This is a genomic window from Flavobacterium sp. CFS9 (assembly GCF_041154745.1).
Classification (GTDB): Bacteria; Bacteroidota; Bacteroidia; order Flavobacteriales; family Flavobacteriaceae; genus Flavobacterium.
In genome coordinates this window covers 3,573,634-3,631,304 of record NZ_AP031573.1, presented here as the reverse complement: position 1 = coordinate 3,631,304, position 57,671 = coordinate 3,573,634, and the positions used below count along the sequence as shown (strand labels likewise).

The window sequence follows — 57,671 nt, the reverse complement described above, 5'->3', positions numbered from 1 at the left end:
TGCGTTTGGCAACCGCACCAATACCTACCGTTCGTGTTGCCTTTATAGGTCTTGGAATGCGTGGTCCGGGAGCAGTTGAGCGCATGACGCATATTCCGGGTGTCGAAATTGTTGCATTATGTGATATGACACAGGAAAACACTTCTAAAGCAAACGAAACCTTAACCAAAGCAGGATTTCCTAAAGCTCAGGAATTTTACGGTGACGAAAATGCCTGGAGAAAAGTAACGGCTTTACCAAATGTTGATTTAGTATACATCGCTACCGACTGGAAACATCATGCTATCATTGGTGTTCAGGCCATGAAAGATGGTAAACATGTAGCCATAGAAGTTCCGGGTGCAATGACCATGGAAGAAATCTGGCAGCTTATTGATACTTCTGAAAAAACCCGTAAACACTGTATGCAGCTTGAAAACTGTGTCTACGACTTCTTCGAACTTACGACATTAAACATGGCGCAGCAAGGTGTGTTTGGAGAAATTCTTCATGCCGAAGGATCTTACATCCACGGACTTCAGCCTTTCTGGGGAGAATACTGGAACAACTGGAGAATGGATTACAACATCAAACACCGTGGCGACATTTATGCTACTCATGGTATGGGACCCGCTTGTCAGGCTTTGAACATTCACCGTGGTGACAAAATGAACTTTTTAGTTTCTATGGATACGAAAGCAGTTGGAAATCCGGCATACATTAAAGAAAAATCAGGAAAAGAAATTAAAGATTTCAGAAATGGCGATCACACCATGACCATGATTCGTACCGAAAACGGAAAAACAATTCACATCCAGCATGATGTTACCTCTCCTCGTCCGTACAGCAGAATGTACCAATTGAGTGGTACGAAAGGTTTTGCTAATAAATACCCATTAGAAGGATATGCATTAGACGGCAAAGAACTAGGTGACGACGTAAAACCAAATCACGAAAAATTAAGCGCACACTCTTTTGTTCCGGCAGACGTAAAAAAAGCGTTAATGGAAAAATACAAACACCCGATTGTAAAAAATATCGAAGAGCAGGCTAAAAAAGTGGGCGGTCACGGCGGAATGGATTTCGTAATGGATTACCGTTTGATTTACTGTCTGCAAAAAGGACTTCCGTTAGATATGGACGTTTACGACTTAGCCGAATGGTCTTGTTTAGGTCCTTTAACAGAGATTTCGCTTGACAACGGTTCAGCTCCTGTAGAAATTCCTGATTTTACACGTGGCGGATGGAACAAGTTGAAAAAATTAGAATTTTCAGAATAATATTTATTGGTTAGTTAGTAGAAACAAGAGGGCGCGATTTATAGTGCTCTCTTGTTCATTATAGTCAACACTAATTTAAATTAAAGATGAAAAAAATATATCTTACCTTTCTGTTTCTTTCTCTTACCCTTTGCGCAACAGCCCAAGAGAAACAAAGTTTTGCTATTGCCAATGGAAATTTCCTGTTGAACGGAAAACCCATACAAATTCACTCCGGTGAAATGCACTACTCCCGTATTCCACAACCCTATTGGCGTCATCGTTTAAAGATGATGAAAGCTATGGGTTTAAATGCTGTTGCCACTTATGTTTTTTGGAATTATCACGAAACAGCTCCCGGAATCTGGGACTTTAAAACCGGAAATAAAAATCTGGCCGAGTACATTAAAACGGCTCAGGAAGAAGGTTTGTTCGTGATCTTACGTCCAGGCCCTTATGTTTGTGCCGAATGGGAATTTGGAGGTTATCCATGGTTTTTACAAAATGTTCCTAATATGGTTATTCGTGGAAATAATGCGGCCTATCTGGGAGCAACAAAAGCCTATTTTACGGAACTATACCATCAGGTTAAGAATTTACAAATCACCAAAGGAGGCCCGATTATTATGGTTCAGGGCGAAAATGAATTTGGTTCGTATGTAGCGCAGCGCAAAGACATTCCGCTTGAAGAACATAAAAAATACAGTGCAGCCGTTTTTCAACAATTGAAAGACATTGGTTTCGAAGTTCCATTCTTTACTTCAGACGGAAGCTGGTTATTTGAAGGCGGAGCTTTACCCGGTGCTCTCCCAACAGCAAATGGTGAAAGTGATGTTGCAAAACTAAAAAATGTGGTCAATCAATTCAATAATGGACAAGGTCCGTATATGGTGGCTGAATTCTACCCGGGCTGGCTGGATCACTGGGCTGAGCCCTTCCCTACACAAACTCCGGAGGAAACCGTTGCCCAAACACAAAAATATCTGGACAATCAGGTTTCTTTCAACTATTATATGGTGCATGGCGGAACTAACTTTGGCTTTACTTCCGGAGCAAATTACGACAAAGAACATGACATTCAACCCGACATGACCTCTTACGATTACGATGCACCTATTAGCGAAGCAGGCTGGGCAACTCCCAAATACAATGCGTTAAGAGCCATCCTCAAAACCAATGAAACTCCTCCTGTTCCTGCAAAAATGCCTGTTATTACCATTCCAAATATTGCACTAACCAAAACCGTAGATCTGGACGATGTAAAATCTAAAATTACACCAGTTATTGCAGACAATCCTTTAACCTTCGAGCAGCTCAATCAGGGAGACGGTTATGTCTGGTACAGCAAACGATTTACACAGCCTATTAGCGGAAAGCTGGAATTAAAAGGTTTACGCGATTATGCTATAGTGTATGTCAACGGGAAAAAAGTAGCCGAATTAAACCGCTATTACAAAAAATACGATTGTGAAATTGAAGTTCCGTTTAATGCAACATTAGACATTTTGGTAGAGAATATGGGACGTATCAATTACGGTTCTCAAATTAATGCCAATAACAAAGGAATCATTAGTCCGGTCATGATCAATGGCGAAACCATTACAGGAAATTGGAAAATATATCAATTGCCAATGGCTCAGGAACCTGATGTAACAGCTTACAAGAATACCGGAAAAACAGACCGTCCCACTTTATATCAGGGAACCTTTAATCTAAGCAAAACAGGCGATACCTTTCTGGATATGCGCGATTGGGGCAAAGGAATTGTTTTTGTAAACGGAATCAATATAGGCCGTTACTGGAGCATTGGCCCACAACAGACATTATATGTTCCGGGTTGCTGGCTTAAAAAAGGCAAAAACACCATTATGATCTTTGAACAGAAAAACGGAAAAACCCAAAAGGAAATAAAAACAATACTTACTCCAATTTTAGAGGATTTAAAACCTGAAAACGGTCAATAATACCGATTGTATATTCAATATAGTCCAATTTACATTGTACAATTTTCATATTACACCGGCATTATACCGGAAAACATTAGAGTAAAATAGAACTAAAATTAGTATAAAATTTTCTGCTTTTCAAAAAAAATCCCAAACTCCAACAAAAATTGGAATTTGGGATTTTAAATTACTTCCAGTTAAAAGTAATTTTCTTTTGGATTTTAGTATTCTAACTTAAAAATTGCTTTGAGATTTATAATAAATAGAAATTCCATAAAACCTAATACATATCATTTATTGTTTGCCAATTCACACCATCACTTTGAAAAGTATAGACTCTGCCACCATTCAATACAGTAGAAGTACCTCCGCCATAGGCTATAAAAGTTGATATGTTTCTAACAGAATTGCTAATATTCTTAACAATATAAACCCTTCCCTTACAAGTACTTGCCGCAGGTAATGTGATCTCTGTACCCGAATAATAACTTCCGGGGTTTAAAATAACAGTGTAATCACCGTCATTTAAAGTCGTATTGCCTGTTATCACTCTTATGGGTAAAGAAACTGACCCGCCAACCTGCAAAACAGAATTGGCAACTGCCCCACCTGTGGATATCCCTATCCTAACGTCACTCGAATTGCCGGTCCCCTGCATACGCATCAACTCAATTGTACTCCCGCTAGAATGGTTCTTTTTAAATATAATAGGCTCGTCTCCATCGTCTCCAACAGTAAACTCTAAAGAACCATTAATACCAGTACCTGTAGATCCTATTTCAAAAAAATCACTAATGCCAGAAGTCCCTTTTAACCTCAAATTTCCATCTGTGGTCGTAAAAATCATAGGTTTGTAATATAGATTTCCAGAAGCTTCAAATTGCAACGCTGAAGTTCCGCCCCCTCTAAGGTAAGCCATGTATTGATTGGCATCGGTAAAATCTGCAGCTGTTGTCACCAGCCCTAATGTACCGCGTTTTCCTGCTTCAAGAATAGACGTATTATTAGAGGTCAGGGCTACTTTTGTATCAGTGGTCGTTCCTAATACACTGGTTGCTGTTGCATTCGAATTACCGTTTAACCCCCAGTTATTTGCACTTCCTCCTATTAAAGAGAGAGTCCCATTGCTTAAACCAATATACAATTGATTCGTATCGGAGGTTTTGTATAAATCACCTAGTCCGGCATTGGTAATCGTTGGCACTAATGCCGAAGTGGTACTAATTTGAGAACGGCCAATGTTACTGAGGAGCAGTACTAAAAATATAAATTTAAACTTCATTTTTTCCTAATCTATTTAATTCTTTTTATAAGTAAGGAAGACCCATTATTGGTCATTGTTAGTGACGGAACAGCTGCTGTAGAAGCATAGGTACGCCCTTTTAACTTAACCGTCACATTTGCTGTTGTTGTTTCTATAGTTTTAGTCACTGCAACTGTATTTTTATCTACAAGACTATTTCTGGCACAGGTATAAGCCCTTGTGCCCGGTGCTTCTGTGCCTCCAACTTCCAGATAGAATTCTCCGCCGGATCTTTCATTATTATTAATCGTTGTACTTACTCTGTAGGTTATTTCATAACGACCAGGTTTGTTAATCATAATCAGGACACCTGATCTGGTAAAATCTGAGATATCAACAATTCCAAAATTACTAAACGCAATGTCTGCAAAGGTACTCGTCAGCGTTTGAGAAACAGTCGGAGTACCCACATATGCTTCTAAAACATTTCCTACTCCCTGTTCTATATCTATCAAAGTTCCTTTTTTACTCACCACTTTGACCGTTTGTGTATACCCCAAATTACAAAATGCCAGAAAAAGCACCAAAACATTGATTTTAAGAAACATATAAATTTATTTACAAAGATTATTTAACATACTGAACTTCAATAACATCACCAGCATACATGGGCAGGTCGGTTGCACTATATGTAATGGTAACTTTATCTGCTGCTGCCACAAAATCGGTACCTGATCTTAATTTAATACCGTTTCTAAAAACAAATAATTTAGCATCTGTAGTTCCGGCAGTCAGAACCGGTAAACCCACTACGGCAACATCTACATTCGCAGCCGCATTGGCTACTTGTGTATACTCGACTCTGATTCCGCTCACTAAACTTTCGGCTTTCATTTTTTTGGTAGCACCTGTAGCTTCGTCTCTTACTAATAAAGTCCAGCCTGTACCTGTTCCGCCATGGATTGATGCTGTTGTTGCATTGGTAGATGGAGCGCCTGTTTCTAAAACAAGACCATCAAGACCAAATACTTTTCCGGTTGCATCGATATAAGTATCATTGGTCAGTTGGCCTCCCAATTGCCAGGTGGTGGTGGTGACATCAGCAGTTGTATTTACAATCTGTGTAATACCGTTATTGGATTGAAAATACTTTATCGTACCCTTATTATCAACCACTTTTACTGCTTTCACCCCTTTTGTAACATCTGCCGTCGATTGGGCATTTGCTGCGGTAACTCCAAGAAGCACTGTTGCACAAAGTGCAAATTTTAAGAATTTTGTTTTCATCATTTTTCTGTTTTAATTATTAATATTAATTTATGGTTTATGTTTTTGTATTAATAAATGAGTACAATCCGTACTTCGTCGTTTTGGTAGCATATTGCACTGGGCTCTAATTTTATAGTACCCGGTTTCACTATGGAGAAATCTACTCTGATACCATTTCGGTATACATTTACTTTTTGCGGATCATTAATGGGAGATACCGTTGTGAATTCTGCCTGACCTTCTTTGGCGATATACAGCTCCTGTTTTTCCTGTACGAACGAATTTGCCGCAGCTTTTTTCAGGGTTCCGTTCGTTTTATCAGCCACTATAATTTCATCGGTTGTGAAATCTCCCGCTTCCAACCCCTGCAGAGCAAGTGTATTTGTGGCTGTTGTGGTTAGCGTTGTGGGGGTTTCTAATGCACCTCCCAATTGCAGCTTGCCGTTAGAAAATGTCAGACCGTTACCGGCTGTTACCGATAGACTGTCATCCGTGGTCGCTATTCTGTTCCATTTACTTTTTGACCAGTAATAATACCCAGGAGTAATATCTGAAACGGTGGCGGTGTTGTAAACCAATAAACTCTCGACATTACCATTGGCGATAGTGGTTAAGTCTTTACTTCCCGTTAATGCGATTCTGGGAATAATAACTCCTTTATTAGTTGAAACGATATCAAGCATCGCAGAATTATCCGGTTTAGAACTCCCTATCCCTACCTGGCTATACGAGACACCATATAATAGTAGTAAAATCGAAATAAATAGTAATCTGTAACTCATCCTAATTTTTTGTATTTCAGTTCCACAAAAATTGCTTATTTTACTTTGCAAGATTAATCCTAAAAAAAGTAATGATTTAATCAAAAACAATAAATGGTATATCTGAAGTTATATGTGGAATATTAAGTTAAAAAATGGTTTAATATTCTTCATCGGACCTTATGAAGCGTTGTCAGTGACCGTCATCAGATAAAAAAGTTGAGACGGATTGTGTCAGAGATGTACCCGGACAGGAAGGACAGATACAACCGTTTTGGTTAGAATGTTACCGAAAAGAGGAAGGCAAAATGTTGGGAACAAAAAGATCGATTTAAACAGCTCTTCAATAAGGCGTTTCACTTATTTAAAACAAACAGAGCCAGCTCTATAGGCAAGAAACAGGCTTCCTTTTATATTCTTTTATAAACATATCCCAATGCGTCGGGACTAGGTGTTAAATTTTTTTTTTGAATTACACCCAACGGGTTATAAGGTAATACAAAAATGGGCGAAATGTCTTTTTAGGAATACAAAGCCTAAACCTACCTATTAAATGTGCAAATAAATTGCACCGGCGGAAATCTTACGAGTTTTTTCACTTATTACTTTTAACTTTCAAAAATGTCAATATATAGACCAGTTGTTACTTATCGTTTATATAAACTAAAAATATGAAGTAACATTGTCTGTCATTTTGCCCTAGAATTGGTACTGAGAGAAAATCTATTTCACAGTACTGTTTTTATTCGATTTTCAATTTATGCACCGGTTACGAACGACATCTCTTTCTCAAAAATTGCACTAAATTGGGAACACCTGGCATCGGGTAGTATTACCTTATCACAGATCAGGATTAGGAAAGACAGATAAGTGAATAAGCTTTGAAATTTATTCAAAAAGAAGAAATAGAGCAACAGTAAAATAAAATAGCAATTTTTAAGATGAGAATACTAAATTTAAAAAGCAGTCTGGTACTTTTATTGATTCCGTATTGTGCCACTTCGCAAATAATCAATACAGGAGAGCTTTTTGTGGCATCCAATACTCCCGTAAGTTTTGTAAACGCTTTCGATAATAAATCTAAAGCTGTTTTAATTAATGATGGTGAATTATTTTTATACAGTCATATAAACAATGACGGCTTGATCAGTTTTAGTCCTGGTAATTCCAGAGGCATAACACGATTGAGAGGAGTCTCAGGGTATCAGAATATATCCGGAAATATCCCTATCGAACTCTATAATCTCGAATTTAACAACAGTAGTAATGCTAATGATGCAGCTTTTCATGTTTCTAACTATTTAAGCATTTCGGGAATGGCCGACTTCAAAGAAGGAATTATTGACGATGATTCTTTTGGAGGTCTGGTTATTTTTGAAAATGGCTCAGGCTGCGTAAATGTTAGTGACAAAAGTTTTGTAGATGGTGAAGTAATGAAAAATGGAAATAATGACTTCACCTTTCCGGTTGGAGATCAATTAAAATACCGTTCTGCTGGCATTTCTGCTCTTAAAATGGATACTGATGCTTTCAGTGGAAAATACTTTCTGAAAGATGCAGGTATTTTGTATCCTTTTAAGAATAAAACAAGCAATATTCTGGTTGTAAATGATAAAGAATACTGGGCCGTTAAAAAATTAGGAAGCACTTCAGATCTTATCCTCACTTTAAGCTGGGATGAATCGGTAACTCCGGCAAGTATTACTGAATCGCCTTCAGAGATCCATATTGTGCGTTGGGATAGTGCTAAAAACAGCTGGATTGACGAAGGCGGAGTAGTGAACAAAGGGGATCGAACGGTCTCTTCTCCTGTTAATCTATCCGGTAATGAAATATTTACTACCGCTAAAGTTAAAAAAACAGATTCTTTTGTAGTGTATAATGCCGTTTCTCCCAATAAAGACGGACTGAATGATTATCTAAGAATTGAGGGGTTAGACGGCACTCAAAATGAAGTCGAAATATACGATAGCAGAGGAATTAAAGTATTTCGAACAACAGCATATGGCACCAATGAAAACGTTTTTAATGGATTTGCTAATGTCAAAAATGTTTTTCTTAAAAACGAAGGGTTGCCTGACGGAACTTATTTTTATATTCTCTCCGTTACTAAAGATAATGTTACAACGAAACAGGTCGGGTATTTATATTTAAGCCAATAAAGAAGTCATTATTTAACTTTTCTTTCCATAAAAATGCCCCCAAATAGTGTTTGACTTTTTTGGGGGCAATGTAAATATTCTTTACTTTTTATACTTCAGATTACTTCCAGTTAAAAGTAATTTTCTTTTCAATTTCAGGATTCAGGCTTAAAAAAACCGGACAGGTCATTGCCGCACGTTCCAAAATGGTTTTGCTTTTCTCATCGGCATCCCCTTTCATTTCAAAAGCAATTTCGATGGCTCCAATACGTCTCGGTTCTGCATTCATTATTTTCGTTACTTCAGCAGTTGAATCGATTAAATTTACATTCAGATCACGGGCTTTAATTCCCATAATCGTCATCATACAGCTCGCTAAAGCATTGGCAACAGTATCTGTGGGAGAAAAAGCTTCTCCTTTTCCGTTATTGTCTACAGGCGCATCCGAAATGATTTCACTTCCGGATTGCACATGGATTGATTTTGTTCTTAAATCGCCTAAATAGGTTACTTTTGATGTCATTAATTTGCTACTTTTAAAGTTAAATCATTATCGTAATATAAGATGTAAACACCTTTGTTTGCGTGTCCTCCATCCTCTTTTTTATAAAATTGAAATTTATTGTCAACCTGTTCTGTTGTCATTAAATCGGCTGTTTCCTGATAGGTTTTTCCCTGAACCAAACGCATCATGGTATCAAAAGTAACATCAAATCCTCTTGTAGCATAGGTATTTGGATTTACTTTATTTTTCAATCGGTACTCTTTTTCAAAAATCAAAACAGACTGTTCATCACTATCACGGGTAACGGACGGATACATCAATTTCAACTTAATTAAACTGTCAAAACTAATCTCGTCCGAATCCAGTGTACTGTTTGGCTCTAAAACTACCAACTGTATCTGACAGGTTTTTTGAGCATCTGTCAAAGCTTTTATAGTCGTTCTAACCATTGCTGTATTAGCCGATTCCATAACGACATAGTTCATTCTGTTAGGCAATAACAGACTTTTTAAATTGGCCACGTCCAGAGCTCCGGTTTCAGTCAGATTAGCAAACACAACTCCTTTTTGATTTTGTTTGATATAACTGATCACTGATTCTTTCTTTTTGTCTACAACCGCAACGATATTTCCATTTTTCCCTCTCATATAATCAAAAACGGCATTTCGCACCACATCGTTTGATGGAATCGTTTGATACAAATTATCAATTGGGTTGGCTTTGTCTTTTGATAATGGAGAAATCACAGGAATATTATACAAGCGCAATGTATTGGCAGTAGATTCTGCATTACTTTGATAAAAAGGCCCAATTACAGCATTGGCATCCTGCAATTTATTCTGATTCATTAAACCTGAAACATTAGAACTGTTTTTCGTTTCCTGTGAATCATAAATTGCAACATCAATTGGCAGCTTTAAAGTTCTTGCTGAATCGATTGCCATTAAAGCTCCCGAATAAAAATCAAGCGTCATGTTCAAAAATTTATCACTCTTAATTCTACTGGCTGCACTGATAGTATCTCCCTGCATTTTCGCTAAATTGAACGGCAATAATAAAACTAATTTTTTACGTTCGTTCTCCCCTCTTTTTTTAGTCAGTTCCACCACTTCCGGATTTGCGGAAACCGTTTCAGATTTCACTTTATCTACCACTTTAATGCCTCCCGTATTTTCAACTGGCTTTTCAATGGTCTTTTCAATACTTTTTTCAACTTCTTTTTCAGCAGGCTGTTGGTGTACCATAATTGGTGTTGGCGCCACGTATCCTGCCGGAACTTTTAAAACCATTCCCTCTTTTACACCTTCGGAAAGTGCCGGATTTAAGGCCGTTAATTCTTCCTGAGTGATATGAAAAGTATGCGTTAAACTATAAAAAGTTTCCTTTGGTTTTACCTGATACTCCATATAAGAAACCGCTTTTTTCGGGGTTTCCGCTGCTTTTTTAATTTCAGCCGGTTTTACAACAGCCGTCGCAGACGGAGCAGAAGCTTGCGTTTTAGGGGCAGTTCCTTTGATCGTCAGACGATAACCAACTGGCAGGTTTGAAACAATTTCAGGGTTACGTTTTTCTAATTCTTCAATGGTCATTCCGTACTGTTTTGCAATCGAAAATTTCGTTTCTTTCGCCACTACATCATGGTAAACATACTTTTCCGGTGTTGCCGATTTAGGTTTTGCCGGAGCTGAAACAGCTGTTTTCACCACACTTCCTTTTGACGGAATTTCAAGAGTTTGTCCAATCTGCAAACCATCTTTCACCAAAAAAGGATTAGCTGCTTTTAAAGCTTCATCCGTAACATTATATTTTTTCTCAATGCCAAACAAAGTTTCTTTTGGCTGTACTTCGTGCGTAATTGTTTTTCCTGAATTTGAACTTTTCACCGGAGCAACATCATTTTTAACTGCTGTTTTAGCACCGCTTGTCGGAATTAATAAAACGGTATTGGGTTTTACTCCATTTCTGGCATCCGGATTTAGCGAGTAAATATCGTAAGGCGTAACCTTAAATTTAACAGCAATCTGGTTAATAGTTTCTCCGCTTGAAACCGTATACTTCACCACCTTTTCTTGTGAAAATGCGGAACTGGTTGCAAAAAAAATCAGAGACAATAATGTTGAATAATATTTCATAATAAAGCTTAAAACAATTTAATTCCTAATTCAAAAACAAGTTACAAAATTCTCTGTAAAACAAAATCCCTGCCACTTGTTTTTTCTGCATTGCTTATTCTCTAAGATCAATCTCGACCTTAGCAATACTCACCTCTTTATATAACTCATCTTCCTCTTTTTTCTTGCATTGATATAGTACTTCTTCCATATTTTGGTACTTGTCGGAGTATACATAGTACGAAAGACTGTTAATATTAAAAAAGAAACTGGCGTTAAAATCGCCGGAATCAATGAGTTTCATAATGAGCTTATCCCTTAGCGTTGCGTCTGTAAATATACCTAAAACTAAGTAATAGCCGTTTGAAACTCCGTGAAGATTATCAAAAACTTCCACCTTTATCGTTTTGTCCCTTTTAAGCGGATTTTCCTTTAACTCCTGTTTCATTTCTTCTGATGAAAGGTTTTTTGAATCATCAGTCACTCCATTTTTCTTCTGATTTTTAATCGCCTGATCCTGATACTTTTTCAACTTCAGCAAAGCCACTTTATCGTCAAAATTTCGGGCTTCCATGCTGTAGTAAGATGCTTTACTAATGTGTCTCTTCACTTCGATCTTCTTCTGATTATCCAGCGAATCAATTTTAGCAATCAAGAGCTGGTTCTTCGCATCACCTTGCTCCTGTTCTGTTTGGTACTGCTTTATTTCTTCCAGTGAAAGACGTTGTTGCAATGAAGCAGGATTGTTATTTTTTTCGCTTTCGCGGATTTTTTTCTTGTATTCCTGATTTTCGGCTACAGCAATTTTTTCGACTTTATGCATTAAACCGGCATACGCTTTTCGGTTTTCAGCTAACTCTTTTTTTAACTGAGACGATAATTCATTGGTTTTCCCAATACTTTCATACGACTGTTTTTCCAATCTTTTTGATTCGTCAACATTTAAAACGTCCAGTCTTTTCAAATCAACAAGATCCTCATTCATCGTACGAACCAGCGAATCCAGTTTGGCCATTAAAACATCCTGCACATTTTTATTAGCCTCCAGCACCAATCGCAATTTTTCAACAGAATTTTCTTTAGAGCCGTTCATATCATTTAGATTGACTTTCAAATCATTAATTTTTATAATCTTCTGATTCATTTCTTTCTGAACAACCAAACGGTCTTTCAAATCTTCCAATTCGACTGTTTTGGCTTTTGTTTTTTCCACTACTACCTGCTTTTCGGCCAGCGCAATCATAAGCTCTTCGCTTTCATTTGTCGGTTTTATACCTTTTGTATTAATTGCCAGTTTATTTCCCACAATCAGTCCGTTGACGATTTCAGGATTCTGAGATTCCAATTGATCAATCGAAATTCCATACTTTTTAGCTATAGAAAACTTCGTTTCCTTAGGCTCGACCATATGAAAAACAGTTTCCTGATTAATCACGCGAACTCTTCCGTCTAAAGTTTTTCGTTTATTCGGAATCGCAATAGTCTGTCCGACTTGCAATCCGTTTTGAAGAAGATTTTTATTCAGATTTTCCAAATCCAAAACCGAAACATTATACTGTCTCGCAATACTAAATAAAGATTCTTTTGCCACAACCTGATGGCTGACTTTTGAAGAAATTGTACTTTCAGTTTGAGAAAGATCTCCGGAACCTTGCGGAATCATTAATTCCTGACCAATCTGAAGTCCGTTGGTAAGAATCGCCTGATTAGCATTCTGAAGAATTTCCACCGAAATGTTATACTGTTTTGCTAAACCAAAAAGGGTTTCCTTTGCGCCAACAACGTGAGCAATGTGCTGGCCGGAATTTGGTTTTTCAGAGGAATGGACTGGAATCTTAATCAGTTGATCGTCCTTGATTCCGTTTTGCGATTCGGGGTTGAGTCTGTAAATTTCTTCTACTGAAACCTTGTACTTTTGGGCAATAAAGTAAGCAGTTTCCCCCTTTTGAATCCGATGCTCAATAATTGAATCTTGCGCAGTTATTTTGTTAAAAGACAAAACAAACACAAGAGAAATCGTTAAAAATTCTCTCATAAATAGTAGGTTTAAAAAAATTAAGGCGTTACAAATGTAACGCCTTAATTTTAAAAAATAGTACTATTCCCACTCAATTGTTGCTGGTGGTTTTGAGCTGATATCGTAAACCACACGATTCACGCCTTTTACTTTATTGATAATATCGTTAGACACTTTCATTAAGAAATCATACGGTAAATGAACCCAGTCGGCCGTCATACCATCTGTTGATTCTACAGCTCTAAGCGCTACTACTTTTTCGTAAGTACGCTCATCGCCCATTACACCAACACTGTTTACCGGAAGCAAAATTGCTCCTGCCTGCCAAACTTTGTCATACAATCCCCAAGATTTTAATCCGTCGATAAAAACTGCATCTACGTCTTGTAAAATCTGAACTTTCTCCGGAGTAATATCTCCTAAAATTCTGATGGATAATCCTGGTCCAGGGAAAGGGTGTCTTCCTAATAACTCAGGATCTATTCCTAAAGTAGCTCCTACTCTTCGAACTTCGTCTTTGAACAGCATTCGAAGCGGCTCTACGATCTGTAGTTTCATATAATCCGGCAATCCACCCACATTATGGTGCGATTTAATGGTTGCCGATGGTCCTTTTACCGAAACTGACTCAATTACATCAGGATAAATAGTTCCCTGTGCCAGCCATTTTACGTCTTCGATTAAGTGTGACTCATCATCAAAAACTTCGATAAATACACGACCAATTGTTTTACGTTTAGTTTCAGGATCACTGATTCCTGCTAATTCAGACAGAAAACGATCGCCTGCATCTACTCCTTTTACGTTTAATCCCATTCCTTTGTATTGATCTAATACCTTCTGGAATTCGTTTTTACGAAGTAAACCGTTATTTACAAAAATACAGTATAAGTTTTTTCCAATTGCCTGATTCAGTAAAACAGCCGCTACGGTTGAATCTACTCCTCCTGACAATCCTAAAACTACTTTATCATTCCCTAACTTCTCTTTTAATTCTCCCACCATTTCTTCTACGAAAGCATTTGGCGTAAAATTCTGAGGAACGTCAGCGATATCCACTAAAAAGTTTTTCAGCATTTTTGACCCGTCAGTAGAGTGAAAAACTTCAGGGTGGTACTGAATAGCATAAGTAGTTTCGCCTTCAATTTTATAAGCGGCAAATTCCACATCATGTGTACTGGCTAATTTTACAGCATTGGTTGGTAAAGCTTTGATACTATCACTATGGCTCATCCAAACCTGGCTGTTTTCAGAAACTCCGTTGAAGAAAACTTCATTCTCTTTAATATAAGACAAATTAGCTCTTCCATATTCTCTGGTGTTCGAAGCAGCTACTTCACCTCCACTAAAATGAGCTAAGTATTGTGCTCCGTAACAAACTGCTAACATAGGGAGCTTGCCTCGAATTTGAGATAAATCAGGATGTGGAGCATCTTCTGCACGAACAGAAAAAGGGCTTCCTCCTAAAATTACGGCTTTATAAGGTGATAAATCACTAGGAAAGTGATTGTAAGGAAAAATTTCGCAGAATATATTTAATTCGCGAACTCTACGCGCAATAAGCTGAGTATATTGCGATCCGAAATCTAAAATAAGTACGTTGTGTTGCATGCGCAAAAGTACTTTTTATATTCGAATTTGAAAAATGGAATTTTATTTTTTTTCTCGAAAGTTTCTAAGGGGCTGAGTTACTAAGATTCTGAGGTTCTTTTTTACTATAAAAATAAAAACTTAGCCTCTCAGAATCTTGACAACTTAGTATCTTCGCAAAAAATCCAAAAAACAATTTATTTCGTACGTAACGAAAAACCCAATTAAAATTTAACTATGAAATCAAAATTAATTGCCCTTTCTCTGTTTTTATCTTTGTTTTTAAGCTCGTGTGATGCTGTAGATGACTTACTGACTTTTACTATTTCAAATGAAACTTCGATTCAGATTAAGAGCACTTCCCCTATCAATTTGCCTTCGGAAATTATCACTCCGGATGTCACTACAAATTCTTCTGCCGAGTTTGAGAACAATAAAACCAAAGCCAGTTTAGTAAAAGATGTTAAACTGAAATCGCTGAAACTGATGATCACAAATCCAACCGACAAAACATTCACGTTTTTAAAATCGGTTCATTTGTATATCTCTACCACAGATTCTGATGAAATCGAATTGGCTTATCAGGATAATATCAATGCCTCCACTAATAGTATTGATTTAATTTGTACCGATGCAAGACTGGACCAGTACATTAAAGCAGATAAATACAAGATCAGAACAAAAGTTACTCTGAAAGAAACGCTTACCAAAGATGTAACCGTAAAAGCAGAAATGAAATTTAGAGTGACAGCGGATCCGTTCTAGGAAAGGTTCTGAGGTACTGAGGTACTGAGATACTAAGGTTCTAAGTTTTTTTTATCAAGACTTAGAACTTTAACTACTTAGCCTCTTAGCACCTTAAAAAAACAATTGCATGGTTACCTCGATAATCAAGTAGTTATCACTATTTAGAAAGCTCAGAGCCTTAGCATCTCAGCCCCTTAAAAAACTATTACATGGTTACCCAATAATCAAGTAGTCATCACTTTTTAGGAAGCTTAGGACCTTAGCATCTCAGTACCTTAGCACCTTAAAAAAACTACTCTTTCGTCACAACAATCGAAGCCTTAAATCCTGCGGCAAGGTTATCCCAGTAATCATTGGTTACCAATTGTCCTTTATCGTCGTAGACTTGAATTTCTGCAGTGTTTCCGCCTAATGTTCCAATATTTAGAGCTTCAAAATCTAATTTATTAAACCCTGCTGCGAGGTTTATTTTTACTTCTTTAAAGTTGGAACCCAATAATATCTGGCTGGCAATTACGGCATCATTGGATGAAACTTTTACCAAATCGCCGTCAATAGCTCCAAAGTCTCTTAATTTTACAATGAAATATTGTGATTTTGTTCTAAAATCTCCCAGAGAGATATTTCTTTTTATTAATGTTCCGCGTCCTTCTTTCAAACCGGCATCTCTTAACGCTTTGTCTAAATCTTTCTCCATTTTGGGTACGTAACGATCTCCCGGATTGGCAAAATCAGTTTCGGTAGACATGGTAAATTTGCTTTTTTCTGCTCCGATCTGAAACTGAGATTTTGTAGTAATACTGGTATTATCAAAAACATTAGGAGTCTTAATCCCCGGCATGTCCAGATTCTCACTCTGAGGATCTTTTATTTCCGGAATTGGAGTCTTTTTGGGTTTTGCTCCGAATTTAGGTGCCGCAATAGGTTTGAATTTCGTTCCAAATTCCTTTTGTGCCGATACGGTTACAGCAGTAAAAAATAATATGAAGAATAAAATGTGTTTCATTGAAAAAGTATTATCGAATCGGCTTTTATATTTATTTTAAAATCGGGATCTGGAATCACAAAAATAACATAATATAGTTAAGCACTACAACTTTAAGACTTTTATAACACTATATTATGCCTTTTTTTGGAATCAAAAAACCTGCCAAAAACTGCAAATTCTAAATCCCAAACTCAAAATTCCAAATTCTATTATTGCAAATCAATCGGGGACTTCTGAAACTTTGTAAATGTTATTTTTTTAATATTCGAAAAACATCGTTTTGATAATTAGCAACTTATTCCTAACTTCAATCTTTCAAAGAGAGATACTAAAAATTAAACTCATATCGTAAATCGAACACCTCGGAACTTCGATTATTTTTCAATTTAGAATAATAAATCAAAAAACACACCTCTGTTCCGGCTGTTTAAAACACCAGTCGAAATAGCTAATTTATTAAATTTTCAATCCATGGATTATATTGATTATTACAAAGTATTAGAAATCACAAAATCTGCGACCGAAGCTGAAATCAAAAAGGCATATCGAAAACTGGCACGAAAATACCATCCTGATTTAAACCCCAATGACAAGGAAGCGGAGAAGAAATTCAAAGAAATAAATGAGGCTAACGAAGTTTTAAGTAATCCGGAAAATCGTAAAAAATACGACAAGTACGGAAAAGACTGGAAACATGCCGACGAGTTTGAAAAAGCAGGTTACGATCCTAACCAACAGCAATATTCCAGACAACAGCAAGGCAATCAAAGCTACACTGATTTTGGCGGCGGAAACTTTTCCGAAAGTGATTTCTCTGATTTCTTCAATTCTATGTACGGTTCTTCAGGAAGAAGCTCCAGAGGTCAGGCAAAATACAGAGGTCAGGATTTTAATGCCGAATTACAACTAGATTTAGCCTCCGCTTACACAACTCATAAACAGAATCTAACTGTGAATGGAAAAAATATCCGAATCACGATTCCGGCCGGAGTCGAAAACGGGCAGATTATCAAAATTCCAAATCATGGCGCACCCGGCGCAAATGGTGGTCCGAATGGCGATTTATACATCACTTTTTTAATTGATAATGATTCCGACTTTAAGCGGGAAGGCAATAATTTATATGCTGATGTTGAACTGGATTTATACACCGCCATTTTAGGTGGAGAAATTTTTGTAAAGACTTTTGACGGAAAAGTAAAAATAAAAGTCCCTGCCGAAACTCAGCCCGGAACCAAAGTGAAATTAAAAGGTAAAGGCTTTCCGGTGTACAAAAAAGAGAATCAGTTTGGTGATTTATACATTACTTACACTATAAAAATTCCAACCCGACTGTCTGCACAAGAAAAAGAATTATTCGAAGAACTAGCTAAACTAAGAAATCATGAGCAGTAAAAACTTAATCCAAATCAAACAATTTTGCTTGTATCACGAAATTGAAAATACCTTCATAACAGAGTTGCACAATTATGGTTTGGTAGAAATTATTATACTTGAAGAAGACGAATATTTCCAACCCGAACAATTGCCAACGGTTGAGAAAATGATACGCCTTCATTATGATCTGAAAATTAATCTTGAAGGCCTGGATGTCATTGCAAATCTATTGAACAAAATAGAAGGGCTGCAACAAAATCTTACTGCTACCCAAAACAAACTTCGTCTTTACGAACAGCATCAAATCGATTAAAGAATAATTTGACACTTTAAAATATCACAAAAAAGAAGGAATTCCGAAATGATTTCAATTCATTCGTACTCTTTTTCATTGGCATATTTTATAAATTGCAACTCTATTAACAAACCCGAATTTGCCTTAAAAACAAAAAGGTAAATTCAATAAAACAAAAGAAATGAAAAGAGAAAATATCTTAACAGGATCACCTTGGGAAGACAAAATGGGATATTGCCGTGCTGTAAGAATTGGCAACATCATCGAAGTTTCAGGAACTGTCGCTATTGTTGATGGTGAAAAAGTAAAAGCTAATGATGCCTATGCTCAAACCTACAACATCCTGGACCGTGTTGAAAAAGTTTTAGAAGATTTAAATGTTGGCATGAGAGATGTGATCAGAACGCGAATTTTCACTACTGATATTTCGACTTTCGAAGAGGTAGCAAGAGCGCATTCCTCCTTTTTTAAAGATGTAAAACCTACAACCGGATTCTATGAAATCAGTAAACTGGTTGCTCCCGAATATTTAGTTGAAATTGAATTTACAGCTGTTGTACAATAATTTTTAAGCTGTAAATTCATGATTTTTATTTAGCCGCAGATTAAGGGATTAAAAAGATTATTTTTGTCTCCATAAAAATTCATTTTAGTTGTATTTTTTGTAGCTAAAAACTTAAATTTATTAATGACTTTTCAAAACCTAAAAAAAACACTGCTTACTATTTTCAAATGGATTCTCATTTGTGTTCTAATAGGTATTTTGTCCGGATCTGCTTCTGCATTTTTCTTACTTTCACTTGAATGGGTTACACAATTTAGAATCCACCATAGCTGGATTATCTGGCTTTTGCCTTTTGGCGGCCTGCTTGTTGGATTTAGTTATCACTATTGGGGAGAATCCGTTGTAAAAGGCAATAATTTACTGCTGGAAGAATACGAAAGTCCTCAAAAAATCATTCCGTTTAAAATGGCTCCCCTGGTACTTTTAGGAACCTTACTTACCCATTTATTTGGGGGTTCGGCAGGACGTGAAGGTACAGCAGTACAAATGGGTGGCGCGATTGCCGATCAATTTACAAAGCTTTTCAATTTGGATAATAGCGAACGCAGGATTTTGATTATCCTCGGAATCAGTGCCGGTTTTGCTTCTGTTTTCGGGACTCCACTTGCAGGGGCAATTTTTGCCTTAGAAGTTTTGTATTTCAGTAAAATTAATCTCAAAAGCACCCTTCTCTCTTTTTTAGTTGCCTATGCTGCTTATTTCACTGTCGAATTCTGGCCGGTTAAACATACTCATTACAGCATTCCGGTTGTTCCTGAAATTAGTCTGACAACTTTGTTTTATGTCATTTTAATAGGTCTCTTATCCGGTTTTGCTGCTTTGCTTTTCTCGAGAAGTACCCATTTCTGGGGTTCACTTTTCTCCAAAAACATCAAATATCCGCCCTTACGTCCTTTTATTGGCGGAATTGTTCTGGCCATCGCCATTGCAGGTTTCGGATTCACAAAATTCTCCGGTCTTGGAGTTCCGGTAATTGTGGATTCCTTTACAAATGCTAATCCGTGGTACGATTTCCTGCTTAAAATTCTTTTCACCGGATTTACTCTTGGTGCAGGATTCAAAGGTGGTGAAGTAACCCCATTATTCTTTGTGGGGGCTACTTTAGGAAGTACTTTGTCTTTAGTCATTCCATTACCCATTGCTTTTTTAGCAGGTTTGGGATTTGTTGCCGTATTTTCGGGAGCCACGCACACTCCTATCGCCTGCACTATCATGGGAATGGAACTTTTTGGAATTCAACCCGGATTGTCTATCGCCATTGCATGTATTATAGCATATTTCTCTTCCGGTTCTGTTGGAATTTACAAATCTCAAATTGTAAAAGGAGCGAAGTATAAGTTGTATCAAAGATTGTGAAATGTAAAATGTGAAATGTGAACCATAAAATGTGAGATACAAGCTTTAACCTTAAAACTTATCACTTAATCACTTTAAACATATAACATTTAACATCTCACATTTCACCTCTTACAATTAACTTGCAAAAAATGATTTCAGCATTACATTAAAAAAATGTAAATTCGCACACTATGAAAATACAAGACATTCAAGCGATACAATTATTACTCGCAACCCCTAAGAAAATTGCTATCATTCCGCACAGAGGACCTGACGGCGATGCTATGGGTTCAACCTTAGGATTATACCATTTTTTACTAAAAAACAATCATCAGCCAACGGTTATTGCTCCTAATGATTTCCCTGATTTTCTAGCCTGGCTTCCAGGTTCTGAAACTGTAAAAATATTTGAAAAAGATACTGAAAACTGTACCCGAATATTAGAAGAAGCCGAGCTTATTTTTACACTGGATTTTAATGCTTTTCATCGTACCGGTGAAATGGAGCATACTCTTGCTAAGCTAACCGCTCCGTTTATCATGATCGACCATCATCAGAAACCGGATGATTATGCACTTTATACTTACTCTGATACCTCGTTTGGATCAACTTGTGAAATGGTCTATAATTTCATTTCTTTCTTAGGCAAAAAAGAAGATATAGACAAAACCATTGCCACTTGTATCTACACCGGAATATTAACGGATTCAGGGTCGTTCCGTTTTCCGGGAACAACAGGAAATACACACCGTATCATTGCAGAATTAATTGATCTAGGTGTCGAAAATACCCAGATACCTGTTTTGTTATTTGACAACAGCTCTTACAGCCGTTTGCAATTATTAGGACGTGCGTTACAAAACATGAAAGTGCTGGAAGAACACAAAACCTCTTATACTTCGCTTACTCAGGACGAACTGGACGCATTTAATTATGTAAAAGGTGACACCGAAGGCGTTGTTAATTACGGATTAAGTATAAAAGGTATTGTTTTTACTGCTATTTTTATCGAAAATAAAGACGAGAAAATTATTAAAATCTCTTTCCGTTCGCAAGGAGGATTTGACGTAAACCAGTTTGCCAGAGATCATTTTAATGGTGGCGGGCACAGTAATGCAGCAGGTGGAAAATCAGAGACTTCAATGGAAGAAACTTTGAAAAAATTTGAAGATTTAGTAAATAAACTAGAAATATAACCCAAATATGAACTACTTAAAACGAAGCAGTTGCGCCCTACTTTTTGCTGTTTTATTGGTTGGCTGTAAACAACACGAAGATGCCAGAAGACCTATTTCTCAGGCTTCCGGTACTTTTATGAAGAAATCAGCCGATCGAAATAAAAAATTAGTAGCCAATGAAGAGGATGTTATCAAAAAAATAATCAAAAGCAATCCGAAAACAAAATACTACGCCACTCGTAAAGGATACTGGCTGTATTATGACGAACGAAATGAAACTGATCTCCAGACTCCTAAAAAAGGGGATATCGCTTATTTTAATCTGGAAGTAAAAGACATCAATGGCAAAATAATCTATTCTGAAGCCGATCTTGGTCCGCAAACCTATTATGTAGACAAGCAAGACATCATGATGGGATTACGTGACGGTATAAAAATGATGCACAAAAATGAAACCGTGACCTTCTTATTCCCTTCGCATATCGCTTACGGATATCACGGAGACAATAAAAAAATAGGACCAAATCAGTCCTTAATGTGCACGGTTACCCTTCGCAACTTTGTACCGGATCCAGCTGCCATTCCAACAGCTACAGCTGCACAAACCCCTAAAGCAACAGTGCCTAAAACTGTAGTTCAAACTAAAAAAGATACCTTAAACCCGTAAAAACAACCTTTTAAAAATGAAAAAAAGTATTCTACTAGTATTACTTGCCGTTAGTTCATTATTCTCTTGTAAAGACGAACACAGCAACCTGCCTGATGGTTTATATGCGGATATTGAAACCAATAAAGGGCACATTATTGTTGAATTGGATTATAAAAAAGCACCGGTTACGGTTGCCAACTTCGTAACCTTAGCCGAAGGCAAAAGCGAGTTTGTTACTAAAGATTATCTAAAAGGAAAACCTTTTTACGACGGATTGAAATTCCACAGGGTTATTGAAAATTTCATGATTCAGACCGGAGATCCGGAAGGAACCGGTTCAGGTGATGCAGGATACCGATTTAAAGATGAAATTACAGATTTAAAATTTGATAAAGCAGGTGTTTTGGCAATGGCAAACAATGGCCCTGCTACAAACAGCAGTCAGTTTTTCATCACACATGTTGAAACTCCATGGTTAGACGGAAAACACACTATTTTCGGTCATGTGGTTGAAAAAGGACAGGAAGTGGTGAATCAAATCAAACAGGACGACAAAATTGTTTCGGTAAAAATCATCAGAAATGGTGAAGCTGCCAAAAAATTTGATGCTGTAAAAGTATTTCACGATTATTTCTCTGAAATTGCTAAAGAAAAAGGGAAATACGCAGGTGTACAAAAAGAAAAAGTAGCTTATTTAGCCTCTATCAAACCTAAAGCGACCAAAACCAATTCAGGTTTAGAATTTGTAATTACTGAAAAAGGAACAGGTAAAAAACCGGCTACAGGAGCTCAATTGTACATCAATTATTCAGGTTTCTTAGAAGACGGAACTTTGTTTGATTCAAGCGTAGAAGAAGTAAATAAAGCTTTCGGAAAATTTGATGCTGCAAGAGCTGAAGCACACGGATATCAGCCAATTCCTTTCCAGGCAGGTCGTAAAGACGGAATGATTCCTGGTTTTATTGAAGGAATTGAGCAATTATCATTCGGAGACAAAGCTGTACTTTTTATTCCTGCACATTTAGCTTATGGAGCAACTGGTGCTGGCGGAGTAATTCCACCAAATGCTAATATTATTTTCGAAGTTCAATTATTAGAAAAACCACAATAATTTTTTTCAGAAAACCATCATAGACTTAAATTCGGAACATCATGAAGTTTAAATTTCTATTTTTATTTTGCCTGGCAGTTGTAAATATTCAGGCTCAGGCTACTAAAAAACCAGTCGCCAAACCAAAGCCAAAAACAGCAGCGACAGCAGCAAATATAGCTCCTAAAGCCAATCCTGGCGAGGGTATTTTTGCTACAATAGCTACTACAAAAGGAGATATTGTGGTTTCTTTAGAATATGTAAAAGCCCCGGTAACTGTGGCTAACTTTATCTCGCTGGCAGAAGGAACAAACCCTAACGTTAAGGTGGAAAGACTTAAAGGAAAACCTTTTTACGACGGATTGAAATTTCACCGAGTAATCAATGATTTCATGATTCAGGGTGGAGATCCTGACGGAAACGGTACAGGTGGTCCGGGATATGCCTTTAAAGATGAATTTACAGAAGATTTAAAATTTGAAAAAGGCGGAGTTCTGGCAATGGCTAATTCTGGTCCTGCTACAAACGGAAGTCAGTTTTTCATCACACATAAAGATACACCATGGTTAAATGGTAAACATACTATTTTTGGTCATGTGGTTTCAGGAATGGACAATGTAAATAAAATTGTTCAGGACGATATCATGACAAAAATTACCATCACACGCAAAGGTGCTGCAGCCAAAAAATTCGATGCTCTAAAAGTACTTGCCGAAGATGTAAAAAAACAAGAGGCTAAAAAAGCAGAATCTCAAAAAGTAATCACTGAAAAAGCAGCTTATTTTGCAGCTACAAAAGCAAAAGCTACTGCAACTCCTTCCGGTTTAAAATATGTGATTACGCAAAAAGGAACAGGTGTTAAAGGTGCTGAAGGGTCTAACATTTACTTCCACTATGCCGGATATTTTGAAGATGGAAATCTTTTTGACAGTAGTATCGCCAATGTAGCAAAAGCTTATGGTAAATATGATGCCAACCGTGATGCTCAAAAAGGATACAAAGCTTTCCCTTTTGTTGTAGGGAAAAAAGACGGAATGATTCCTGGTTTCATAGAAGCTCTAGACATGATGACGGATGGAGAAAAAGCCATATTCTTTCTTCCTTCTAATTTAGCTTATGGAGAAAAAGGTGCAGGAGGTGTAATTCCGCCAAACGCTACTTTAATCTTTGAAATCGAAACTTATAAAGAGCAGCCAGTAAAGTAATTCAAAGTACTTTACCGAACTTAAAATCAACCACCACGATATATTTCATGGTGGTTTTTTTATTTTATACAATCCTGTCAAATCTTCAATTTTAAACCTCACGAAAAGAGCCAAATAAACGCAATCACAACGTTTCTGAATATTTTCTATTAAATCCTAAACAAAATAGCTTACCTTTGCCGGCTTAAATTTTTTAAAATAAACAGATTAAGATGTCACAAAACAACGTATTAAAAGGAGTATTTTTAGTAGCCTTAGGAGCTACAACTTATGGAATGTTAGCCACTTTCGTAAAAATGGCCTACACAGAAGGATATACTACTGCCGAAGTAACCACTTCTCAATTTGTATTAGGAATCATTGGTATTTTACTAATCAATACATTCCAAAAACTAAAACATAAAGACAATGTTGTAAAAGCTACTCCAAAAAATATATTCAGCTTAATGCTTGCCGGTACTTCATTAGGAATGACCAGTTTGTTTTATTATCTGGCGGTAAAATATATCCCTGTTTCCATTGGTATCGTTTTACTAATGCAAACTGTCTGGATAGGTGTTTTACTTGAAATGATCTTAGAAAAGAAATTACCTTCCAGACAAAAAGTATTTTCAGTATTTATTGTTCTTATCGGTACTGTTTTAGCCACTAATATTCTACACAACGAAATCGAACTGGACTGGAGAGGACTTGCTTGGGGAATGCTGGCAGCTGCCTCTTTTACCACTACTATGTTTACCGCCAATCGCGTTGCAACCGGAATCTCGTCAGCACAACGTAGTTTGTATATGCTGTTTGGAGGTTCTATTATCGTATTTTCATTTGCCTTCGCAACTCAGGTTACTCCTTTTAACCTTGCCATATTTGCAAAATGGGGAATCGTATTGGCTTTATTCGGAACTATCATTCCTCCGATGTTAATGAATCTTGGATTTCCATTAACGGGAATTGGTCTTGGAAGCATCGTTTCTGCCCTTGAACTGCCGGTTTCGGTAACCATGGCCTATGTTTTGCTAGGTGAAGAAGTAATCCTTACACAATGGATTGGAATTATTCTGATCATTTTAGCCATTGTTATTATGAATGTAAATTTCAAGCGCAAGAACAGCTAATTTAGAAACGCTCTAAAAAAAAGCCTCTTGTAGCGCAATAATTGTTAATTTTTTTATAAATTCGTGATAAACAATCCTATTTATCATGAATTTACCCTGGCATTTATATTTAATGGCTTCGCTTTATATTATTGCCGGATTCAATCATTTCAGAAAACCGGGAATGTACCTTAGGATCATTCCCCCATTCTTTTCAAATCCTAAATTAATAAATATTTTAAGTGGTGTTGCCGAGGTTATCTTCGGCATACTCCTCATGATTCCTGTTACCTCTCATTTTGGTGCATGGGGAATTATAGCTACTTTAATTGCTGTATTCCCTTCCAATCTTTATATGTATCAGAATAAAAAAGCAAGTTTTGGTTTACCCAAGTGGATTTTGTTTATACGCTTGCCCATTCAGATTGTCTTGATTTTGTGGGCATACCAATATACTTTTTAACAATCAACTATTAATTAAAACTATTTATTATGAAAAAATTATTTGCAGAGTTTTTTGGAACTTTTTGGCTGGTTTTTGGAGGTTGTGGAAGCGCAATTTTTGCAGCCGGAATTCCCGACTTAGGAATCGGATTTGCGGGTGTTGCACTGGCTTTTGGTTTAACAGTACTTACAATGGCTTATGCCGTAGGACATATTTCAGGAGGCCACTTTAATCCGGCTGTTTCTTTTGGTTTATGGGCAGGCGGCAGATTTCCTGCAAAAGACTTAATTCCTTACATAGTGGCACAATGCGTTGGTGCTCTTGCAGCCGCAGGAACTTTATTTACCATTGCATCAGGAAAAGCAGGTTTTGTCATTGATAACACCAAAGCAGGAGCTTTTGCTTCTAATGGTTTTGGAGCCTTCTCCCCTGACGGATATTCCCTGCAATCTGCTTTTATCGCTGAGTTTGTACTAACCTTGTTTTTCTTATTAGTAATTTTAGGAGCTACAGATAAATTTGCCAACGGAAGATTTGCCGGTATTGCAATTGGATTTGCTTTAACCTTAATACACCTAATCAGTATTCCAATTACTAATACTTCTGTAAATCCTGCAAGATCATTATCTCAGGCTATTTTTGTTGGTGGAGAACCACTTTCTCAAGTCTGGCTGTTTTGGGCAGCTCCAATTCTGGGTGCTATTGTAGCAGGTTTCATCTATAAAACGGTACTGCAAAATCACGCCGAAGCTTAATCAACTTGTCTTTAACCTCTAAAATTGATCATATGGAATTTTTATATTTTTTACTTATTGGTGCCATATCAGGATGGCTTGCAGGTCAGATCTGGAAAGGCGCAGGTTTTGGGCTATTAGGTAATATCGTCGTAGGAATTGTTGGCGGTATTATTGGTGGCTGGATTGCCGGTAAATTAGGTATCGGCGGTGGCGGACTTCTTTGGCAAATTATAATTGCTGTTGGAGGAGCCTGGGTATTACTGTTCATTATCAGCTTAATCAAAAAAGCATAAATCGTTGCTTATAACGATCATAAAAGAGAAAATCAAATATACTTCTATTCGGTTTTCTCTTTTCTTTTTTTCAGAAGAACTTACGCTTATTCCTTTCTTCAACAATCCGAATCACCCTTATTTTGTATTACTCTAATAGAATCTTATGAATGATATTATTGCCTATTTCAGTACAATTCCGTCTTCGCACAGAAGCTTAATTCTGGTTGGTGGAATTACCTTTTTTTGGATGATCGAAAATACTTTTCCCCTGTTCCGGATGCATTATAGAAAATGGCAGCATGCGGGAATCAATTTTTTCCTGACTTTCACTACTATTATTGTCAATTTTGTTTTGGCTTTTATTTTAATTAAAACAGCAAACTGGACGATTGAAAACCACTTCGGACTATTGCAATGGTTACCTGCTTTACCACTTTGGCTTTACACCATCATTGGTTTGCTCTTGTTGGATTTAATTGGTGCCTATACGCCTCATTATGTACAGCACAGGTTCAAATTTTTATGGCGCTTTCATCTCGTTCACCACACCGATACCTGGATTGATACTACATCTGCAAATCGACATCACCCCGGAGAAAGCATTATTCGTTTTATCTTTACGACCGTTGGCGTTTTAATCATTGGAAGCCCAATGTGGATGGTTTTTCTTTACCAGACTTTATCCGTTATTTCGACACAGTTTACTCATGCCAATATATCATTGCCTCAAAAGCTAGACACTTATCTAAGTTATTTTATCGTTTCTCCCAATATGCACAAAGTACACCATCATTATGTTCTGCCCTACACAGATAGTAATTATGGCAACATTTTTTCAGTTTGGGACCGTCTGTTTAACACTTTCACCACTTTACCCAAAGACAAAATAATTTATGGCGTAGATACCCACATGGCTATTGAAGAAAACAACAATTTGAAAAATTTATTAAAAATACCGTTTCAAAAATCGAGATCCGCAAAAAACAGTTAAAATCATTAAAAAAAACAGCATTCATCGAACCAACTAATTATTTTTTTTATTAATATTGATACTTAATTTGAAAATCAATCTATTAATCATTAACCTCTATTTTGAATTAATTTTCACGTGATGAAAAAGAGTAACCGCAAAGAATTGAATTGGGAACAAACTGAAAAAATTGTTTCGTTAGCCTTAGAAGAAAAAAATCCATTTGAAATCATAAAAAAAGAATTTGGATTGGCAGAAAAAGAAATTCTGGAAATCATGAAGAAGAAAATGCCTCTTGAAAAATTTGAGATGTGGAAAAAAAAGGCCATTGCCAATAAGCCAAAACCAAAACCGATTAAAATAGACGATTTTGACGAGGATTTGGATGGCAAATATTATATAAAAAATAAACTAGACTAAGATATAACTCCTGAATTTCAGGAGTTTTTTTTATTTTAAAGTCAAAATGTAACTTTTTTACTTTTTGTAAGTCAAATAAGCATAACCAATCATGAAGAAATGAAGAAAATAATTTACACCTTAGCGCTTGCAGTTACACTTTGGAGCTGTAAAACAGGGAGTTCCTCCAGTACCGCAAAAAACAATGTGGTAGACGTAAACATTAATCTAGTTGATGTAAAAGACGACAAAGTTCTGGTAACTGTAACCCCTCCGAAAATAAAAACTGACGAAGTAATTTACAGTATCCCAAAAACGGTTCCGGGAACTTATTCTACAGATAATTACGGTAAATACTCCGGTGATTTTAAAGCTTTTGATGCCAAAGGAAATGAATTAGCTGTAAAAAGAATTGATGACAACTCCTGGTCTATTTCAGATGCAAAAAAATTAAAAAAAGTAACCTATTTAGTAGGAGATACTTTTGATACTGAAAAAGGGACAGGATTTGGAAATGATGACGTATTTTCTCCTGCCGGAACAAATATCAATGCGGGCGTTAATTTCTTAGTTAACACCCACGGTTTTGTAGGTTACTTTAAGGATAAGTTAGAAATTCCGTATAAAGTTACAATCACACATCCTGAAACGCTTTGGGGAGCCACTTCAATGACAGATGAAGATGCCAGCAAAACAAGTGACGTTTTTACCACTTCCCGCTATGCTGTTTTAGTCGAAAATCCGATCATGTACTCTAAACCTGATTATACGACTTTCAACGTAAATGGAATGGATATTTTAATCGCCGTTTATTCTCCAACCGGAAAGTTTACAGCCGAAAGTATCACTCCTGAAATGAAGACGATGATGACAGCGCAAAAAAACTTTTTAGGCAAAGTAAACGCAACAAAAAAATACACGGTCTTATTGTACCTGTCAAGTATGGCTAAAGACGATGCCCACGGTTTTGGAGCATTGGAGCACCCAACTGCTACAACGGTTGTTTTACCGGAATCTATGCCTAAAGAAAAGCTGGTAGAATCAATGAAAGATGTAGTTTCGCATGAATTTTTCCACATCGTGACTCCATTGACCATTCACTCTAAAGAAATACAGTTTTTTGATTACAATGCTCCAAAAATGTCAGAACATTTATGGATGTACGAAGGAGTAACAGAGTATTTTGCCAACCTGTTTCAAATCAATCAGGGGCTAATTAACGAAGCTGAATTTTACAACCGTATTGCCGACAAAATTGAACAGGCAAAAGGCTTAAACGATACCATGTCATTTACTGTAATGAGTAAAAATGTATTGGATCAGCCTTATAAAGATCAATACTTAAATGTATATCAAAAAGGAGCTTTGATTGGAATGTGTATTGACATTATCATCAGAGAAAAAAGCAATGGAGAGAGAGGAATTCTGGATCTAATGCACAAATTATCGAACGAATATGGTGTTGAGAAACCATTTAACGATAGCGAGCTTTTCGCTAAAGTAACTGAATTGACTTATCCTGAGGTTGGTGAATTCTTAAACAAATATGTGGCAGGAACTACTCCTATTCCGTATGACTTTTATTTAGCAAAAGTAGGTGTGGCTAAAACTTCTGAAAAAGTTCCTGCACCAGTTTTCATCAAAGGCAAAACTCCATACATTGGAGTTGACAAAGCTACCAAAGCCATAAATGTTCGTTCTAATATCGATTTGAATGTCTTTTTTACTAATTTAAATCTTAAAGGAGGTGATATCATTCTTGCCGTAAACGATAAGGCGTACAATTTTGATAACATTTATGATCTAATTGGTGAAAGTGATAACTGGAAGGAAAATGACCCAATTACGATTAAAATAAAACGTGCCGGTGTTGAACAAACTATCAAAGGAACTGTAAAAGTACCGTTTGAAGAAAAAGAGACTTTTAAAGCAACAGACGCTTCAAAGGAAAAACTAAAAAATGCCTGGTTGAAAGGATAATTCTTTTAGATCCAAACATAAAAAAAACCGACAATCACTTGTCGGTTTTTTTATAATTATTATAGCAAGCTATCAGACTAAAGCGGTACTATCTTGCGTCAGACTGAGCGAAGTCGAAGTCTTCAACAGTACGGATTTAGCGTGTAGGACTTCGATTTCGCTCAGTCCGACTTTAAGTGCCTATGTGCTTTGATCAGTCTGACACCTGTTTGTACTTTAGGCTATAAATCTATTTAACTACTTCTTCTTTACCGGAAATTTCCAGTCAAACTCGTCCTTATCGTTAATGATTGCACCGATTTCAAACTTCACCACTTCGTCAAATTCCGTTTGAAGGATGAACCAATTGTCTTCATTAAAGTAATTCTCGAAAGTATCAAAAGTTTCCTGATTGTATTTTGTAATTCCTTTTGTTGCTAAATCTTTCTTTACATCAGCAATTTTTCTTCCGATCAATTTGAATCCGAAAACTTCCAAATCGTTACTTGAAGCTACTAAATAACCTAATTTCAGGTCTTCTTCCTGATAAAACGTCAATCTGATTTTTTGTGCATTATATACAAAAATCACATTATCATCTTCGTCTTTATAATTTTTATCAGGCTTTCCTAAAGCAGCTGTAACATCGTTCTGCTTCATTCCGAAAAGCAATTTATCAATTCCTGATTTTAGATTTATTTTCATATTTACTTTTATTTAAAACGCAAATTTCGGGAAGTTTTTTGTTGTTTCGCTACTAGTTGCACAAATTTTCTCAAATTTATGCCTTACGCATTGTCGGGCTTCGACTTCGCTCAGCCTGACCATGGTAATCAAGACAACTCATAACTCATAACTCATAACTCATAACCCATAACTCTTATTAGGTTTAGCGCTCATATAAAATGTGATCTTGCCTCCGTTTATCACATCAACATGTTTCAGAAATGGCCTGTTTAATTGTTTTCCGTTTAGAATTACCTTGCTTACAAACACATTTTTATCGGATTGATTGATGGTTTCTACTTCAAATTTCTTTCCGTTTTCCAGATTAAAAGCTGCCTTTTTCACTAACGGACTTCCTAATGCGTATTCATCAGAACCAGGTGCTACAGGATAAAATCCTAAGCTGCTGAAAATATACCAGGCGCTCATTTGTCCAAAATCATCATTCCCTCCCAAACCGTCAGCTCCGTTTCGGTACATTTTCTTCAGGATCATTCTAATTTTGTCCTGCGCTTTCCAAGGTGAATTGGTCCAATTGTACAAATAAACGACATGATGCGAAGGCTCGTTTCCGTGTACATAGTTCCCAATGATTCCATCTCTGGTGATGTCTTCCGTGTTTTCAAAATATTTATCCGGCAAATGCATGTTGAATAAAGAATCTAATCGAACTTTAAATTTCTCATTTCCTCCCATCATTTGAATCATATCAGCAGGATCCTGCGGAACATACAAACTGTAATTCCAAGAATTTCCTTCAATAAATCCCTGACCGTGTGTATCCAACGGATCAAATTCTTTTTTGAAAGTTCCGTCGTTTAACTTCGGACGCATGAATCCCGTTTGGGTATCGTAAACGTTTTTATAATTTTTAGATCGATTGATGAATTCATTATAAATTTCCGTTTTACCTAACTTCTTTGCAGCCTGTGCAATCGCCCAGTCATCATAAGCATATTCGAGTGTTTTTGAAACTGAGGCTCCATTTTTATCTTCGGGAACATAACCTTTTGTCATATAATATTCCAATCCGTCATAATAAGGTACTTTTGCTGTTTTTACACAGGCCTCAAGCGCTTTCTCAGGATCGAAATTGGTATTGCCTTTTACGATGGCATCGGCAATTACAGAAACGGAATGATAACCAATCATGCACCAATTTTCATTGGCATAATGCGACCAAATCGGCAGCATCTTGTGGACACTTTGATCGGAATGTGCCAGCATAGAACTAATCATATCTGAATTTCGGGAAGGCTGTACTATATTGAATAGCGGATGCAAAGCGCGATAAGTATCCCATAAAGAGTAACTGGTATAGTTTTTAAAGTTTTCAGCTTTATGAACATTCATATCCAAACCTTTATAGTTCCCGTCTAAATCGATGTATTCTGTAGGACCTAAAAAGGCATGGTACATTGCGGTATAAAAATTCACTAAATCTTCTTTCTGAAGGGTTTCTACCTGAATTTTGTTTAACTCGTTATTCCAGACTTCCTGACTTTGTTTTTTTACTTTTTCGAAATCCCAACCCGGAACTTCTTTTTTCATGTTTTCAACTGCACCGGCAGAACTCACGGGAGACAGGGCCATTTTTATTTTTATTTTCTCTCCTTCTTCTGTATTAAAATCAAAGAACAATTTTAAGTTCTGACCAGCCATTTCGGGAAAGTTTTTGGTTTGATCAAATCTTCCCCAAAAACCTCTGTACACACTTTTTTCCAATGGAGCCTGTCCGTAATTTTTAATGGGTTTGCTAAAACTCATCGCAAAATATACGGTTCTGGTTCTCGCCCAGCCATTGGTCTGACGATATCCGGTAATCAAAGTATCGTTCTCTACCCGAACAAATGTCCATACATTCTTTTTATCGTAATTGTAAATCCCCGAAGTCAGATCTAAAATGATATGTGCATCCTCTGATTTTGGAAAGGTGTATTGATGCATTCCTACGCGGGTTGTTGCAGTAAGTTCGGCTTTGATTTTATGATCTTCCAAAAGTACACTGTAGTAAGCGGGCTCTGCTTTTTCGGTAGCATGAGAAAATGCTGATCGATAGCCGGATAATGGTTTTGAAGCGACACCGGGATTTAGCTGCAGCTTTCCGGTTGTGGGCATAATTAAAAAGTCACCCAAATCAGAATGTCCAGTTCCGCTAAAATGCGTATGACTAAAACCTACGATCGTTTTATCTTCGTATTGATATCCGGCACAATACTTATAGACATCTCCGTTATATTTTCCATTTGTACTGTAAGCAATTGTATCGGTTTCAGGACTTAACTGTACACTTCCAAACGGAACTGTTGCTCCGGGATAGGTATGTCCCATTTTGGCGGTACCAATCATAGGATCAACATACTGAATCAGATCTCGTTTCTCAATTGTTTTTTTCTGAGCATTAGCGGTATAACCGAATATTAAAAAGGATAATCCAAAAACAAAATTTTTACAGTTTATTCTAGTCATTAGTTTTCTTTTAATCATTACTTTTTACTTAAAAACAGCATTTGGCATTTTACTAAATCGATTTACCAATACTTTCAGATTCGAAAAATACAACAAAATATGCTTTTTAAAAAATATAAAATGGTCTGATCTCAAAAGCTTTTAAATATCTTTGGTTCTGTAAAATGTACACTATTCATGAAAAGCTCTATTTTATTTTGCATTCTTTTTTTTACCGCATTCGGTTTTGCACAAAAAACAGAAAGTCATAAACTAACCCAAAAAGAAATCGCTCAAAGGGAACTTGACGGTGTTTCGGAATTTCCCATTTACAGAGCACTTGAATGCTCTGATAAAAGCGGTGTGTATGAATTACTCCTCTGTGAAAATCAAAAAACGATTTCAAAAAAAGATACGTTAAACACAAAGATCCAGGCCATTTATACCCTGAATGATCATAGTGGTTTTGTTGAAAAATGGAGAATTAATGATTTACTGGAAGACAGCGATCCTAAAGAAACTACTATTTATTTTTGGACCAAATATTGTACCGCCACTGATCTTGACGGAGACGGACTTATCGATCCGGTGATTGTATATGGAACAAAAACGGAATACAACGAGATAAGGCGGGTTAAAATTATTACGGTCTACCAAAATAAAAAATATGCCATACGTGCCGTAGAATGTGATTTGGATTATTGCAGGAGCTTTAAAAAAGATTCAACATGGAATTTACTTCCTCTAAAAACAAAAACTTATCTTAATTCATTAGTGGAAAGATTAAGAAAGGAGCGGAATTTACTTTTGAAAGATGGATAGTAAATGGGGAGTTATGAGTTATGAGTTGTGAATTATGGAGTATGAATTGCATTCATGAGTTCCGGAGGAACGATATATTTATAGCAACGGATTTCAATCCGTTGAAAAAATTATAAAAAACATTCAGGAGTTCCGTAGGAACGGCATATTTATGGCAACGGATTCAAATTCGTCGAAAAAATCATACAACATATTCAAGAGTTCTGGAGGAACGGTACATATTACAACGCATTTTTTTTAACGAATTAAAAATCACAATCGCTTTGCAAAATCGGTCGAACCTATGGTTCTTCTTTTGTTCTTATGCTACGTTTAAACCGGGTTAAAATCCGGCCTTACAATATGGGCCGAGGCTAGCGCCTCTTTTTTAAACTTATTTTTTTCGTTTAAAACTTGTATTTCTTTTTAAAGCTTACTTTTTAGATTTTCTTTTACCTCATCAAACCATTCGTTTCACAGGATGCTCAACACAATAGAATCACGGCGTACATCACTATTGGCAGTAGGCATGTGACTCCGTAAAACGCCTTCAACCTTACATCCGATACTTTTCATGGCGGCAATACTGCGTTCATTATTATTATCGGCACGAAACTCTACGCGCTCCACACCAAGGGTTTCAAAGGCAAATTGCAGCAATAAAAATTTACAATGTTTATTAAGCCCTGTTCCTCTAAAAGCCGATCCGTACCAGGTATATCCCAGCTGTAGTGTTTTGTATTCCAGAATCATGTCGTAGAAACGTGTTGAACCTGCATATTTTTGTGTCTTTTTATCGAAAACGATAAACGGAAATTCTTTTTGATTTTCTCGTCCTTTTATTGCCAGTTGGATATAATTGATCAAATTTTCTTTTCCGTCCGCACCTACTAAAGAGTATTTCCAGGTTTCGGGTTCGTTAACAGAAATTTCCAATAAATTATCGACATCTGATTCTTGCAAAGGGCGTAATAAAACAGAATCGTTTTCTAAAATAATAGTGTCTGAAAAATTAAAATTTGATGTGGTCATGAATTCTTTTTTTGAGCTGCTCACTATAAAGTCTTCTATTTACTTTATCTAAAAACTATTTCACAGAGAGACATTAAGTTTTGCACAGAGATTCGCAAAGTTTTACAAAATTGATCGTTTATTCATTCATTTCGTCATAGCGCTCGGGAACTTGCGGATCGTATAACGGACACTTGAATTCTTCCATCAGGGAAACCAGTGTATTCATGGTTTTTCCTTCGGTTCCGTAACAATCAATTTTGATGCTTTGGGATGTTGTAATTACCTGAAAAGCTCCTTTTCCTTTGTTATTTTTCCAGCTGTTTTCGTCCACTCGTTCCCATTGGGAAAAAACGGAATTGATTCTGTTCATGATGACCTCAACGGGAAGTGCTGCAAGACCTTCTACTTCTTCTTTTTCTACAAGGGCTTCATAAACTTCATGATGGTTCAGATAAACCTCTTCTAAATATCTCCAAAAAAGTAATTCATACATAGCTTGATGTTTTTTTTAGCCCCGATAGCAGTAAAAATCCTTTTGTGACGGGGTTCGGCACAAAAGATTGTAACGAATAGCGGGATTAGCTCCTAAAAAAGCTAATGATTAATAAAAAAGGCTCTGTTGTAAACTCCGGTATAGAAACCTTTGCTACTCAGAACCTTTGAACTTTTGTAACTCAAAAAATATTAATATTCGAATGTTCCGTACTCGCTGGTAATGGTAAGCTTTTTAGTGTCTGCTGCTTCCACTCTACCTACGATTTGTGCATCGACATTGAATGATTTTGAAATGGCAATAATATCTTGTGCAATATTTTCGGGAACATAAAGCTCCATACGGTGACCGCAATTGAAAACCTGATACATTTCTTTCCAGTCGGTTTTAGATTGCTCCTGAATTAATTGGAACAATGGCGGAACCGGAAATAAATTGTCTTTTATAATGTGTAAGTTCTGAACGAAATGTAAAATCTTTGTCTGAGCTCCTCCACTGCAATGTACCATTCCGTGAATATCAGCCGGTGTATAGGTATCTAAGATTTTCTTGATAATTGGTGCATACGTTCTGGTTGGAGAAAGTACCAGCTGTCCTGCATTTATCGGACTGTTTTCGACAGCATCGGTTAAATTTACCTGACCTGAATAGATTAATTCTTCGGGTACCGCTGCATCATAACTCTCCGGGTATTTTGCTGCCAGGTATTTTCCAAAAACATCGTGACGGGCAGAGGTTAATCCGTTACTTCCCATTCCCCCGTTATAGCTTTTCTCGTAAGTTGCCTGTCCAAAAGAAGCCAAACCAACAATTACGTCACCGGCTTTTATGTTGGCATTATCTACCACATCGCTGCGTTTCATGCGTGCCGTTACCGTAGAATCTACAATAATAGTACGGACAACGTCACCAACATCGGCAGTTTCTCCTCCTGTTGAATGAATGGTTACTCCAAACGATTTTAGTTCGTTGATTAATTCTTCTGTACCGTTGATGATTGCTGAAATAACCTCAGCAGGGATTAAGTTTTTGTTTCTTCCAATTGTTGAAGAAAGCAAAATATTATCGGTTGCTCCTACACACAATAAGTCATCAATATTCATGATTAAAGCGTCCTGAGCAATTCCTTTCCAAACCGAAATATCACCGGTTTCTTTCCAGTACATATAGGCTAATGATGATTTTGTACCGGCACCGTCGGCATGCATAATCAAACAGTGCTCCTGGTCTTGCGTTAAATAATCAGGTACAATTTTACAAAATGCCTGTGGGAATAAACCTTTGTCAATATTTTTTATGGCGTTGTGTACGTCTTCTTTCGATGCCGAAACACCTCTTTGTGCGTACCTTTTGCTAGAATCTGAACTCATGAAACTTAGTTTGTGTTGATGTGGTGCAAAGATAATCCCTTTTTTTAATTCTTTGATTGATTCGTATGTCTGATTCGCAAAAAAAATCGGCAGGCTTTTAGGCACTGCCGGTTTTTTTCTATAAAATTGGTTATCAAAAATTGAGTTTTTAGTATTTTACCTCCAATCCGGCATTGAGGCGTTCTGGAATAGTGTTGTTCTCGAACCATTACTATTGCTGCTGGAAATAGTAACTTTTTGTATCGTGTTGGCTGATAAACCATCATTTGATGTATTGACATAAATCAGCTCTGCTTCATTTGGAGAGAATTTTACATCCAGATCATTAAATCCATTTGGTTTTTGACTTGCTAATTCGGTTGAAGTATTGTCCGCAGCTGTATAAATAAATATTCTGGAGTCTAATCGTCTGTAAGTCGAATTTTCAAATCCTGAAACATCTCTCGTATAGGCAATTTTACTATTGTCTACAGAAATACTAAGACCGCTTGCTGCACCTGTCACTCCGGAAAGTACCTGATACAATATGTCTCCGGCAGTATTAATAACATATATTTCAACATTATAACCCGACATATCATTTACTTTAAGTACAATTTGTGACCCGTCCTGACTCCATTCACATTCTGAAATAAATTTTCCATTTGGTGTTTTAAACAATTGAATCAATCCCGATCCGTCAGAATCAATACGGTACAATCTGTCAAAATTTGGATAAATAATTTGTCTTCCGTTGGTACTCCAGCTATAATTAACATACTCCATATTAAATCCTGCTATAGGTATAAAGTTTGTAATTTTTTTGACATCAGTACCATCAGGATTCATTGTAAAAATTTGGTTTAATGATCCGTCAGAACTTATATAAGCAATTCTGTTGATGCTTAAATTTTTTCTCGGTCTGTAACTGTTTACTTCGGCAGATGATAACTGAAGTTCGTTTCCGGATTCATCGGCTGTATAAATGACATTGTTATTTTTTACTTTTTTAACATACAAATATCTCGGATTTGGAAATGCTAAAGTCGTAAAGGAGTTTGTGACACTATTTATTGGTTTATTAATTCCATCATCTACGGTTACCTGCCAATAGTATTTTGTACTAAAACTTAAACCAGAAATGGTAAGTTTTGTATCTTTTAAGCTGGCATAGGTTTTAGTCTCGTCTGTTGTTCCGTTTTTCACTGTAACAGTATAGGTCATCGGATCTGATTCCGGATCTTTTGCCGTCCAGGTTAAATCTACTGTTAACGGCTGTCCTGTAGCATTGTCTGTAGGTGCAGTTAATAGGGGAACATCTGGTGGTTTGTTGTTGGCAGTAGAGACTTGTAACTCAAAAATAATCTGAGATGTTATGTCTTTTTCAACAGTGGCAGGCTCAAATCTGGCGGTAAAACCATCTTTCTGGGCCTGAAAAGAATATTTCCCCAATGTTATTTGATCTATTTCAAAATACCCGTCTTTATCCGAAAATACAGTACTTGTAGTTGGGCTTGAAGAAATACGTGCATTTTCTATTCCTTCATATGTTCGGGCATCTACTACTCTTCCTTTTACTGCTCCTGTTCCTGTTTCATCAACTTGATCTTCACTACAAGAAATCAAAAGCATAAAGCATATCAATATTTTTAGTCCTATTTTCATAGCGGTCTTGATTTTGTTAAACTTATATTGACTTTTTCTCTATTTGTTATTGAAAAAATATTGTTCTTTCACATTGTATCGGTGAACTATTTTTTCTTGTGCTTGAAACTTTTTGGGAAGTAATAAGTGAGTCCCAAACCAAGTTTCCAGTAATAATCATCTCTTTTACCTCTTATAATGTAATCAACATTGTCGCTAAAGGCCACATTATATTCTCCGAATAATTTTACTCCTAAACTACGGGTAGCCATATATTCTAAACCGCCTCCAAACTGAACTTTACTATGGAAATTTTTGTAGGCCTTATTAAATTCAAATCCGTAGCCGCCATAAACAAACGGTGTCAGAATATCGCGAGGTAATATGGTGAATTCGAGATTGAGATCTGTAGAGATATACCCATAATCCTCTTTCCCTTTATTCTGAATTTTGAATGCATTGGTTGAAGCGCTTACATTAAAAGCCGGAGTGAAAAAATATTTCACTGCTCCCCTGGCCATTGGACGCGGCTCAGGACTTTTATAATCGCCTTGTATAATAGTTGTCCCACCGGAAAGCTCTATCCCAAAACGACCTCTTTTGTCTTCTAAATTTCTATCGTATAATTGTGCCAGATCGGCTTCGCTTTTTTCTTTATCATAGGCTGATACAAAAGCATCGATTTGATTTTGAGGCGCATTCACTTCCCAAAGCTTGCCTTTGATTCCTTCTACAATAAGGCCTTCAACGGCTTTTTCTATAGCTTCGGTAACTGCCAGCTGAATGGGTTCATTTCTGGTAAAACCGGTTTCTACTTCTAAAAGTCGGTTTAGATTTACGTATCGAAATAGACTGGCGTCTATACTTTGTGATAAGATTGTCTTAGAAACGTAAACAGTGTTTAGTATTTTTCCATTTGAAGTGGAAACCAATCTTAAATATACCGTAACCCGATCTTGTCTGTATCGCGTAGAGCCTCCGGCGCCAAAATATCGGGCTCCAAAACCTCCGGTAATAATATTAGTATCATAGGAAATAATACCGCCTTCTAACAAAACTCCTGCAAATAACAGAGGAGTCAGTGCCGTTTCACCGCCTTCTTTTTTCGCTTCATATTCCTGACGTGTAGACCGGATAATGTTTCGTTCGTTTAATAAATTTCCCAGATTCTCACGTTCTATTGGAACAAACCATTTTGAGTCCTGAAGTGCTTTTATTAAAATAGAAGTAGCACCCTGAGTAACTGCTGTGCTAAATGTGCTTCCTGCTTCAGTCGCTTTGTATTGACCTGTCTGGTCTTTAAATTTATATACCCCTACCACAATCTGTTCTTTTGGTTTTGGCATACCGACTAAGTGTTCAGTTGCAGAAGTGTTTTCTCCAAAAACAGCCTTCTGAACTCCTACGGGTTGATTAAAATACGCGCCACATCCTGAGAGTAGGCAGGTTATTAACAGTAGAAAAAGGAGAGTTTTATTCATAATTAGTTATTTTTAAATAATAAAACATGAACTTACTTTTTATAAAAATCGAATACCAGACTATTTACCCGGTATAATAACTTGCGTTTGCTCGCCAGTTTCAATATCCAGAATATTGACAACCATTCCTAAGTTAGAATTGTAAATATCCACAGACAGTGTTCCGAAGACATAATTACCAGGGGTAAGTCCTCCGCCGGTACCGCCTCCGGTACCCCCACCAGAGCCTGTACCAGACCCAAATTGACTATCAAATAATGAATTTGAAATTCTATTGAGCAACTGGTTATTTAAAGTGCTTTTAAAACGCTCCAGATCTGTCGGCTGTTTGTATGCGTTTGTATTGTCTTCTTTAAAATCATTTTGTGCCTGCGCAGAACTGAGCAACCATTGATAATTAAAAGTTTCACCACCATTAAAAGCTGGATTTACAGGCTTATAAGCAAGATCCTGTGCGAAAGAAACAGTACAAAAACCCAACACAAATACGAATGAAATTAAATTTTTCATATTGCTGTTATTTAGTTTCCTACATTAAAAAAAAAGAAAAACTCCTCTACAAAAAATTACTTCTCGTTTATTAATATTGAGTTATTTATTAATACTGAGTTATTATTTTATTCTGTTTTTCGATGTCTTTAAAATACTTAAATGCCTTTGATGCAGCAGATTCTGCCATGTATTTTAAAAAATCTTCGTCCGGACGCGAAATAAATTCTTCCACTATTTCTCCATCTATCAGAATAGTAATTTTTGTTGTACGCCCAAAAGTCAATTCCTCTTGAACGGTCACGATTTTAGTTGTATTAATTCTTAGCTTTGAATATTGCGCATAAAAAAAATCATAAAAATCATTTCCCAGTTTTGTTTTGGTATCATTAGCAACGATCCCTATCATTTCAATTCCATCTACAGGAATTGGTTTTCCGGCATCAGCTGCTTTATCTTCTCCAAAAACAACACGGTCTTTGCCTATCAATTCATTTTTTTCATCAAAAATCAATAGCAATATGATGATCTCATCGTCTGGTGTAAAATTGACTTGCGTTTTAGAAAGTTCAACTTTTTGAATCGGTTCTAATGTGACTCTGCCATCCTGAGCATTATTTGATTTATTCGAGTTTTTTTTATTTTTTTTAAATACAGTCAATTTATAAGATATATTTTTAAACTGCGATTTTAAGTTTTCTGCAGTTCCCGTAATAGCAAGTAAATTTTCTATTTCTTTTACTTCTATTTTGGCTTTTACTTCTATGTGGACTTCCTGAGAAAATCCTGATTCAGAAAAAAAAATAGCAAAAAATGCAATTAGTAAGTTCAAATACTTTTTCATGACACTAGCGATTGAATATGTAAATTGTCCCCGAGTTTCCCGTTTGATTAATTATTAAATCTTTAGATATCGAATTTGAACCGGTACTGATTACCGATAAATTATTGCCATACTGATTGATTCCCATGGAAGTGATTCCGCGTGAGTACATCGAAAAATCACTTATATAATTGTTATTGCCTGTTTGTGTGTAGGACTGATTGATTTCATCAGCATTTTTGTAGACATTCATGTAGTTGTTGTTGCCTGTCTGTTGTGCGGTAACATAAGCATTATTACTTATGATGGTCAAATTGGCTTGATTGTAATTTCCAATTTGAGTAACAGTAACAATATTACTGCTTTTGATGTATTGATTTACTGTTTGATTCTGATTGCGATTGTATGTTTCATTTAACAAATAGTCACTTCTATTCACATCAATTACCTGAGAGAATAAAACCCCTGTGATTAGTAAGGATAAAAAAGTGGCTAAACGTTTCATGACCTATTGTAATTTAAAAAAAGGAAGAACTTAATAGCTCAAGTTCTTCCTTTTCCTGGTTTATTCTTAGTTAGATTGAATTACTACACTTCCATTTAAGAAACCTGTTTGAGTAACTGTGCTCATATGATCATTTCCAAATTGTGCAGTAGCTGCAAAGTTACCAGCTCCGTATTGTTGAATACTAGAGGTGTTGTCCCAGCCTAATTGTAGCGTAGCTGCATTGTTAAACAATCCTATTTGATCGGTAGATGCAGTATTGCCATATCCGAATTGAAGAGTCAAAGCGTTATTGGCAAGACCAAATTGATTAGTAGTAGCTGTATTAAAGTTACCAATCTGTAACACATCAGAATTGTTGTAAGCTCCAATTTGAGTAGTAACTGCAAGATTACCGAACCAAATTCCCTGAGTGATACTAGAATCGTTATTGTCTCCGATTTGTGTTACGATAGCAACATTTCCTCCTCCTAATTGTCCAACAGTAGACTCGTTATCATCTCCGTACTGTCCTACAATTGCAACGTTGGCAATACCTATTTGGTCAACATCTGAGCTATTAGTTGCTCCTACCTGAACTACCAGTGCACCATTTAATAAACCTGTTTGGTCCACATCACTCATGTTACCTTGCGCAAAAGATGCGGCTCCTACAAACAGCATCGCGGAGATGCTTAAAATTACTCTTTTCATAATAAATATATTTAATTGGTTATTAATACATTTTATTATGTAGGTCAGCCTGATTTAGGGAAATCATGCAATCAAAATCTCCATTCGAAAATAAAAATTAAAGCCTTATTTTCTTTCTTTCATGATCAAAATTAGAAAACTTATCGCCAACCAAAACAGGTATAAATACCTATTTTCCAATATCTTAATTACTTTTCGATGAAGTGTAAAACTATCTCGATGAACTACTTTAATGCTTTTTTTTCTTAGCAGGAAAAAAGCTACTTTTCATAATTTAGTCACAATTCCATTTAAACATGTGTTAAAATAAAACCATAATACTAGTTTTTTAACAAAATCATAAAAAAAATCCCATCTCAATAAAGACGGGACTTAATCGGGTATATTCTAAAATATTACTTCGTAAACAACAATTCTCTGTACTTAGTTAGGGTCCAGCTTTCATCATCAACTAATAATTCCAATTTATCACAATGATTACGAATGTCCTCAAAATAAGGTTTTACTTTATTGCAATAAGCTTCGGCCATTTTTTGCGCATCAGTCAATTGATTAGCTGTTTTTCGCTCACTGGTCATTGCTAATACTTTAGAATTGATTCCTTCAATATGTCCTGAGATTTCTTTAATCAGAACAATTTGCTCTTTTGCGATGGTTTCAAATGCTGCACCAAAAATTTCTTTTAATCCTTTTACATTTTCAATTAGAGTATTTTGATAGCGAATAGCTGTCGGAATAACATGATTTCTGGCAATATCTCCTAATACTCTTCCTTCAATCTGGATTTTCTTAGTGTATTCTTCCAATTCAATTTCGTAACGGGCTTCTGCTTCTACGTGATTTAAAATTCCTAATTCGTCAAATAACTCCAAAGCTTGCTTTGAAACTTTGGCTTTAATAGCTTCCGGAGTGGTTTTAAAATTACTTAATCCTCTCTTAGCGGCTTCTTTTTCCCAGGCTTCGCTATATCCGTCACCTTCAAAAAGTATTTTTTTAGACTGCTTGATGTATTCTCTCAAAACATTAAAGATGGCATCGTCTTTTTTCATGTCTTTAGATTCGATCAAAGTATCTACCTCTGTTTTAAAATCTCTTAATTGTTTGGCCACAATAGCATTCAGAGTAGTCATCGCATTCGAACAGTTGGCATTTGAACCTACAGCTCTAAACTCAAATTTATTTCCGGTAAAAGCAAAAGGAGAAGTTCGGTTACGATCTGTATTGTCTAAAAGAACGTCCGGGATTTTTCCAACTACATTTAACTTTAAGTCTGTCTTTTCTTCTGGGGACAATTTCCCTGTGGTTACACTTTCCAGCTCTATTAATACTTTAGACAATTGTGCTCCAATAAAAACGGATATAATTGCCGGCGGTGCCTCATTAGCTCCCAAACGATGATCGTTACTTGCCGTTGCAATAGACGCTCTCAATAAAGTTTCATAATCGTTAACCGCTTTAATCGTATTGATAAAGAAAGTCAAAAACTGTAAATTGCTCATTGGCGTTTTACTTGGACTCAATAAATTAACTCCTGTATCTGTTGCCAATGACCAGTTATTGTGTTTTCCGGAACCGTTTACTCCTTTAAAAGGTTTTTCATGAAACAATACTTTAAAATCATGACGCTCCGCTACACGCTGCATCACATCCATTAATAAGGAGTTATGATCTACAGCCAGATTGGTTTCTTCAAAAATCGGAGCCAATTCGAATTGGTTTGGCGCTACCTCATTGTGACGTGTTTTTACCGGAATCCCCAATAACATACATTCCTGCTCTAAATCTCTCATATACGTTAAAGCGCGTGTTGGAATAGACCCAAAATAATGATCGTCTAATTGTTGTCCTTTTGCAGAAGTATGTCCCAGTAAGGTTCTTCCTGTCATCATTAAATCAGGACGTGAATTCGCTAATGCTTTATCAATTAAAAAGTATTCCTGTTCCCATCCTAAAGTAGCGGTAACTTTCTTAACATTTTTATCGAAATATTTACATACTTCCGTCGCAGCCTCATCCATAACTGATAGTGCTCTTAATAATGGAATCTTATTATCGAGCGCTTCTCCTGTATAAGCGATAAATACGGTCGGAATACATAAGGTTGTACCATATATAAATGCCGGCGAAGTTGGATCCCATGCGGTATACCCTCTTGCTTCAAATGTATTTCTTATTCCTCCATTCGGAAAACTTGATGCATCAGGTTCCTGTTGTACCAATTGAGCCCCTCCGAATTTCTCTACAGGATCACTTCCGTCATAAGACGTTTCAAAAAAAGCATCATGTTTTTCTGCTGTTGTACCTGTAAGCGGCTGAAACCAGTGTGTATAATGAGTTACACCTTTTGATAATGCCCATTCTTTCATACCCATGGCGATATAATCGGCCAGTTTTCTGTCAATCTTAGTTCCGTGTTGAACGGCATCTCTCACTCCTTTTAAAGCATCTGAAGTCAAAAACTGCTTCATCGCTTTCTCATTAAACACATTTGAACCAAAGATGTTGGACTTTCTGTCTATTTCTTCAAAATGTACAGGCTTTCTGTTGGAAGCTTCTTGCAAAGCTTGGAAACGTAATGTTGACATGTATAGTAGGTTTAAAAATTCGTAATTATTTTCATTAAAAAAGTGAAACAAATATAATCAATAAAACACCCTGTTTGAAACATAAACCAGAGAATTTTATTCGATGATTTTTCAACGTTAAGCGGTTTTTTCAAAGAATAATGAATTTGATTCAAAGAAATATAACAAAACACCACAGTATTATTCATTAAATAAACATTTTTTCATAATTCCTTAAACTAAAAATTTAAAAAACATCCTTGATTTTTACGAATTTGCCTTTTTAAGGTATTAAAAATTACTTTTTTCAAAATATACCCCCTCACAAATTAATCTTATCTAAAAAATAATACCACTTTAAACAAAATAGCCCCCTAATTTTTAGGAGTAGAAAAATAAATCTATATTTGTCCCAACAAAAAAGAAACAAGAAAATTAATTTATATTATTATGGCTAAAATTAAGTTAGAATACATTTGGTTAGACGGATATGAACCAACCCAAAATCTTAGAAGTAAAACTAAAGTTGAAGAGCACGAAAATTTCAAAGGAACATTAGGAGAACTAGGAAACTGGTCATTTGATGGTTCCTCTACTAAACAAGCCGAAGGTGGATCTTCTGACTGTCTTTTGGTTCCTGTTGCAATATATCCGGATCCAACCCGTATCAACGGATGGTTAGTAATGTCAGAAGTTATGTATGCTGACGGAACACCACACCCTTCTAACGGCAGAGCTACAATTGATGATGATAATGATGATTTTTGGTTCGGATTTGAACAAGAGTATTTCATTATGGATACAAAAACTCAACTTCCACTTGGATTCCCGGTTGGAGGTTACCCTGCACCACAAGGGATGTACTACTGCTCAGTAGGTGGAAAAAATACGCACGGAAGAAAATTAGTTGAGGAGCATGCTGATCTTTGTATCGCAGCCGGAATTAACTTTGAAGGAATCAACCAGGAAGTTGCCTGCGGACAATGGGAATTCCAATTATTCGCTAAAGGTGCTAAAAAAGCCGGAGACGAAATCTGGGTTGCCCGTTACTTATTAGATCGTTTGACTGAAAAATACGGTTACTATATTGAATACCACCCAAAACCACTTGGAGATACAGACTGGAATGGTTCAGGTATGCATGCTAACTTCTCTAACGAAGTATTAAGAACATGTGGAGACCAGGCGACTTACGAAAGAATCTGTGAAGCTTTCAGACCTGTTACTGCAGAACACATTGCTGTTTACGGAGCTTACAACGACCAACGTTTAACCGGTAAACACGAAACAGCTTCTATTCACGATTTCTCTTATGGCGTTTCAGACAGAGGATGTTCTATCAGAATTCCATTAATGACCGTACAAAAAGGATGGAAAGGCTGGTTAGAAGACAGAAGACCTGCTTCAAACGGTGATCCATACAAAATTGCTGCAAGAATTATCAAAACTGTAAAATCAGCATTGTAATTCAGCTTTAGAACATATACAAAAGTGCTAACGTAATGTTGGCACTTTTTTTTATGGAATTGCCTGTCCTATCAGTCGAAAAGACAAACGTTGGGTAAATTTTGAAAGTAACTTTTTTAATACTTAACGCTCTGATTCTGCCCAAAAATGACAGACAGGATAAATAATTATAATTGATATAATTTAAAAACTATCTTTGTGAATCACTAAAAAAATACCCTAATGGTTTGGATTTTCTTTTTAATAGCAGTTGCACTTATTCTCGCTTTAGACTTAGGCGTTTTCAACAAAACCCCACATATTATCAGCACCAAAGAAGCAAGTAAATGGACACTGATCTGGGTAACCTTATCCTTTCTTTTTTCAGGAGTCATCTATTGGCTTTATACTACCGATTACATTGCAAATCCCGACAATCTGAAACCCGCCGTTGCTTCCATGAAGTTTATAACCGGTTATCTGATTGAGTTATCTTTAAGTGTAGACAATATTTTTGTGATCGCGATTATTTTTGCATCGTTCAAAATACCACAAAAATACCAGCATCGTGTTTTATTCTGGGGAATTCTGGGAGCCGTTGTTTTCCGTGGACTAATGATTTTCTTTGGTGTAATGCTGATTAATAAATTTGCATGGACTACTTATTTATTTGGAGCCTTTCTGCTTTTTACCGCAATCAAGATGCTGTTTACGGGCGAAGATGAAGATTTTCACCCCAAAGATTCTTTCATTTATAAAACATTAGGAAAAATCATCCCGATCACTTCCCATATGGAGGGAGAAAAATTCTTCATTCCCACAAAAACAGCCAAAAAAGCGGCCACCCCATTATTTGTAGCGCTGATTGTAATCGAATTCATGGATGTGCTTTTTGCCGTAGACAGTGTACCGGCTATTCTGGCCATTACTTCTGACCCGTTTTTAGTGTTCAGCTCTAATATTTTTGCCATACTGGGATTACGTTCGATGTACTTTTTCTTAGCCAATATGCTGGCAAAATTCAGCTATCTGGAATACAGTCTTATCGCCATTTTAAGTTTCGTAGGATTAAAAATGCTGCTTCACGACTTCATTCACGTACCAGAATGGGCATCTTTAGGTTTCATTGCGCTTTCGCTTTTAGCCGGGATTCTGGTTTCTTTAAAATTTGGAGCCGAGAAAGAACTTACTGATACAGATAAGGAATAGCACTTCAAAATAGTATAAAATAAAAAAAGGAGATCATGATGATCTCCTTTTTTTATTTTATACTAAATCTCAAAATTCCTATTGTGTTAAATTATAGTATTACACTTATAATTTAACTTTTTAAAATTTAAAAAATATAATATTAATCCTATTTTTAACTTTATTATAATTTAAAAAAATCATGAATAAAAATTACATTTATCTTACTTTATTGCTTTTGTTCAATACAGTATCATTTGGACAAAGAGTAACCTTAACCCCTACTATGGTCAATGGTGTTAGTACCAATGCAGGGCCAATCAATCTTGGCGGAGTTTCATATTCAAGTATTTCATTATCAGCCAAAGTAGAAGTTCCTTCTAACGCAGCAATTGGAGATCAAGGTACGATCAAAATTTATTTTTCAAAACTATCTCCTCAAAACGCAAATATTGCTATCGGAGGTGATGGTGGACAACTCTATTTTGGAGGTGGAAAATTCGCAATCGCAAGTTTCAATATAAATCTTAGCTGGGGAGATTTCTTAACATCTGGAGGTTTTATATATGCCGAATACAAAAATCCAGCGGGAGCAGCCTTCAAAAGTTCAAATTTAGCAGTTATAAAGAACGCAACACTAGACGGAAGTGGAACTATAAATCCTCCTTCAGATGCCCCCGATCCTTCAAAAATACCGAATACTTTATGTTGCAATCAAATTGTAAGATTGGGAGACAAACCTTCTCCTATAACTGGCTCTCAATACCTCAATCCTTACGAAGGCAAAGCATATGGTATTAACTCTTCTTGGGCTGCAAACGGAAATCCAAGTGTAAGATTTCAAAATCTTGACAATATAAATAAAGTTCTAAACATTGACTATATTACTGAAGCTGGAGATTTTACTATTACCAGAAACTTAGGATATAATTATAGTGTTGACAAACCAAACAAAAGTAACGTTGTAACGATTACAGTTGCGCCTTCGCCGATACTTACCAATACAATTTCCACAAATAGCATATCTAACTCCGACGGATATTATGAACTATCCAATACCAAAACATTAAATCTATACGGAGCTTCATCTAAAATAAACTTAAACATGTTGCAAGATCCATGGCATACAAATACCAGAGGTGATATTGTAACGGATGTTGATGGTTATAAATGGCAATATAAAAACAACGAATTTAATTCCAACCCTTGGATAACGATACCAAATGAATCAAACGGAGACTTAAATTTTTCGGATCCATCTTTATCTACAAACCCTGAAGATACTTATTATTTAGTTAGGAGAATAGCAACTTACCAAAACATATCCAGAATAAGTAATGATATAAAGATTTTAATTAGAGGATTGCGTTATGATAATACAATTTGTTGTGATCAAACTTTAAAAATCACATCTCTTAATAGTTTCGAAAATCCACAACTTATCACGGGATCTACAGCCAGTCTCGACAATCCTTATCCGGAGGGTTATGATTTCCGAATTTATTTAACAAATTATCAATGGCAGAGTCAAAGCTTAGAAGGAGGTTATCCTACTACTTCATGGTCAAACATCCCGGGCGCGACTTCTAAAGATTATCTTCCTTCGCTACCACTTACCGTTGTTTCTGGTAGAAGGGGAGGATATAGTTTCAAATCTACATATAAATTTAGACGAATTGCTACAATGAACTATGCAGTTTTAGTTAATAGCAAATACATATATGGAGTAGGCACAAGTTACAGTAACGAAACTTATTTAGATGGTACTGCTTCTCAACCCAATATACAACTTTACCCAAATCCAACTTCTTCAAGTTTAAACATTGAATCAACTGTCGATATGAGTAATGCAAAAATTACAATCTTAAACGTTTTGGGTAATGTAGTAAATTCAAATAATTTTTCAAACGTGACATCTAAAATAATAAGCGTAGATGTTGCGAATTTACCCGTTGGGACCTATTTCATTACAATTGAAAATATACAAGGCATTACTCAAAAAACTTTCATTAAACAATAAAAACATACGTCCAAAAAAAGGAGATCATCATGATCTCCTTTTTTGTTTTATACTCCAATGATTAGTTTAGTTTCTTAACATTACTATCATCAATGCTATACTTTTTGATAACTGTGTTATAATCTAAATTATCAGTCGTAACTTTTTTTCCAGTTTTTGCATTTATGCCATCATCACCCGGAATAATTACTACTCTGAACACTTTTCCTAACCTAAAACTACTTGGCAATTGAGAATAATCATTTAAACTACCCGTAATAAAGATTGTAACTCTATTTTTCGAAAAAGTATAGTTGTATTGAGCAGTTTCCAAACCGTTATTGAAATAGTATACCTGAGGCAATAATGCCCAACTATCCGGTCCGCTTGTACTTACCAATTCATACACTAAGATATTATCTCCTGACAGCATACCTGAAGGCGTACTAGTAACAGAATAATTTGGTCCAACAAAATTGGCATCAACTTCATAAACATAAGAAAGTGCAGAATCTGATCCCGGAGGCCCTTCCGGTCCTTCACAACTTGAAAATGTAATCAATCCAACGACTGCAACTGCGAATAAGGTAAGTATCTTTTTCATAATTTCTGTGGTATTATTTGTTTTTAGAATATACATATATAAAGATATTCCAAAAATCAAACCAAAAAAAATATTTGACCCCGTTCTTATTCGAATTTTCTATTATTTTTTCGTAACCTGCTGATTTTTAAGCAGTATTTTATTAAAAAATAGAGCATGATAAGGCAGTGAATTTTCCCAATACTCCCAGGTATGCGCTCCCGCACGTTCGGTATAATCGTGATCTACTTTGTTGTAAACCAGTCTTCGGTGTAGTTCTCTGTTGGGTTCAATCAGAAAATCATCAACACCACAATCTATAATCAAAGGGAGTTTATTCGCTTTAAGTTTATCCAACATTCCCAGCACAGCATATTGCGCATACATTTCAGAACTGTCGCTTTTATCTCCAAAAACAGGCTGCATTAGTTTTACAATCTGTGCGGATGCGTCCCTGTTTAGCATTGCACCCATATCTACTGCACCACTCATACTTCCGGCAGCACAAAACAAGTCAGGATGCTTGGCCGACAAATACAAAGCGCCGTGGCCTCCCATAGAAAGTCCCGTGATTACTCTTCCGTTTCTGTTGCTTATGGTTCGGTATGTTTTATCTACTTTTTGAACAACCTCTTGTGTGATAAAGGTCTCGAACTGACTTCCTTTGTTTACCGGACTATCCAGATAAAAACTAAAAGTCTCCCCTTCCGGCATTACAATAATCATATTGTACTGATCGGATAAGTTTTGTACTAATTTCTTATTGGGCGTATTTTTCAGCCAATCGCTAAAATGTCCGTAAGCACCATGCAGCAAATACATCACCGGAAATGCAGCTTTGCTTTTGCTATACGAATTGGGCAAAACAACTGCTGCTTTGTAAGTTTTACTCATGGCTGTACTTGCAACTTGCAGGGTATCCACTTTTGCAGCATAACTTACTGCGCTGATACATAACAGCACTACAATCAATAGAAATCTGGCATTTTTCATACTTGTAACATTTTTTGTTTTAGAGGACATAAGATATTACTTTTTTCTTAGCGAATGCTGTTTTTACGAAAAAATAAGGAATATTCTGATTTCAATCGATAATCAGGCGATACCCCTGCGCTCTAATATTGATAATACTGATTTTAGGATCCTCAGAAAGATTTTTTCGCAGTTTTGAAATAAATACATCTAAGCTTCTTCCGTTAAAAAAACTATCATCTCCCCAAAGCTCAATAAGTGTTTCTTTTCTTGGAAGTGTTCTGTTTTCACCGGTGGCAAGACGGTAAAGTATCTCTCCTGATCGTGGAGAAAGGACAATAACTCTTTTCTTATGAATTAATTTATAGCTCTCCGGATCATATTCATAATCACCAATGATGACGTTTTTCTTTTTCCGTTCATCAATAGCAGTCCCCCCCCTTGTCAGGAGTCTGTTTATTCTGGCGGTGAGTTCTTCCGCACTGAATGGTTTTCGAATATAATCATCTGCACCTAAAGAAAAACCCTGCAGCACATCTTCTGTGAGCACACGTGCCGAAAGAAGAATCAAAGGAATCGTATTTCCATCTTCTCTTATTTGCTTTAATAAAGAATAACCGTCAAGCTTTGGCATCATAATATCTGCCACAATAAGGTCAAACGACTGCCCTTTGAGCACTTCAAGTCCTTCAGCGCCATCAAGTATCCATTCTACTTCAAATCCTTTTTTTTCCAGCAGCATCGAAGTGATTTCTCCCAAATCAGAATCGTCTTCTAAGTATAATATTTTAGGTTTACTCATAAGCAGGTATTTTGATTTCGATAGTGGTGCCTTCTGTTTTTTGTTTCAAAACTCTAATAGTCCCACCTTGTTTTTTCAAGGATTCACGCACAAAACTCAACCCTAAACCGAATCCTTTTACATTGTGGGTGTTATCCTTCATGATTTTAAAATAAGGTGCAAAGATTTCTTCTCTGTATTTTTCGGGAATACCAATACCGTTGTCCTGAATTCTAATGGTTACGATATTGCTCTTTTTCTCGGCGGAAATTATAATTCTGGGATCTCTTTCGGAATATTTCAGAGCGTTATCGAGTAAATTCAGAAAGATCTGCCTCAACTGAACCCGATTGCCTTTGATCTCTACATTTTCATCGACATTTCCGAAATTGATTTCTGCCTTTTTTTTCAAAACTATATGAGCCAGATCCACTTCCACTTCCTGTACTAAAGATAGTAAATTCACGGAGGACAGAACTAATTTTTCATTACTATTGCTGCTTCTCGCGTGCTGAAGAATAGAATCTACCAGAAAAGAAAGCTGATTTGCTGCTCTTTGAATAGCGCCAGCATATTTTTTTACATCTGCAGGCTCTTCTTCAATTGTATACGCTTCGAGGGCTTCTGTTGCAATCAGTATCGTTGAAATAGGTATTTTTAGTTCGTGCGTCATATTGCGTGTGAAAACCTCCTTATTCTGCAATAAATTCCGATTAAAAACCAGACTCTTGAAAAGAATGAAAATAGTAATCAAAAAAAGAAGAACATAAAATATCGAAAAAAATATAATTTCTTTAATTTCATAAATTGCGACAGCCGACATATTGACGATATGGATGCGGTATTTATTACTATCCTGCTGAAATGAGTTTATCGTTTTTGTCGTATTTTGATCTGTAATTGTAACACCTTTTGGATAGGTTCTCTTAACGTCTTTACCTTCAAAATAGATCTGGATTTCAGTATCTTTTTTCAGTAATGTTTTCAATATCTTTCTAACCGAAGTATATAAAATGTAGTCCAATTTTTCATCCTTATAAAACAAGCCACCATCCGGAACTTTTAAGCGCTCGTCAATCACCTCTGTTTTTGGCGCTGAAACATATACTTCAATATTTTCTGCCTTAGATTTATTCCCCTTTTTATTTATCTTATCCAACTTTTCCTGTAAAGCAGAGCTCTTAAGCATATTCATCAGCAATAGCTGGGTAGCTTCGGATTGTACCCGCTCCAAAATTTCTACTTTTTTATTTTCGTAATTTACCACAATCCAATATCCCTGAAAAGTCAAAACGACAATAATGGTCAGGATGAACAATGGTTTTCCAAAACTAACAAAGAATTTATTCATATAGTTTTCTTTAAATTATTTCGAAGTTACACATTAACAAGATACCATAAAAGCTGTGATAACACTATTTAACACTATATAACAGTCTGATAACCCACAATGTAACAGCACTTCCCGAAATTTGTCCTAGGAAAAATCAAAGTATCAATATTTTTATTTAATCTACTGATATAAAATCAATTAAACTTCAAAGCAAATAAGTTATGAATATGAATCTTAAAATCTTAACTGCTGTATCTATTTTTGTGTCAGCAATTGCAGCAAATGCACAAAGTACTGCGGCAAAACTACCGGGTGATGCTACATTGCCTTCTTCTAAAGAAAGTCTTGAGAAGATGGTCTCTTTTGATAAAGGAAATTTCAAATACAGAGTAGAAGACTATTTCGCAAGACCAAATGCTTCATCCTTCAAAATTTCACCGGACGGGCAATACTTATCTTATAAAGAAAAAGATAAAGACAAAAAAAATCATGTGTATGTAAAAGAACTGAAAACAGGAAAAATTACAAAAGCTATTGTAGAGAAAGAGGATCTTATTGGAAGTTATGGCTGGCTGGACAAGAAAAGGCTATTTTATACACAGGATAAAGGAGGCAACGAAAATCACCATCTTTATGCTGTAGATATCGATGGTAAAAATGTAAAAGATTTAACTCCTTTTGAAGGGGTAACCTTAAGATCTGTAAATATCATCAAGGATACTAACTTCGTTATTGTAGCACTTAATAAAAACAACAAACAGATCTTTGAACCCTTCAAAATAAACTTTATTACCGGAGAAATGACCCAGCTTTATGAAAATAAAGACGTTAATAGCCCTATTAATAGTTATTTATTTGATAAAGACGGAAACATGAGAGGTTATTCGGTCCTGGAAAATGGTCTGACCACGAAAACATTCTATAAAGATTTAGAAACAGGCAAATTTAACCTTATCCAATCAACAGACTGGAAAAACACCTTCAGTATTATCGAACTGAATGATAATTCTAAAAATAAGGACGAAGCCTATGTAGTAACCAACCTTGATAGCGACAAAGAAAGAATTGTATTATACAACCTGAAGAAAAATACAATTATTAAAGAAGTTTATTCGGACCCGGTTTATGATGTAAGCTCTATAAGTACCGCTCGTAAAAACAGAAACTATGAACTGGATTACATTAGCTATACTGGCGTAAAAGGAATAACGATACCGGTAAGTAAATTTTATAAAGAGGTTTACAGTAAACTGTCAGCACAATTTAAAGATAAAGATTTCTCAATTGTCTCTTCGGATAACAATGAAAATAAACTTTTGGTTTTCGTAACTAGTGATAAACTTTATGGAAAGTATTATGAATATGATACAAAAACAAAAAACATAAAATTGCTTTATGATCTTATGCCTCAGCTGAAAGAAGAAGATATGGCAGTAATGCGACCTATTGAATTCAAAAGCAGAGATGGCTTAACCATCCATGGATACATAACGTTACCTAAAGCCGCTTTAGAAGGAAAGAAAGTCCCTTTGATTGTTAATCCTCACGGAGGGCCACAAACCATTAGAGATGAATGGGGTTTCAACCCTGAAGCACAATTGTTTGCCAGTAGAGGATATGCTACATTACAAGTTAATTTTAGAATTTCGGGAGGATATGGTAAAGAATTTCTACAATCCGGTTACAAACAAATTGGAAGAAAGGTAATGGATGATGTAGAAGACGGAGTAAAATATGTGATAAAACAAGGTTGGATCGATCAAAGTAAAGTGGCTATTTACGGAGGAAGCCATGGAGGATATGCTACCTTAATGGGATTAATAAAAACACCCGATTTATATTCCTGTGGAGTAGATTATGTGGGGGTTTCTAATATTTTCACCTTTTTTAACTCGTTTCCGGAATACTGGAAACCCTATAAAGAAATGGTAAAAGAAATATGGTATGATTTGGATAATCCGAAGGAAGCTGAAATAGCTAAAGAAGTTTCTCCAATATTTCAGATTGATAAAATCAAAAAACCTTTATTTGTAGCACAGGGGGCAAATGATCCGAGAGTAAACATCAATGAGTCTGATCAAATCGTTAAAGCGATGCGTGCAAAAGGTTTTGAAGTTCCATATATGGTAAAATACGATGAAGGACACGGCTTTCAAAAAGAATCAAATAGTATAGAGCTCTATAAATATATGTTAGGCTTCTTTGCTGAAAACTTCAATAAGTAAAAATTCCGCAAAGAGACACAAAGGACACGCAGAGATACGCAAAGGATTAGAAAACTTTGTGTATCTCTGTGTTGTTTTTTTCGCGAGTCTCTGTGAAACAACAGAATTCCGCAAAGAGACACAATATAATTCCACAGATATTCACAGAGAATACGCAGGGGTACACAAAGGACTAAAAAACCTTAGTGTATCTCTGTGTTATTTCTTCGCGAGTCTCAGTGAAACCATACAACTTTACTGAATGATAATTTTATGTTCGTTACGGTACTGCGAAGCACTTTTACCGGTATACTGTTTAAACGATTTACTGAAGTGGCTAAAATTATTAAAACCGCTTTCATAACAGACTTCATTAATACTTATAGGTTTCTCTGCCAGAAGTTTTGAGGCGTGTACCAAACGGTATTCGTTTACAAATTCGGTAAACGTTTTGTTCGAAATCTTTTTAAAGTATCGGCAAAAAGAAGGTGTTGTCATACTGATCAGGCTCGAAACTTCGTCTATAGCAATCGATTCCTGAAAATGATCTTTCACATAATTAAAAATTACATTCATTCGGTCATTATCCTGAGTCTGCAATTCTAACGAAAAACCATCCGCATTCAGCACAGTATATTCTTCCGATGAGTCCAACTCATCTAAAATACTTAAAAGTGTCAGCAAACGTTCAAACGGAAGCTGATTCTCCATCATTTCAATCCTTTTACCCACATTTTTCTTCGTTTCTCCTCCAAAAGCGATCCCTCCTCTCGACTGATTCAAAACATTTCGAACTTTTTTCATTTCGGGTGCCACAAAAAAATCATTTCCCAAAAATTCAGGTTTGATATGAATAACCGTTTCATCTGTATTTCCCGTCATTTCATTTGTAAAACCGCAATGTGGCAGATTGGCTCCTATCAAAAGTAAACTCCCATTGGTATAATACGAAACATGACTCCCAATTTGTCTTTTACCCGCTCCCCCATTAATGTATACCAGCTCAATTTCCGGATGGTAATGCCATAAATGTGCTTTACTGTTCATTTTTTCAGCATGTTTGGTATACGTAAAAGAGCTTCCGTAAGAATTAGATATCACTTCAAGAGCAGGGGCAATCGTCTTCATGATAAAGTTTTTAAAAAATAATAGCGAATTTAACAAAAACACCTAACATAATTCATATTTTAACCTATAACGGTTTCGTAAATGAGAATATATCATAAAAAATCGAAAAACACTAAATCCAAAATCACAAATATTTCCGTATTTTTTTTATACTCGTTTTTTTTACAATCTTTTTTTTAATATATCCTATTTAATCAGGTCTTTTTATAAGTATACAGCATTTACGTAAGAATTATAGTCGTATTCCGAAATCAATCAAAATTTCAAATCATTGAAAAATAACAACACAATTAACAAAAACACCTATAATAATTCAAATTTTAACCTATAACGGTTTCGTAAATGAGAATACAGCACATAAATTGGCAAATAGAGTTGCGAAAAAAAATCTGTTATAGAAGTACTTTAGCATCAGAGAAATGAACGAATCATTTAAAACGAAAAGCTATGAAAAACATTTTAAAATTAAGTTTAGTATGTGCGATACTCTTTTCAGGAATAAGTACTTATGCAATTGACGGAAATGGAAATAGTAACAACAATTTTAACCTTCATGTATTGAAGGCTAATGGAAAGCTAATTACGTTTGCTCTAAACCAGGTGCATAAAGCAAGTTTGAGTATTTATGACCAAAACGGTTCATTAATCTATACAGAAAATGCTTCAGGTAAAGAAGGAATTTTAAGAACCTTCAGTTTAGAAGAATTTCCTGAAGGAACTTATTTCTTAGAAGTGGAAGACAATGTTAAAAAAATAAGACATGAAATTACAATTACAGATGACAAATCAATATTGTCTGCAAAAGCAATTTCATCAACCTATAAAGCAGATTTCTCTGCTCAAAATTCAAACGTAGCAGTACGTTAAAAAGTTTATGC

The 57,671-nt window shown here is 36.0% G+C and carries 51 protein-coding genes (1 of these 51 running past the window's edge); 25 read left to right on the top strand and 26 right to left on the bottom strand.

The features are described from left to right. Both ACAM30_RS15335 and ACAM30_RS15330 read left to right on the top strand, forming a co-directional pair. Nucleotides 1-1,259, top strand: the 3' portion of a protein-coding gene (locus ACAM30_RS15335; RefSeq protein ID WP_369618656.1) for a Gfo/Idh/MocA family protein. It extends 97 nt beyond the left edge of the window; only the last 1,259 of its 1,356 coding nucleotides appear in the window; its start codon lies off the left edge, out of view; its stop codon occupies nt 1,257-1,259. Nucleotides 1,260-1,345: 86 nt separating this feature from the next. Next, on the top strand, nt 1,346-3,202 hold the full coding sequence (locus ACAM30_RS15330; RefSeq protein WP_369615469.1) for a beta-galactosidase: 1,857 nt from the start codon (nt 1,346-1,348) through the stop codon (nt 3,200-3,202). A 262-nt stretch (nt 3,203-3,464) separates the two neighbouring features. Here the strand turns inward: ACAM30_RS15330 and ACAM30_RS15325 are convergent, their stop codons facing one another. Genes ACAM30_RS15325 through ACAM30_RS15310 form a run of 4 tightly spaced genes read right to left on the bottom strand, consistent with a single transcriptional unit; the run spans nt 3,465 to nt 6,478 of the window. Then, nucleotides 3,465-4,466, bottom strand: coding sequence for a hypothetical protein (locus tag ACAM30_RS15325; protein WP_369615468.1), 1,002 nt, complete (start codon nt 4,464-4,466; stop codon nt 3,465-3,467). A gap of 11 nt (nt 4,467-4,477) precedes the next feature. Beyond that, entirely contained in the window at nt 4,478-5,035 is a 558-nt protein-coding gene (locus ACAM30_RS15320; RefSeq protein WP_369615467.1) for a hypothetical protein, read from the bottom strand. A 19-nt stretch (nt 5,036-5,054) separates the two neighbouring features. Beyond that, nucleotides 5,055-5,717 carry a hypothetical protein gene (locus tag ACAM30_RS15315; protein WP_369615466.1) on the bottom strand — a complete coding sequence of 221 codons (663 nt, stop codon included), beginning with the start codon at nt 5,715-5,717 and terminating at the stop codon, nt 5,055-5,057. Between the two features lie 47 nt (nt 5,718-5,764). Continuing rightward, the gene (locus ACAM30_RS15310) at nt 5,765-6,478 is read right to left on the bottom strand and encodes a hypothetical protein (protein WP_369615465.1); all 714 of its coding nucleotides are present in this window, start codon (nt 6,476-6,478) and stop codon (nt 5,765-5,767) included. A 920-nt stretch (nt 6,479-7,398) separates the two neighbouring features. Here ACAM30_RS15310 and ACAM30_RS15305 point away from each other — a divergent pair. Beyond that, nucleotides 7,399-8,619, top strand: a complete 1,221-nt coding sequence (locus ACAM30_RS15305) for a gliding motility-associated C-terminal domain-containing protein (RefSeq protein WP_369615464.1) — start codon at nt 7,399-7,401, stop codon at nt 8,617-8,619. A gap of 100 nt (nt 8,620-8,719) precedes the next feature. Here ACAM30_RS15305 and ACAM30_RS15300 read toward each other — a convergent pair whose 3' ends face one another. The 4 genes from ACAM30_RS15300 to guaA all read right to left on the bottom strand — a co-directional run bounded on the left by ACAM30_RS15300 (nt 8,720) and on the right by guaA (nt 14,842). Further along, nucleotides 8,720-9,121, bottom strand: coding sequence for an OsmC family protein (locus tag ACAM30_RS15300; protein WP_369615463.1), 402 nt, complete (start codon nt 9,119-9,121; stop codon nt 8,720-8,722). Continuing rightward, nucleotides 9,121-11,235 (bottom strand): LysM peptidoglycan-binding domain-containing protein, encoded by a 2,115-nt coding sequence (locus ACAM30_RS15295; protein WP_369615462.1) that lies wholly within the window; start codon nt 11,233-11,235, stop codon nt 9,121-9,123. Before ACAM30_RS15295 ends, ACAM30_RS15300 begins: the two co-directional genes overlap by 1 nt. A gap of 94 nt (nt 11,236-11,329) precedes the next feature. Then, the gene (locus ACAM30_RS15290) at nt 11,330-13,249 is read right to left on the bottom strand and encodes a LysM peptidoglycan-binding domain-containing protein (protein WP_369615461.1); all 1,920 of its coding nucleotides are present in this window, start codon (nt 13,247-13,249) and stop codon (nt 11,330-11,332) included. A gap of 63 nt (nt 13,250-13,312) precedes the next feature. Continuing rightward, entirely contained in the window at nt 13,313-14,842 is a 1,530-nt protein-coding gene (gene guaA, locus ACAM30_RS15285; protein ID WP_369615460.1) for a glutamine-hydrolyzing GMP synthase, read from the bottom strand. 216 nt (nt 14,843-15,058) lie between these two features. Here guaA and ACAM30_RS15280 point away from each other — a divergent pair, with 216 nt between their 5' ends. Continuing rightward, on the top strand, nt 15,059-15,586 hold the full coding sequence (locus ACAM30_RS15280) for a hypothetical protein (RefSeq protein WP_263360343.1): 528 nt from the start codon (nt 15,059-15,061) through the stop codon (nt 15,584-15,586). Between the two features lie 274 nt (nt 15,587-15,860). Here the strand turns inward: ACAM30_RS15280 and ACAM30_RS15275 are convergent, their stop codons facing one another. Next, a complete protein-coding gene (locus ACAM30_RS15275) occupies nt 15,861-16,574 on the bottom strand; it encodes a hypothetical protein (RefSeq protein WP_369615459.1) in 714 nt (237 codons plus the stop codon). A gap of 453 nt (nt 16,575-17,027) precedes the next feature. Here ACAM30_RS15275 and ACAM30_RS15270 point away from each other — a divergent pair, with 453 nt between their 5' ends. From ACAM30_RS15270 to ACAM30_RS15200, 15 genes are all read left to right on the top strand, one after another. Then, entirely contained in the window at nt 17,028-17,951 is a 924-nt protein-coding gene (locus ACAM30_RS15270) for a DnaJ C-terminal domain-containing protein (protein WP_369615458.1), read from the top strand. After that, nucleotides 17,941-18,246, top strand: a complete 306-nt coding sequence (locus ACAM30_RS15265) for a chaperone modulator CbpM (RefSeq protein WP_369615457.1) — start codon at nt 17,941-17,943, stop codon at nt 18,244-18,246. The genes ACAM30_RS15270 and ACAM30_RS15265 overlap by 11 nt, the downstream gene beginning before the upstream one ends. Before the next feature lie 163 nt (nt 18,247-18,409). Further along, nucleotides 18,410-18,793 (top strand): RidA family protein, encoded by a 384-nt coding sequence (locus tag ACAM30_RS15260; protein WP_369615456.1) that lies wholly within the window; start codon nt 18,410-18,412, stop codon nt 18,791-18,793. 123 nt (nt 18,794-18,916) lie between these two features. Beyond that, nucleotides 18,917-20,149 carry a voltage-gated chloride channel family protein gene (locus ACAM30_RS15255; protein ID WP_369615455.1) on the top strand — a complete coding sequence of 411 codons (1,233 nt, stop codon included), beginning with the start codon at nt 18,917-18,919 and terminating at the stop codon, nt 20,147-20,149. Between the two features lie 173 nt (nt 20,150-20,322). Continuing rightward, nucleotides 20,323-21,327: a bifunctional oligoribonuclease/PAP phosphatase NrnA gene (locus ACAM30_RS15250; protein ID WP_369615454.1), complete on the top strand. Its 1,005-nt coding sequence runs from the start codon at nt 20,323-20,325 to the stop codon at nt 21,325-21,327. A 7-nt stretch (nt 21,328-21,334) separates the two neighbouring features. Continuing rightward, nucleotides 21,335-21,976 carry a gliding motility-associated peptidyl-prolyl isomerase GldI gene (gldI, locus tag ACAM30_RS15245; protein WP_369615453.1) on the top strand — a complete coding sequence of 214 codons (642 nt, stop codon included), beginning with the start codon at nt 21,335-21,337 and terminating at the stop codon, nt 21,974-21,976. A gap of 16 nt (nt 21,977-21,992) precedes the next feature. Next, nucleotides 21,993-23,069: a peptidylprolyl isomerase gene (locus ACAM30_RS15240; protein WP_369615452.1), complete on the top strand. Its 1,077-nt coding sequence runs from the start codon at nt 21,993-21,995 to the stop codon at nt 23,067-23,069. Between the two features lie 41 nt (nt 23,070-23,110). Next, nucleotides 23,111-24,253, top strand: a complete 1,143-nt coding sequence (locus ACAM30_RS15235; RefSeq protein WP_369615451.1) for a peptidylprolyl isomerase — start codon at nt 23,111-23,113, stop codon at nt 24,251-24,253. A 212-nt stretch (nt 24,254-24,465) separates the two neighbouring features. Continuing rightward, entirely contained in the window at nt 24,466-25,365 is a 900-nt protein-coding gene (locus tag ACAM30_RS15230) for a DMT family transporter (protein ID WP_369615450.1), read from the top strand. Between the two features lie 85 nt (nt 25,366-25,450). Then, complete coding sequence (locus ACAM30_RS15225; protein WP_369615449.1) at nt 25,451-25,807, top strand: DoxX family protein; 357 nt, start codon at nt 25,451-25,453, stop codon at nt 25,805-25,807. Nucleotides 25,808-25,836: 29 nt separating this feature from the next. After that, entirely contained in the window at nt 25,837-26,544 is a 708-nt protein-coding gene (gene aqpZ, locus ACAM30_RS15220; RefSeq protein ID WP_369615448.1) for an aquaporin Z, read from the top strand. A gap of 32 nt (nt 26,545-26,576) precedes the next feature. Then, the gene (locus tag ACAM30_RS15215; protein WP_017497303.1) at nt 26,577-26,819 is read left to right on the top strand and encodes a GlsB/YeaQ/YmgE family stress response membrane protein; all 243 of its coding nucleotides are present in this window, start codon (nt 26,577-26,579) and stop codon (nt 26,817-26,819) included. Between the two features lie 145 nt (nt 26,820-26,964). Further along, a complete protein-coding gene (locus ACAM30_RS15210; protein ID WP_369615447.1) occupies nt 26,965-27,792 on the top strand; it encodes a sterol desaturase family protein in 828 nt (275 codons plus the stop codon). Between the two features lie 120 nt (nt 27,793-27,912). Beyond that, on the top strand, nt 27,913-28,191 hold the full coding sequence (locus tag ACAM30_RS15205) for a DUF2805 domain-containing protein (RefSeq protein WP_369615446.1): 279 nt from the start codon (nt 27,913-27,915) through the stop codon (nt 28,189-28,191). A 99-nt stretch (nt 28,192-28,290) separates the two neighbouring features. Beyond that, on the top strand, nt 28,291-30,150 hold the full coding sequence (locus ACAM30_RS15200) for a peptidase M61 (RefSeq protein WP_369615445.1): 1,860 nt from the start codon (nt 28,291-28,293) through the stop codon (nt 30,148-30,150). Between the two features lie 237 nt (nt 30,151-30,387). Here the strand turns inward: ACAM30_RS15200 and ACAM30_RS15195 are convergent, their stop codons facing one another. After that, complete coding sequence (locus ACAM30_RS15195) at nt 30,388-30,834, bottom strand: hypothetical protein (protein WP_369615444.1); 447 nt, start codon at nt 30,832-30,834, stop codon at nt 30,388-30,390. A gap of 159 nt (nt 30,835-30,993) precedes the next feature. Next, a complete protein-coding gene (locus ACAM30_RS15190) occupies nt 30,994-33,324 on the bottom strand; it encodes a GH92 family glycosyl hydrolase (protein WP_369615443.1) in 2,331 nt (776 codons plus the stop codon). Nucleotides 33,325-33,501: 177 nt separating this feature from the next. On the opposite strand from ACAM30_RS15190, the gene ACAM30_RS15185 reads away from it, so the two are divergent. Next, nucleotides 33,502-34,125 (top strand): M949_RS01915 family surface polysaccharide biosynthesis protein, encoded by a 624-nt coding sequence (locus ACAM30_RS15185; RefSeq protein WP_369615442.1) that lies wholly within the window; start codon nt 33,502-33,504, stop codon nt 34,123-34,125. Between the two features lie 453 nt (nt 34,126-34,578). Here the strand turns inward: ACAM30_RS15185 and ACAM30_RS15180 are convergent, their stop codons facing one another. The 10 genes from ACAM30_RS15180 to ACAM30_RS15135 all read right to left on the bottom strand — a co-directional run bounded on the left by ACAM30_RS15180 (nt 34,579) and on the right by ACAM30_RS15135 (nt 45,180). Continuing rightward, nucleotides 34,579-35,136, bottom strand: a complete 558-nt coding sequence (locus ACAM30_RS15180; RefSeq protein ID WP_369615441.1) for a GNAT family N-acetyltransferase — start codon at nt 35,134-35,136, stop codon at nt 34,579-34,581. Nucleotides 35,137-35,254: 118 nt separating this feature from the next. Then, on the bottom strand, nt 35,255-35,611 hold the full coding sequence (locus ACAM30_RS15175; RefSeq protein WP_369615440.1) for a hypothetical protein: 357 nt from the start codon (nt 35,609-35,611) through the stop codon (nt 35,255-35,257). Between the two features lie 191 nt (nt 35,612-35,802). Further along, nucleotides 35,803-36,981, bottom strand: coding sequence for an AIR synthase related protein (locus ACAM30_RS15170; protein WP_026110216.1), 1,179 nt, complete (start codon nt 36,979-36,981; stop codon nt 35,803-35,805). A gap of 156 nt (nt 36,982-37,137) precedes the next feature. Further along, a complete protein-coding gene (locus tag ACAM30_RS15165; protein ID WP_369615439.1) occupies nt 37,138-38,625 on the bottom strand; it encodes a carboxypeptidase regulatory-like domain-containing protein in 1,488 nt (495 codons plus the stop codon). A gap of 86 nt (nt 38,626-38,711) precedes the next feature. Continuing rightward, complete coding sequence (locus ACAM30_RS15160; RefSeq protein ID WP_369615438.1) at nt 38,712-40,085, bottom strand: CsgG/HfaB family protein; 1,374 nt, start codon at nt 40,083-40,085, stop codon at nt 38,712-38,714. Between the two features lie 60 nt (nt 40,086-40,145). After that, nucleotides 40,146-40,595, bottom strand: a complete 450-nt coding sequence (locus ACAM30_RS15155; protein ID WP_369615437.1) for a curli assembly protein CsgF — start codon at nt 40,593-40,595, stop codon at nt 40,146-40,148. A gap of 88 nt (nt 40,596-40,683) precedes the next feature. Beyond that, nucleotides 40,684-41,418, bottom strand: coding sequence for a CsgE family curli-type amyloid fiber assembly protein (locus tag ACAM30_RS15150; protein ID WP_369615436.1), 735 nt, complete (start codon nt 41,416-41,418; stop codon nt 40,684-40,686). Between the two features lie 4 nt (nt 41,419-41,422). Further along, nucleotides 41,423-41,902, bottom strand: coding sequence for a hypothetical protein (locus ACAM30_RS15145; protein WP_369615435.1), 480 nt, complete (start codon nt 41,900-41,902; stop codon nt 41,423-41,425). A gap of 66 nt (nt 41,903-41,968) precedes the next feature. Then, the gene (locus ACAM30_RS15140) at nt 41,969-42,595 is read right to left on the bottom strand and encodes a hypothetical protein (RefSeq protein WP_369615434.1); all 627 of its coding nucleotides are present in this window, start codon (nt 42,593-42,595) and stop codon (nt 41,969-41,971) included. A 395-nt stretch (nt 42,596-42,990) separates the two neighbouring features. Beyond that, the gene (locus tag ACAM30_RS15135; protein ID WP_369615433.1) at nt 42,991-45,180 is read right to left on the bottom strand and encodes a glutamine synthetase III; all 2,190 of its coding nucleotides are present in this window, start codon (nt 45,178-45,180) and stop codon (nt 42,991-42,993) included. 429 nt (nt 45,181-45,609) lie between these two features. Here ACAM30_RS15135 and ACAM30_RS15130 point away from each other — a divergent pair, with 429 nt between their 5' ends. The 3 genes from ACAM30_RS15130 to ACAM30_RS15120 all read left to right on the top strand — a co-directional run bounded on the left by ACAM30_RS15130 (nt 45,610) and on the right by ACAM30_RS15120 (nt 49,813). After that, nucleotides 45,610-46,626, top strand: a complete 1,017-nt coding sequence (locus ACAM30_RS15130; RefSeq protein WP_369615432.1) for a glutamine synthetase beta-grasp domain-containing protein — start codon at nt 45,610-45,612, stop codon at nt 46,624-46,626. A gap of 222 nt (nt 46,627-46,848) precedes the next feature. Then, the gene (locus ACAM30_RS15125) at nt 46,849-47,814 is read left to right on the top strand and encodes a TerC family protein (RefSeq protein WP_369615431.1); all 966 of its coding nucleotides are present in this window, start codon (nt 46,849-46,851) and stop codon (nt 47,812-47,814) included. A 181-nt stretch (nt 47,815-47,995) separates the two neighbouring features. Further along, nucleotides 47,996-49,813: a T9SS type A sorting domain-containing protein gene (locus tag ACAM30_RS15120; protein WP_369615430.1), complete on the top strand. Its 1,818-nt coding sequence runs from the start codon at nt 47,996-47,998 to the stop codon at nt 49,811-49,813. 61 nt (nt 49,814-49,874) lie between these two features. Here the strand turns inward: ACAM30_RS15120 and ACAM30_RS15115 are convergent, their stop codons facing one another. The 4 genes from ACAM30_RS15115 to ACAM30_RS15100 form a co-directional block, all read right to left on the bottom strand. Then, nucleotides 49,875-50,396 (bottom strand): hypothetical protein, encoded by a 522-nt coding sequence (locus ACAM30_RS15115; RefSeq protein WP_369615429.1) that lies wholly within the window; start codon nt 50,394-50,396, stop codon nt 49,875-49,877. A 102-nt stretch (nt 50,397-50,498) separates the two neighbouring features. Beyond that, on the bottom strand, nt 50,499-51,368 hold the full coding sequence (locus ACAM30_RS15110) for an alpha/beta hydrolase (protein ID WP_369615428.1): 870 nt from the start codon (nt 51,366-51,368) through the stop codon (nt 50,499-50,501). 91 nt (nt 51,369-51,459) lie between these two features. After that, nucleotides 51,460-52,149, bottom strand: a complete 690-nt coding sequence (locus ACAM30_RS15105; RefSeq protein WP_369615427.1) for a response regulator transcription factor — start codon at nt 52,147-52,149, stop codon at nt 51,460-51,462. After that, nucleotides 52,142-53,479 (bottom strand): sensor histidine kinase, encoded by a 1,338-nt coding sequence (locus tag ACAM30_RS15100; protein WP_369615426.1) that lies wholly within the window; start codon nt 53,477-53,479, stop codon nt 52,142-52,144. Before ACAM30_RS15100 ends, ACAM30_RS15105 begins: the two co-directional genes overlap by 8 nt. Nucleotides 53,480-53,688: 209 nt before the next feature. On the opposite strand from ACAM30_RS15100, the gene ACAM30_RS15095 reads away from it, so the two are divergent. Continuing rightward, nucleotides 53,689-55,686 (top strand): prolyl oligopeptidase family serine peptidase, encoded by a 1,998-nt coding sequence (locus ACAM30_RS15095; RefSeq protein WP_369615425.1) that lies wholly within the window; start codon nt 53,689-53,691, stop codon nt 55,684-55,686. 234 nt (nt 55,687-55,920) lie between these two features. Here the strand turns inward: ACAM30_RS15095 and ACAM30_RS15090 are convergent, their stop codons facing one another. Further along, nucleotides 55,921-56,793, bottom strand: a complete 873-nt coding sequence (locus ACAM30_RS15090) for an AraC family transcriptional regulator (protein ID WP_369615424.1) — start codon at nt 56,791-56,793, stop codon at nt 55,921-55,923. Between the two features lie 447 nt (nt 56,794-57,240). On the opposite strand from ACAM30_RS15090, the gene ACAM30_RS15085 reads away from it, so the two are divergent. After that, the gene (locus ACAM30_RS15085; RefSeq protein WP_369615423.1) at nt 57,241-57,660 is read left to right on the top strand and encodes a T9SS type A sorting domain-containing protein; all 420 of its coding nucleotides are present in this window, start codon (nt 57,241-57,243) and stop codon (nt 57,658-57,660) included. Nucleotides 57,661-57,671 lie beyond the last annotated feature (11 nt).

Coding starts and splice junctions, on each gene's coding strand:
- ACAM30_RS15235 (WP_369615451.1), top strand. CDS start 23,111: ATGAAGTTTAAATTTCTATTTTTATTTTGCCTGGCAGTTGTAAATATT.
- ACAM30_RS15100 (WP_369615426.1), bottom strand. CDS start 53,479: ATGAATAAATTCTTTGTTAGTTTTGGAAAACCATTGTTCATCCTGACC.
- ACAM30_RS15165 (WP_369615439.1), bottom strand. CDS start 38,625: ATGAAAATAGGACTAAAAATATTGATATGCTTTATGCTTTTGATTTCT.
- aqpZ (WP_369615448.1), top strand. CDS start 25,837: ATGAAAAAATTATTTGCAGAGTTTTTTGGAACTTTTTGGCTGGTTTTT.
- ACAM30_RS15125 (WP_369615431.1), top strand. CDS start 46,849: ATGGTTTGGATTTTCTTTTTAATAGCAGTTGCACTTATTCTCGCTTTA.
- ACAM30_RS15200 (WP_369615445.1), top strand. CDS start 28,291: ATGAAGAAAATAATTTACACCTTAGCGCTTGCAGTTACACTTTGGAGC.
- ACAM30_RS15105 (WP_369615427.1), bottom strand. CDS start 52,149: ATGAGTAAACCTAAAATATTATACTTAGAAGACGATTCTGATTTGGGA.
- ACAM30_RS15095 (WP_369615425.1), top strand. CDS start 53,689: ATGAATCTTAAAATCTTAACTGCTGTATCTATTTTTGTGTCAGCAATT.
- ACAM30_RS15275 (WP_369615459.1), bottom strand. CDS start 16,574: ATGAAACACATTTTATTCTTCATATTATTTTTTACTGCTGTAACCGTA.
- ACAM30_RS15210 (WP_369615447.1), top strand. CDS start 26,965: ATGAATGATATTATTGCCTATTTCAGTACAATTCCGTCTTCGCACAGA.
- ACAM30_RS15310 (WP_369615465.1), bottom strand. CDS start 6,478: ATGAGTTACAGATTACTATTTATTTCGATTTTACTACTATTATATGGT.
- ACAM30_RS15135 (WP_369615433.1), bottom strand. CDS start 45,180: ATGTCAACATTACGTTTCCAAGCTTTGCAAGAAGCTTCCAACAGAAAG.
- ACAM30_RS15315 (WP_369615466.1), bottom strand. CDS start 5,717: ATGATGAAAACAAAATTCTTAAAATTTGCACTTTGTGCAACAGTGCTT.
- ACAM30_RS15260 (WP_369615456.1), top strand. CDS start 18,410: ATGAAAAGAGAAAATATCTTAACAGGATCACCTTGGGAAGACAAAATG.
- ACAM30_RS15240 (WP_369615452.1), top strand. CDS start 21,993: ATGAAAAAAAGTATTCTACTAGTATTACTTGCCGTTAGTTCATTATTC.
- ACAM30_RS15175 (WP_369615440.1), bottom strand. CDS start 35,611: ATGTATGAATTACTTTTTTGGAGATATTTAGAAGAGGTTTATCTGAAC.
- ACAM30_RS15120 (WP_369615430.1), top strand. CDS start 47,996: ATGAATAAAAATTACATTTATCTTACTTTATTGCTTTTGTTCAATACA.
- ACAM30_RS15090 (WP_369615424.1), bottom strand. CDS start 56,793: ATGAAGACGATTGCCCCTGCTCTTGAAGTGATATCTAATTCTTACGGA.
- ACAM30_RS15270 (WP_369615458.1), top strand. CDS start 17,028: ATGGATTATATTGATTATTACAAAGTATTAGAAATCACAAAATCTGCG.
- ACAM30_RS15130 (WP_369615432.1), top strand. CDS start 45,610: ATGGCTAAAATTAAGTTAGAATACATTTGGTTAGACGGATATGAACCA.
- ACAM30_RS15205 (WP_369615446.1), top strand. CDS start 27,913: ATGAAAAAGAGTAACCGCAAAGAATTGAATTGGGAACAAACTGAAAAA.
- ACAM30_RS15150 (WP_369615436.1), bottom strand. CDS start 41,418: ATGAAAAAGTATTTGAACTTACTAATTGCATTTTTTGCTATTTTTTTT.
- ACAM30_RS15185 (WP_369615442.1), top strand. CDS start 33,502: ATGAAAAGCTCTATTTTATTTTGCATTCTTTTTTTTACCGCATTCGGT.
- ACAM30_RS15325 (WP_369615468.1), bottom strand. CDS start 4,466: ATGAAGTTTAAATTTATATTTTTAGTACTGCTCCTCAGTAACATTGGC.
- ACAM30_RS15195 (WP_369615444.1), bottom strand. CDS start 30,834: ATGAAAATAAATCTAAAATCAGGAATTGATAAATTGCTTTTCGGAATG.
- guaA (WP_369615460.1), bottom strand. CDS start 14,842: ATGCAACACAACGTACTTATTTTAGATTTCGGATCGCAATATACTCAG.
- ACAM30_RS15115 (WP_369615429.1), bottom strand. CDS start 50,396: ATGAAAAAGATACTTACCTTATTCGCAGTTGCAGTCGTTGGATTGATT.
- ACAM30_RS15170 (WP_026110216.1), bottom strand. CDS start 36,981: ATGAGTTCAGATTCTAGCAAAAGGTACGCACAAAGAGGTGTTTCGGCA.
- ACAM30_RS15330 (WP_369615469.1), top strand. CDS start 1,346: ATGAAAAAAATATATCTTACCTTTCTGTTTCTTTCTCTTACCCTTTGC.
- ACAM30_RS15230 (WP_369615450.1), top strand. CDS start 24,466: ATGTCACAAAACAACGTATTAAAAGGAGTATTTTTAGTAGCCTTAGGA.
- gldI (WP_369615453.1), top strand. CDS start 21,335: ATGAACTACTTAAAACGAAGCAGTTGCGCCCTACTTTTTGCTGTTTTA.
- ACAM30_RS15280 (WP_263360343.1), top strand. CDS start 15,059: ATGAAATCAAAATTAATTGCCCTTTCTCTGTTTTTATCTTTGTTTTTA.
- ACAM30_RS15140 (WP_369615434.1), bottom strand. CDS start 42,595: ATGAAAAGAGTAATTTTAAGCATCTCCGCGATGCTGTTTGTAGGAGCC.
- ACAM30_RS15110 (WP_369615428.1), bottom strand. CDS start 51,368: ATGAAAAATGCCAGATTTCTATTGATTGTAGTGCTGTTATGTATCAGC.
- ACAM30_RS15190 (WP_369615443.1), bottom strand. CDS start 33,324: ATGACTAGAATAAACTGTAAAAATTTTGTTTTTGGATTATCCTTTTTA.
- ACAM30_RS15155 (WP_369615437.1), bottom strand. CDS start 40,595: ATGAAAAATTTAATTTCATTCGTATTTGTGTTGGGTTTTTGTACTGTT.
- ACAM30_RS15265 (WP_369615457.1), top strand. CDS start 17,941: ATGAGCAGTAAAAACTTAATCCAAATCAAACAATTTTGCTTGTATCAC.
- ACAM30_RS15290 (WP_369615461.1), bottom strand. CDS start 13,249: ATGAGAGAATTTTTAACGATTTCTCTTGTGTTTGTTTTGTCTTTTAAC.
- ACAM30_RS15225 (WP_369615449.1), top strand. CDS start 25,451: ATGAATTTACCCTGGCATTTATATTTAATGGCTTCGCTTTATATTATT.
- ACAM30_RS15305 (WP_369615464.1), top strand. CDS start 7,399: ATGAGAATACTAAATTTAAAAAGCAGTCTGGTACTTTTATTGATTCCG.
- ACAM30_RS15085 (WP_369615423.1), top strand. CDS start 57,241: ATGAAAAACATTTTAAAATTAAGTTTAGTATGTGCGATACTCTTTTCA.
- ACAM30_RS15145 (WP_369615435.1), bottom strand. CDS start 41,902: ATGAAACGTTTAGCCACTTTTTTATCCTTACTAATCACAGGGGTTTTA.
- ACAM30_RS15250 (WP_369615454.1), top strand. CDS start 20,323: ATGAAAATACAAGACATTCAAGCGATACAATTATTACTCGCAACCCCT.
- ACAM30_RS15180 (WP_369615441.1), bottom strand. CDS start 35,136: ATGACCACATCAAATTTTAATTTTTCAGACACTATTATTTTAGAAAAC.
- ACAM30_RS15300 (WP_369615463.1), bottom strand. CDS start 9,121: ATGACATCAAAAGTAACCTATTTAGGCGATTTAAGAACAAAATCAATC.
- ACAM30_RS15255 (WP_369615455.1), top strand. CDS start 18,917: ATGACTTTTCAAAACCTAAAAAAAACACTGCTTACTATTTTCAAATGG.
- ACAM30_RS15295 (WP_369615462.1), bottom strand. CDS start 11,235: ATGAAATATTATTCAACATTATTGTCTCTGATTTTTTTTGCAACCAGT.
- ACAM30_RS15320 (WP_369615467.1), bottom strand. CDS start 5,035: ATGTTTCTTAAAATCAATGTTTTGGTGCTTTTTCTGGCATTTTGTAAT.
- ACAM30_RS15160 (WP_369615438.1), bottom strand. CDS start 40,085: ATGAATAAAACTCTCCTTTTTCTACTGTTAATAACCTGCCTACTCTCA.
- ACAM30_RS15215 (WP_017497303.1), top strand. CDS start 26,577: ATGGAATTTTTATATTTTTTACTTATTGGTGCCATATCAGGATGGCTT.